This window comes from Acetobacter fallax (genome assembly GCF_011516735.1).
Lineage (GTDB): Bacteria > Pseudomonadota > Alphaproteobacteria > Acetobacterales > Acetobacteraceae > Acetobacter > Acetobacter fallax.
In genome coordinates, this window is record NZ_WOSX01000002.1 from 115343 (window position 1) to 173013 (window position 57671).

Below are 57671 nucleotides of genomic sequence, written 5' to 3' on the forward strand. Positions count from 1 at the left end.
GAATTCACAAATAATATCAGCGCCGCCCGCCTGCCGCCGTCATCCGGCGCCATGACAGGAACCTCCGTCCCCTCCAGCAACCCCGCCCGCAAAGCTGTCGCGGGAACGCCCGATCCCTCATAAGCCCGCAACATAATCCGGGCCGCCTCGCCCAGACCGGACTCCCGGCCAATTTCGCCCCCGACAATCACATGACCGTCAGAAACAGGCCCCGGCAAAGCCACCTTCGGAGCCATAAAGGCCGTCAGGGCCGCAAAACTCCGTCGTCTGCGCTCCGCGGGAAGACGCCGCCAGAGACTATGCAACGGATGAAACGCCCTGCTCACAACCCGGTCCGGCTCCCCATCCGATCACACTATTGAAACGAAACGTGTTGCCCGGACGATAGGCGCTCTTCGCCCGCCTTGAAAGTCCATCGCCACGCCAGCAGCCCGAACGGGATTGCAGCCATCCTGCCAGACGTGAATACTCTCTCCCATGGACAACGCCACGGACCGCTCCCGCACGCCCGCCATTCCAGCGCCAGCCCCACCGGCGACCGGCACCACCAACAGCGCCGCGCTGCTGGCCCATGTCGTCTCCTTCAATACCACCAGTGCCCTCACCGATCTGCCCCTCATCACGTGGATCGGCCAGTGGATGGACGCCCACGGCGTCCTCTGGAGCCTCAGCCACAACCAGGACGGCACCAAAGCCAACCTCCACGCCATCATCGGCCCGCACACAAAAGGCGGCCTCGCCTTCGCCGGTCATGTCGATACCGTCCCCGTCACAGGCCAGGACTGGACCTCCGATCCGTTCACCCTGCGCGAAGACGGTAGCCGGCTTGTTGCGCGCGGCGCCGCCGACATGAAAGGCTACGTCGCCTGCATGCTCGCCGCCGTCCCCGACATCATCCGCATGCCACTCGCCAAACCCGTCCACATGCTTTTCACCTTCGATGAGGAAATCACCTGTGACGGCGCCCGTATCGCCATGAAAGACGCAACAGACCACGGCCTCCTCCCCGAATGGTGCGTCGTCGGCGAACCCACCCTCATGGTCCCCGTCATCGCCCATAAAGGCCGCCTCGCCGTCCGCCTCACAGTGCAGGGCAAACCCGGCCACTCCTCACGCCCCGATGAAGGCGTCAACGCCCTCCATGCCCTCGGCGAAGCCATGGCATGGGTCGCCGCCGAAGCCCGCCGCCTCGCTATCGAAGGCCGCCAGGTGGACGGCTTCGATCCCCCCAACAGCACCATCCAGATCGGAATCGCCCGTGGCGGCACCGCACTGAACATCATCCCGGAATACGCCGAGGCCGACATCGAATGGCGCACCGTCCCCGGCGATGATGCCCACGCCCTCCTCGCCCGCATGGAAAACGCTCTCAGCAAAACCACCGGCCAGTGGATGAAACAGGCCGACCCCGCCTGCGGCCTCACCTTCGAAATTCTCAACGAACTCCCCCCGCTCGCCCTCTCCGCAAACGACCCGCTCGCCACCACCGTCCGCCAGGCCGCCGGCAGCAACACCGAAGGCTTCGTCTCCTACGGAACAGAAGCGGGAATCTACCAGCAGGCCGGCATGAACAGCATCGTCTGCGGCCCCGGCAGCATCGAACAGGCCCACCGCCCCGATGAATGGATCGAACGCGACCAGCTCACACGCTGCGACGCCTTCCTCCGCGACATGGTGCGCCGCGTCTGCCTCTCTCCCGAAACCATCCCATGATACTCAGAAAACCCGGCGCCTGCGTCCCGTCCGATGCCCCCGCCCGGATCATACAGACCAGCACAACAGAAAACGGTCCCATCCGCGTGCCCGTCCACCGGCTGTCAGACAAACTCCCGCCAACGCCGCCCAAACTCCCTTCCTTCCCCATCGAAATCGAACCGCCAGACCTCTCCCCCTGGCGCACCGGCAATACCGGCCTCCCAGGCGTCCACCAGTTCCGAAGCCCGGCACCCGGTCCGCATGTCGCCCTCACTGCCCTCATGCACGGCAACGAATACGCCGGCGCCATCGTCCTGGCCGACCTCCTCCGGTCCGCCTTCACCCCGAAACGCGGCACCCTCTCCCTCATCTTCCTCAACCTCGACGCCTTCGACCGCTTCAGCAGCACCTGCCCCACCGCCTCGCGCTTTATCGATGAGGATATGAACCGCCTCTGGTGCCGAAATCTCCTGACCACCGGAACACCCTCAGCAGAACGCAGCAGGGTCGCCGCCCTCCTGCCCTATATCGAAACCGTCGATACCCTCCTTGATCTCCATTCCATGCTCTGGCCCGCTGCCCCCATGTTCCTCGCCGGCCCTGGCCCCGGCGGCCTCGCCCTCGCCACCAAAACCGGAACACCGCCCCTCGTCGTCAGCGATTGCGGCCACGCCACCGGCCCCCGCCTCATCGACAACCCTCATTTCACCAGCCCCGCCACACACGCCCGCGCCTGCCTCCTCGAAGCCGGTCAGCACTGGACCCGCTCAACCCTCGCCGTAACCCGCGAAACCACCACCCGCTTCCTCGCCCTCACCCGTCTCACAGACACCATACCAGGGCCACTTCCCGAACCCAGGCAGGCCACCGTCACTGACCGCGTCGTCGCCCACACCGCCAGCTTCACCTTCCTCCACACCGTCCAGAGCGGCCAGATCATCCCCGAACGCGGCACCGTGATCGCCCGGGACGGCTCCGACGAAATCCGGACTCCTTACGATAACTGCCTGCTTGTCATTCCGAATTTCCGAACCGCCCGGGGCCATACCGCCGTCCGCCTCGCCCGCCTGCTGCCGCCTTCCGCAACCTGACGCTGGCCCCCAGCAGCAAACACCACGTCCACCCGCTCCCTGAGCCCCATACATCTCCCGGGTCCGCTCCTCACCCTGGCCACCCCCATCACGGCAGACGCTCAGGCCCTCGAACAACCAGCTCCGGCACCCGACCCGGCCATCACACCAAAAGTTACCCTCCCCGTTCCCCCTGGCTCCGGCGTGCGCGGCACGCCCGCCCGTCACGGTCCCTCTGATGTGTCAGACATCATTTGTCAGCAACGACCCGGTCCGCGTCATGTGTTGAATCTTATTTCTTCAGGAATGAGAAAAAGACCGGGCGCCGCCCGAACCCGAAAGGGGTCGCAGACCCCTTCACCCCGGTTTGTTTGTAATAGGCCTTTGACCTGTGTGAGACCGGCAGGTGCGGGACTGGCAGGGCTCTGCCCTGGAACCCGGCAAAAGCTCGCCTTTGCAAACCGTTTTATGATCAGCAAAACCGGGGGGCAGGGGACTGCGGTCCCTGCCGGGTCCGGGCTGAGCCCGGATGCTCCCACACACAGGCCACGCAGCAACTCCGGCCTCCCCGCCAGAAAGGCTCCGTCACGTAACCTTCACATTCCCCGGAACTCATTTCTGTTAGCAGCCCGTTCGACATCCGATCCGAATTCAGGGAGCATGACAGAACGTGACTATCTTTTTCCGCGCGTGCCTGATGTCAGCATCGTCCCTGTCTCTGCTTGCCTTCGCGCACACGGCAGAGGCAAAACGTTCCACGCCCGCAAAACATCATCCCGCTTCAGAAACATCGCCTGAAGGACAGCCTGCGAAAGAAGCGAAAGCGTCCCCGCCTCGCCGGAAAGCACCCGTCACCGGCAGGTCCACAGGAACGCGATCCGAAGCCATCGAGCAGATCATGGCCACCGGTCATCGCACCCGCTCCGAACAAACCGTCGGCCACCAGGAAATACAGCGCCTTCTCCCGGGCATGAACCCCATAAAGGCACTCGAAATCCTTCCCGGCGTTGTCTTCCAGAATTCCGATCCATGGGGAAATAACGAACAGAACTCCTCCCTGTTCATCCACGGCTTCAGTAAAAACCAGCTCGGATACACACTCGATGGCGTTCCCCTGGGCGATCAGGATTACGGCAACTATAACGGCCTGAGCCCTCAGCGTGCCGCCATCAGCGAGAATATCGGTTCAGCTTCCGTCTCAACCGGCGCAGGCGCTCTCGGAACCGCCTCGACCAGTAACCTCGGCGGCACGCTGGAATTCACCACACAGGACCCGCTACACCAGTTCGGGGCGCAGATCAGTCAGACCTTCGGAAGCTGGTCAACCTTCCGCACCTTCGCCCGCATCGATACCGGCGATCTCGGCAACGGCAACTCCGCCTATGTGTCATGGGGCCGTCAGGACGCCCGCGCATGGGATTTCGCCGGACATCAGGGCGGAAATCAGGTGAATGCGAAATTCGTCCACCAGAGCAGCAAAGATAAAATCACAGGATTCTTCGACTGGTCCGATAAAGTCGAGCCGAATGAAGACGGAATCGTCAATACCGGCGGGACAAATCTGTATGTCCGCCCGTTCATGTATCCCAACCTTGCCGAAGCGGTAAAATACTATCAGAATTCCACCGCTTACACGTCGTCCGGGCTCAACTACCGGAATTATTATTCCGCCGCCCAGCGCCAGGATTTCCTCGCCTACGTAAAATGGACCCACGATTTCACCAGCAATCTCCACTGGGATAACCAGATCTACTATCATCACGATCTCGGTGAAGGCGTTGTCGCGGGCCCGATCAGCGCGGCCGGACTGCCAACCCTGTTCGGGGCCTATTTTCCCAACCAGTCGTCGTCCGAACTGTCGCAGGCCTTCGGCGGCTCCGGTATGGCCACCCGCACAACAGAATACTGGGATAATCGCGGCGGCATCATGTCGACCCTGCATTACCATCTCGGTCAGCACACCATTGAACTGGGCGGCTGGTACGAACGTAACAACAACACCCAGGCCCGGCGCTGGTACGCCTTCGACATCAACGACCCGACCACCCCCTATGAGCGGCAGCAGAACGCCCTGATCGACCAGTACACCAACAATTTCTACACCAACACATGGACGACCCATCTCCAGGATACCTGGAAGATCTCAAAGAACTTCTCACTGAACGCCGGCTTCAAATCCGAACTCGTCTACACCAACGGAACACTCCCGGTCGCCGGCCTCCCGGGCTCCCTGTCGCCAAGCTCCGCCGTCACGGTCCCCGGAGGCACCATCGCCGCCGTCCGGCCCTTCCTGCCGTCCTTCGGCGCATTGTGGAACATCACGCCACATGAGCAGTGGTTCGCAAATATTCAGGAAAACATGCGGTCATTCGAAGACGCCGGCTACGGAAACGCAACCCCCTGGGGCGTCACCAGTCAGGCCGCCTTCGAGGATTTCAAACGCCACGGAAAACCGGAAACATCATGGACCTATGAAACCGGTTTCCGGACAAACCGCAACGTCAACGCAGGCCCGCTGACAAACATCAGCGGTCAGGTCGAGTATTATCACGTCCACTTCTCCAATCGCCTGCTCTCGGTCTCCTCGTCTCCCAACCTCGCATCGATCGTGGGAAGCGCTACGATCCTGACCAATGTCGGCTCTGTCTCAACCGACGGCATGGATCTGTCCTTCACCCTGCGGTTCGGGCGCCACTTCTCGTTCTACAACGCCCTGTCCTATAACAAGTCTGTCTATAACGATAACTATTCAAACGGCACCTCAACCGTCCACACAGCCGGAAAAGACGTCGTCGGCGTGCCCGCGTGGACCGAAAAGTTTGTCGCCTCAACCGACTGGGGCCGTTTCAATGCCCAGTTCATCGGTGACGTGATCGGAAAACGATACACAACATTCACTAACGATCTCTGGGCCGATGGCTATCCGATGTTCAGCATGAACGCCAGCTACACCATCGAAGGCATCCCCCACGTCAAAGGCCTGCGCGTACAAGGAAACATCACCAACCTGACCGGCACCAGAGGATGGTCCACGCTCACCACGAGCAACGCATCCGCTCAGTACACCGCCTTCCCGGTCGCCCCGCGCATGTTCTTCCTGACAGTGTCAGCCTCCTTTTAAGGCATCACCCGACAGGAACAGAGCCATCAGGAGGCTCTGTTCCTGTTAAACCCGTTTCACCACCCGGCAGGGGCCTGCGGTCCCTGCCGGGTCCAGGCTGAGCCCGGATACCCTCATCCACAGGTCAATCTTCACAACCTCCGGCATTACCGGCTGATCGCGCGGGCCGCATCAATCAGATATCTCGGATTATGGATCGAATCATAAACCGGAATCACCTCTTTTCCGGTCTCAAACAATCCATAAACCGCCATCTGCGCCGTCCGCACCGAATACTCGACCGTAAACACACAGTCATGCGGCGCCTCAACAAACTGACCGAGGAAAGCAAAATTCGCCGCCCCTTCCGGCAACACATCCGGCCGGTCCCCGATCTTCCGTGCCATGAACAACGCATCCACAAACGGCATCGCAACAGGAACGCAGTTCACCTTCCCCTCATCGACAAACGGCTTCATCAGATCCTGAATCTTCAGATGCCCCCACAATTCGTCGAGAATCTCCTTTCCCGTGCACTCCGCCATCGTCTTATCGACGAAATTCCCCTTCCGGTCGGGATAAAGCCCATATCCCCAGAAAATCTTCACATCCCGTGGCTGGTTCGGAAAATGCGGCTGACGCGCAATGACAAACGACATCAGCCAGTTTGAATCCGTCAGCGTCACCAGGCCACCCGTCCCGGACAGATTGCCGGAAAACTCTTCCATGTAATCATGAAAAACCGGGTCCTTCAGCGTCGCCGTAAACGAATACCACTTCGATCCGTCAACGTGACCGCAGAACGGCGACGGATTCCCGAAACCCGTGTCCTTTGCAGCAATCGTCTCCCACAGCTTCCACGACCCGGAGTCCTCAACCCCCTTCAGAACCGGCACCCGGTCCCACGCCCCGTTATCACTGCTCTCCGTGATCGATCCCAGCGTCGCGAAAACATAATTATTCGCCCCGAGCGTAATGCTCCCACCATCGGCAAGATGCAGAACAGTCGCCCGCTTTTCCCCACCAGACGTCTCAAAATCAAGATCGACCACTTCCTTGCCGAACTGAACATCAACCCCTTTATTCTCCAGCCATCTCTGCAATGGCACGACAACAGAATGATACTGCTCATATTTCGTCCGCAGCACCCCGCCCAGTCGCGGCAGCCCCTCCACCATATGAATGAAACGCCGCATATACCGACGCATCTCAGCCAGACTGCTCCACCGCTGAAACGCAAACATCGTTGACCAGATGAACCAGAAATTCGTCTCGAAAAACGCCCCGTCGAACCAGTCCTCAATCTTCCGGTCCCCCAGAGAGACCTCGGATTCATAAACCAGTTTCAGCAACCGCCCCTGCTGCGCCAGCGACAGCCCGTAAGACGACACATCCAGACGTTTCCCACCCTTCAGCAGCCGCGCCTGACCATTTGAAATCAGCCGTTCATTAAACTCGAATGTTTCCTCGGCAACAGACACATCCGGGTTCTCAAGCGACGGAATCCCGGAAAGCAGATCCCAGTAACAGGCATAATGCCGCTCATGCATCCGGCCGCCCCGCGCCACAAACCCTGTCTCCACATCCCCCGAGCCATCCAGAGCGCCCCCCGCAATCCGGTCCTTCTCCAGAATGTGAATGTTCCCGCCCGGAACCCCCGCATCCCTGATCAGCAGCACAGCACTCGCAAGGGCCGCAATCCCGCTCCCGATCAGATAAACATGCGCGTTTTCAGGAGCCCTGTTTCTGGTCCGTGTCATCCGATTCACTCCGACATTCCATCCGTGTTCGTCACGTCCGTCCCGCCGGACAGACAGGAGCAGCCCGGAACACCAGCACCTCAGACATGACAGCAGCCAGCAGGGCACATCCCTGCTTTCCCGCCCGTACTGCGACACACGTGCTATCCGCCGCACAACGAAAAAATGGAGTGATCCAGGTCAGAAAAGCATTACAAATCGGACACATAACCTCCGGCACACACCTCACCGCACAGGCCGGAACGTCCCCTCCCGCAAAGACGTCTCAATCTCCTCCAGACTGCTCCCCGCCGTCTCCGGCACATACCGCCAGACAAACAGAAACGAGACGACATTGACCGCTCCGAACAGCCAGAACGTCCCCGTCGCCCCCAGCGCATTCACCAGTGACAGCGTCACCAGCGAGACAATCGTGTCCGCCAGCCACACCGTCGCACTCGCCAGACCCATCGCCCTGCTCCGCACAGCCAGCGGAAACACCTCGGATCCCACCAGCCACACAGCAACCGACAGTGACCCGAAATTGAAAAAGATATAGCCCAGCAAAGACGCTGTCATCAGCACCATGCGAACACCCGCGATCGGCGCCGAACTCAGAAAAATCGCCCCAAGCACAAACAGCGACAATGCCGCAAACGGCAACATCACCAGCATCATCCGCCGCCGTCCCACCCGGTCGATCAGCAGAATCCCCATCGCCGTCGTCACCGTCGATGTCACACCCACCGAAACCGATGTCAGCAACGCCGCCGAATGCCCGAGCCCCGCCTGCGAAAGAATGATCGGCGCGTAATAAACAATCACATTCGGGCCTGAAAGCTGCGACAACGCCGCAATCCCCAGCGCCACAACCAGCGCCGGCCGCATCCACCCCTGCCCCAGTTCCCGCCAGTCGCCTCCGGCCTCAGCCCGATCGACCGCCAGCACATCATCGAGTTCGCGCCGGACAGCGTCACAATGGCCCCGAAGCCGGTACAGAATGGCAACCGCCCGCTTCTCCTGCCCGTTATGCAGCAACCAGCGCGGACTCTCCGGCAGAAACATCATCCCCACCCCGAGAAACACCGCCGGAACCGCCCCGAGCATAAACATCGGCCGCCAGCACTCGCGCATCCCCGAGAGCTCATATCCGACAAAAAATGCCGAGAGCAGACCAAGAGAAAACACAAGCTGAAACAGCGAGACCAGTCCGCCCCGCCGCTCCGCCGGCGCCAGTTCCGCCACATAAACCGGCACAATCTGCGTCGTCGCGCCAATCGCCACACCCAGCCACAGCCGCGCGAAAATCAGCGTCCCCACCCCCGGCGCCAGCCCGCAGCCAAATGACGCCAGAATGAACACCCCCGCCGCCATCATCACCGCCGGCCGCCGCCCAAACCGGTCCGAAACCGGCCCGCTCAGCACAGCCCCGAAAATCGCCCCGATATTCAGCGCCGCCGCAACCCATTCCTGCCCGCCGGTCGTCAGCGAAAAACTCTGCGTCACAAAAATCAGCGCCGACGCAATGATCCCTGTGTCATACCCGAACAGCAGCCCGCCCGCCGCCGCAACAGCCGCCGCCATCCGCACATACCGAGCCGCCGCCGAGCGCCGGTCCCCCAGCGCCTCAAACTCCGGCACACAGGACATCGCCCTGTCACGAAGACCAGATCCGGCCTGCCTCCCTGAAGCGATCGCCATCACACTGTCCTCTCTGATGCGGGCAGCAACAGGCACCCGCCCCACCTCCGGCAGAAGCCACGGCCTCCCGCACCCCATTCAATAAAAAGGAATCAAACCCTTCGCAGACTTCAGAACAACACCCTGAAGAGTCCGCGCACTGTTACTCAGAAGCCCCGAAAATCTCCTGAAGCGTCTTCTGCATCACCCCCGCGTCAAGCGTCCTGCCCAGCCACAACTCCACCCCGATCACCCCCTGGTTCACAAGCATCCCCAGCCCGTCGAGCGTCGTGCAGCCCCGCTCCTTCGCCTGCCGCAGCAGCTTCGTCTTCGGTGGATTCGGAATGACATCGGCAACAACAAGACCTTTCCGCAACGTCTTCAATGCCACCGGCGGCATCGCCTCCGCATCTCCCAGCCCGATCGACGTCGCATTGATCACAATCCCGACATCCTCCGGCACCCCGGCATCCCCCTCCCACAGCCGCGCCTCCGCCTCACACTCCGTGCTGCCACGAACCAGCGCCGCAATCGTCTCAGCCTTCTTCGGATCACGATTCACCACCGTGATATGAGCCGCCCCCGCCAGCCCAAGCTCCACCGCAATCGCCCGCGCAGCCCCGCCCGCACCCAGCAGCAAAACCCGCTGCCCGGACGGGTCCGTCACCTCTTTCAGAGACGCCAGAAAACCCTTCCCGTCCGTATTATCCCCGATCAGCTTCCCGTCCCGGATCGAAACACAGTTGACCGCGCCAATAATCTTCGCCGACTCAGCCAGCTCGTCCAGATGATCGATCACCGCCACCTTATGCGGCAGCGAGCAGTTAAACCCCGCCCACTCCATCGCCACCGCGCCAGCCACCGCCGCCGCCAGCCCATCCGGCTTCACATCGCAGTTGATGTAACGCGCCTCAATCCCCGCCTCACGATACCCCGCCTCAATCATCGCCACCGTCGGATTATCCGCACAGGGCGTTGAAAAAGATCCCGTCAGAATACTGAGAAAACTCTGGCTGCTCATGACGGCGCTCCATCCGGATAAAATTGCATAGCTATGCAATCAAAGGCCGGCGGACCAGATGATGCAAGAGAAAATCTCCACCAGAACACAGGCGCGCCAACCCGCAGGAGATCACACAGCCGCCCGGAACCTCAGCCGCCCCCCGAACTCCCCCTTTCCACCAGCAGCGCTTCAATCACGGGATTTTGCGAAACCGGCCCCGCCCCGTCCGTCAGTGCCTCCGCCAGAATCCCGCATGCCGCCTCAACCAGACGCTCCACGCCCTGATCAAATGTCGTCAGATCGTAGGCCCGCCACGCTCCCTGCGGAATATTGTCATATCCCAGCAGCACCACATCCTCAGGACACAGCAACCCGCCCCGCTCCCGCAACGCATCGATCGCCCCGCACGCCATCATGTCATTGCTGCAAAACATCCCGTCCGGACGCACGCCCCGCGTCAGCATCCCGCTCACCGCGTCATAACCGCTCTCATACGTGTCATCCCCCCGCAACGACACCAGATCACCGGCCAGCGCCCCCAGCCCCGCGCGAAACCCGTCCCCACGCGCCACCGACGCCACATTCCGCAACGGCCCCGCAAGCCAGACCGGACGCACGACACCCCGCTCCGCCAGCAGCCGCGCCGCCACAACACCCGCCGCCCGGTTATCAGAGGAAACCGTGGAAATCCACGGCCCCGTCAGCCGCGAATTGAAACAGATCACCGGAATCCGCAATGCCCCCAGCGCCCGCGCCACCGCCGCCGATCCAATCGCCAGCGCCGTCACAACCGCGTCGATCCGATACCCAAGCAACTGGTCCAGCGCACTGTCCAGCGTCAGCGCGTCATCCACATGCACCAGCAGAACCTGCAATCCCTGATCCCGCAGCGCACCGACCAGATGCTCAAGCGCGGAAACATAAAACGGATTGGAAAGCCCGCCGACCACAACACCAACCATCCCGGATCGTCCCGACAGCATGATCGCCGGAATCCGGTTCGGTCTGTATCCAAGCTCCGCCGCCGCCCGCAGAATTTTCTCCCGCGTTCCCGGCGCTATGCTCGCCATCCGCGAAAATGCCCGCGACACCGCCGACTGCGAAACCCCCGCCCGCTTCGCAACATCAACAGACGTAACCGGACGAACGTCCCGCGCCCCCACACCCACACTCCACCAGACAAATCAGGCGCAACCATACTCCATCGCCCGAACAGCAGACACCCCGGGCGCCCTGCATCAGACCGGGCACCCCGCTCCTGCCGTCCAGACCGCAACACGGTCTGATCCGCGACACACTCCTCCGCCAGTAATCCCATGACCCCCGAAGCAGTCCGCCAGCATATCCCCGCAAACCCCGTCAACGCGGAACTCACCTCCCGCCTGAGCAGACTCCCCGTCCGGCAATGCTTCCTCACCGGCAAACTCCACGCACCACATGGCCTCACAGAACCCGGACCGGGCCTCCTCAGAATAAACCCCGCCAACCCACAGCCCGATCTTCCTGAGCAAAAGGCCGCAAACTATCAGCAACCCCGGCCCTGGCTCAGAACCGAAAAAACCGCACACGCCCGGCGAACACCCGCCGCCGTCCCTACCACTTAAACCGCACCCCCGCCGTCAGCGCCGCGGAGCCGGTATTACTGCCCGTATTCGTGTCCCGATGCCCGGCAAACATGTTCACCACCAGATCCATGCCCTGCACCCCCTTCACCGGATAAGCCGCCGTCACCGTCGTGCCATGCTCCATCAGGGACGGACTCGCATTGCTGTGCTCAATGCTGAACGGCCCCACCTGCGAAAAATCATCGCGCGGCCCAAATTTCGAACCCAGATCCAGTCGCGGCGCCGTCACATAATACTGCTCCGCAGCAATCCGGCTGTTCACACGATCCGCCGCCGCCCCGACCTCCGGCGCCCCGGCCAGAGCAGCCCCGCCACCAGCAGACCCGCCACCGCCAGAGCGCGCACCCGACAACGCACCACCCGCCTGACGCCCATCCGTCCGGCGCCCATCCGAATGTCCCGGCGGCATAAAATAAGTCCCCTCCTCCGCCCGGGCCACATCTCCGCCACCCAGCAATAACGGAACCACCAGACACATCGCGGATGGCAGAAGCCCACCTCTCCCCGACAAGAACCGGCTCTCCGTAAACCACCCCTGCGTCCCGGTCATGCAGCACCTCTCTTGTGACTTCGCCGCCACAGAAGAGAGAAAAACAAACACCCGCAAATCAGAACTTGTATCATTTCGATACAATTCAGTGCTGCACCAGTCGCCCCCAACCTTCAGGACAACACCCGACACCCCGACAGACGCACCGGCAATCACTTGACGGCACATCATTTAATAATTTACATAAACCATGAAAAATACAGTTAATAAAAATACGAAACAGTAACCCTGACCGCCGAAACACTTCGTGATGCATCTCCTCTTCTGACTCCCGCGTTACATACCCTGAAAAGACGTAATGATTCCTCCATGAAGACGCGTCCCGCAGAGCACGAACAGCATCATAAGAACCGCTTATAATGCTATAAATAGAAACAGTTTGTTATAAATCTGGCATCAGCCTAATGTGCCAGCAGCCGTTTCAAATGAATACAGGCCTACGGAATGAAAATCCGGGCCAATCGTCGCAAATGAAAAGTAAAAAGGTCGGTGAATTCATACGGCCGACCAATACAAAACAGAACATGACACTCACAGACCGCACCCGCTCGTAAAAATCGGAGTATTCCCGTGACCGGAGCCGACGCCATTTTCCTGGCACGACTGCAATTCGCCTTTACAGTCGGATTCCATATCGTCTTCCCCGCCTTCTCCATAGGACTGGCCGCCTTTCTCGCCGTCCTCGAAGGCCTGTGGCTGAAAACCGATAAACAGGTCTATCTCGACCTCTTCCATTACTGGCTCCGCGCCTTCTCCATCGTCTTCGGCATGGGCGTCGTCTCCGGCCTCGTCATGTCCTACGAATTCGGCACCAACTGGGCGCAGTTTTCACAAAAAGCCGGCCCCATCCTCGGCCCGCTCCTCGGCTACGAAGTCATGACCGCCTTCTTCCTGGAAGCCGGCTTCCTCGGAATCATGCTGTTCGGCATGAATAAAGTCGGGAAAAAGCTCCACTTCTTCGCCACCTGCGTCGTCTCGCTCGGCACCCTCATCTCCATGAGCTGGATCCTCTCCTCCAACTCCTGGATGCAAACCCCGCGCGGCTACAGCATCGAACCCGGAACCGGACGCTTCATCCCGCAGGACTGGTGGGCCATCGTCTTCAACCCCTCCTTTCCCTTCCGCCTCGTCCACATGGCGCTGGCCGCCTTTCTCTCCGTCGCCTTCATCGTCGGCGGCGTCGGCGCCTGGCACCTGCTGAGGGCCAGACGCGCCGGTCGCCAGCCCACCGAAGCCGTCAGGGTCATGTTCTCCATGGCCATGTGGATGGCCGCCCTCGTCGGCCCGCTCCAGATCCTCGCCGGCGACGCCCACGGCCTGAACACACTGAAATACCAGCCCGCCAAAATCGCCGCCATGGAAGGTGACTGGGACTCCGAAGGCTACGCCCCCGAGCTGCTCTTCGGCATCCCCGACATGAAAAACGAAACAACACACTACAAGATCGCCATCCCCTACGCCGGATCTCTGATCCTCACCCATAGCCTGAGCGGCAAAGTCCCCGGCCTGAAAGACTACCCGAAAGACCAGCGCGCCCCGTCCTATGTCGTGTTCTTCAGCTTCAGGATCATGATCGCACTCGGCATGCTGATGGCCGCCACCGGACTCTTCTCCCTCTGGCTGCGCCGGAAAGGCACCCTCTGGTCAAACCCGCTGCTCCTGAGAACAGCCCTGATCCTGACCCCCGCCGGCTTCATTGCCCTGCTCTGCGGATGGGTCACAACCGAAGTCGGCAGACAACCTTTCACGGTCTACGGACTGCTCCGCACCGCCGACAGCGCCTCGCCCGTCCCCGGCGCCAGCATCGCCACAACCCTCGCCATCTTCGTCGTGCTCTACGTCATCGTCTTCACATCCGGAATCAGCATCCTCCTGCGCGGATTTGCAGAAGAACCCCACCGTGATCAGGCCGGCCCCGATGCCCGGCAGCCACAGCGCGCCGCCTCCATGGCGTCCGCCATCTCAGACACCGCCGCATCCGGTCACACCGGGTCCGCCAATCCAGGCTCAGGAGAATAACGATGGACCCCACCGGCATGGATCTCACCGGAGCCGCTTACTGGCTCCCCATCGTGTGGGCTGTCCTCGCAGCCACCGCAATCTTCATATACGTCGTCCTCGACGGCTTCGACCTCGGCCTCGGCATGCTCTTCCTCGCCGAACCCGACAAAAAACATCGCAACATCATGGTCCAGACCATCGCCCCGGTCTGGGATGGCAACGAAACCTGGATGATCTTCGGCGGCGCAGCCCTCTACGGCGTTTTCCCCAACGCCTACGCCACCATCCTGCCCGCGCTCTACCTGCCCGTGCTCATCATGCTGTTCGCCCTCATCATCCGGGGCGTCGCCTTCGAGTTCCGCTCGCGCATGCACACACAACAGGCGCAGAACCTCTGGGATATCGGCTTCTGCGGCGGTTCCCTCGTCGCCAGCCTCATGCAGGGCATCATCCTCGGAACCCTGGTCTCCGGAATCCGGATCGAGGATAACAAGTTCGCCGGCAGCAGCTTCGACTGGCTCGCCCCGTTCCCGATTTTCTGCGGCCTCGCCGTCGCCTGCGGCTACGCCCTGCTCGGCGCCACCTGGCTCATCTGGCGCACCGCAAGCGACCTCCAGACCACCATGCGCAAATGGGCCGGAATCCTCTCCGTCGCCATGCTCGTCATGATCGCCGCCGTCTCCGCCTGGACCCCCGCCCTGCATGTCACCTACATGCAACACTGGACCACCTGGCCCCGCATCCTCTACGTCGCGCCCGTCCCGGTCGCCGTCATCGCCCTCGCCATCCTCATGCTCCAGGCCCTGCGCGGCAAAACCTCCAGACGCATCCCCTTCTTCTGCGCGCTCGGCTGGTTCTTCCTCTCCTTCAGCGGCCTCGGCATCAACATCTGGCCCTATATCGTGCCCCCCTCAATGACCATCTGGCAGGCCTCATCCCCGCCAGCCAGTCAGAAATTCCTCCTCGCCGGAACCGTCTTCCTGCTGCCGCTGATCCTCGCCTACACCGCCTACGCCTATCACGTGTTCCGTGGCACCGTGAACGAACACAGCGAGAGCTATCACTGATGGAGACAGCAATGCAGGACAGTAAAAACACCCTGCCGGTCAAACTGCTCTGGTTCGCCGGCCTCTGGCTCGCCGGCGTCGCCACCCTCGGCGTCGTCGCAGGCGCCCTGCACCTGATCATCCACAACTGATCCGACCCTTTGCAAAAGCTCTGTTGTCGTTAAGTGCCGGCACCCTCTCAGGGCTTTGCCCTGGAACCCACCAAAGGTCACAGACCTTTGGAAACCATTTTATTATAAACAGATCGGGGTGCAGGGGCCTGCGGTCCCTGCCGGGTCCGGGCAGAGCCCGGGCTTCTTCCAGCCCTTTGAAAATTCAGGCCTCAACACGCAACGCTGACAGAGCCCGCCAAAGCCCTGAGACCCTGCCAGCCCCTGACACCACACCCCTGCAACCCGTTCTGTTTCATAAAACGGCACCAGCGACTATGATCCGCCGCAACCATCACAGGCGCCACAGTGAAACGCGTTCACTGTGATGGATGCAAACCCTCTGAGCAGGCTCGTGACTTTATGAATGCGCTGTTGTTTCTGTCAGTCGTGCTCATCTGGGGGCTGACCTGGTTTGCAATCCATCTCCAGCTCGGCGGCACAACGGTCGATGTCGCGATTTTCTGGCGGTTTGCCGTGTCCGTCGTGCTGCTGGGAAGCGGACTCGCTCTGACAGGACGGCTGCGGCGTCCCTCGCGGGAAGCAGTCCCATGGCTGGCAGGAATGGGAGCCTGCCTGTTTTCCTGCAACTTCCTGGCCATCTACAGCTCCGAGATGTTTCTGCCGAGCGGCATTGTTTCGGTGGTGTTCAGCATGTCAGTCATCCTCAACGTCCTGAATCAGTGGCTATTCTTCAGGCAACGCCCGGATATCCGGGCGCTGATCGGCGGAATGTTCGGGGTCTGCGGCGTGGCGATGCTGCTCGGAGGCGGAGCAGATACCGGGGCCGCCTCGTCCGTCGGAACCGGACTGGCGCTCGCACTGCTGGGCACAACGCTGTTCTCCTGCGGAAACATGCTGTCGCGACGGGTGGCACGGTTCGATCTCGGCCTGCCAAACGCGGTGCTGTGGGCTATGGTGTTCGGCGTATTTCTGATGGGTGTGAATGTTTTCACACAGGGACACAGCTTCATGCCGGTAATGACAGCGCGCTGGCTGGGCGGCCTTGGTTACCTGGCGGCAATGGGAACAGTCGCAGGCTTCCTGTTCTATCTGATGCTCGCGCAGCGCATCGGCGCGGACCGGGCCGCCTACACGACCATTCTCTCACCGGTGATCGCGCTGGGCGTGTCGGCGTTTTTCGAGGGCGGCCACTGGTCGGAACTGATGATGGCAGGACTGTTTTTGATTCTCTGCGGCAATGTCGTGGCTTTTGCGCGGGTGCGGGCAGTGCGTCAGCCAATGGAAGTCGAACAGGGATAGCCCCGGCCCCAACCACCCTTGCCCCGCCCCTCCTAAGCACGGTAACTGTTGTGCGAACACTCCTCGTCCGGCGCCCGCCGGGCGGTGATCCATGCCGGCCTGGCGGCGCCAACCCGTCGCGAAGAAGCACAGGCCGCGCGCACCACAACCGCCCACGGCAACCACACCGGAGCACAACCAGGGCCGCCCCGACCCCCATGAACACGTCCGCCACCACACGCCGCCGCCCGACACGCCCATGACACCGCCCGACGCGCCAGCACCAGGTACGGAACAGTCCCGAAAACTACGGCTGATCCCGGCCAGCCACCACGCGCCAGGGCTGCCTCAGCCCCGCTCCCCCGGGCCACCCCCGGAAGAAGACGCCCGCTGGATTCAGCCCGGACAGAGCATCACCATCCACGGCCTCACCATCCGCGACGGCATGGTCTATGTCGGCGATTTTCTCGCCATCCTGCCCGGCACCGACTGGATGGCCCGTACGCCCGACGCCAGCCTCATCCGCCCCTCGCTCAAAGTCGCGCAGAAGCGCCCGAACCCCATTCCCGGAATGGGCTACTGGTCGTCCTACAGCACCATCACGCCCGACCAGCGCCTGATGTATCTGCACTGGCTCGCCAGCGGAAAATGCAACACGGATTTTGCCGCCGGTTACGCCTTTCTCTATTTCTACGGGCTGGAAAGGCGCCTGGTTCTCGACGCGCCCGCGCCGGAAGAAGAAGCACTCCTGCTCGCCGAAGTCGCCCGCCTCAAAGCCCTTTACCGCACCGATATCTCTTTTCAGAACGCCGCCACCGCGCTCCTCGATTTCACACAAATGCGGGACGCCCTGATCAGCCCCGAACGCCTCGAAAACTGGCGGCCCGATCTCCTCACCCTCAGCCAGGACATGCCCGCGGCCCTCAGAGTGAAACTCGGCCTTCACGTCCTCCAGGGAATCCCGCTCGATTTCGAACTCGCCATCGCCGCCACCCTCTTCCTCTCCCCCGCGCAGGGCGGCATCCGGCAGACCATCGCCACAACACGTGGCCGACCCGAATTCATCGCCCTCATGCGTGAACGATTTAACCGTGAATACCCCGAGGGTTTCCGGCTGAGAGACCGAAAATCCGGCCACCGGCCACTCACATACAATCCCGCCAGCCACAATGCGCCGCTGAGATTTGAAATCGACGGCCTCGACCACCTGCCCGACCCGGCAACACTCAACTGGACCAGGCTGACCGAACTCTGCGACAAAGCCCGTGACGATCTCACCCCCTTCGCCAGATCCGTCGGCACCGACCGCGAACGCGCCGATACGCTCGCCGCCATGCTCATCCTGCCGCCCGATTTCCCGGAAAGCGACGCCGTCCGCGATTTCACAGCCTGGCTGAACGGCCAGCCCGGCACGATGCCCGAAATCCCCGTCAGCGATCTCATCTTCCGCTGCCTCGGCGTCCGACCCGACACCCCCACCCTGAAACAGATCCGCGATGTCTCAGCCACGCTCGCTCACATGGGATACGGCATGGAACCGGACCCCGGTTTCGGCGGCAGAAAACCCGATAAAAACATCATCCTGTTCAGACAGGACACCACCGGCAGCACGGACGCATCCCCGGAGAAAACAGAAACCTTCGAGATAGCCTCAATCATTCTCGCAGCTCTCGGACCTGCCACCAGAGACCCGCAGCAGGCCGCCGCCCTGACCAGCAGCCTCACAGCCAGCCTCGCCCTGCGCCCCGACGAAGCGCGGCGCCTCACAGCCCGGCAGCGAACCCTCTCCCCGCGCGCCCAGACACTCACGCGCATCCGGGCCGCCACGGACGCCCTCCCGTCGTCGCAACACAACACCCTCATCACCGCCGCCCTCGCCGCCGTCACCACACTCCCAGGCGATATCGACCCTGCTATGGTGGCAGCCCTCGAACACCTCTACGACGCCCTCGCGCTGGAACGACGCGATCTCTACACCGCCCTCCACCACGGCGCCGCCGCCGATGCCCCCCGCGCCTCAGACCCCGTCACCGTCGAACAGACCGAAGCCGCCGCGTCCGGCCACCCGATCCCGCCCGCATCCCCAACATCCGGCCCGGCCAGCTCCGACATCCTCATCGACATGACAAAGGTCCACACTCTCATTAAAGAAACCCGCGAGGTCGACACCCTCCTCGCCCGCATCTACGAAGACGAACCCGCAGAACCCGTAACCGAACCGCTCCCCGCCTCACAGGGCCAGAACCCCTTGCGATTCACCGGCCTGAATCCGGCCTGTTCCCGCCTGCTCGAAACCCTCGCCACCCAGGAAGAATGGACCCGCGACGCCTTCGAGACCTGCGCCCTCACCCTCGGCCTCATGCCCGACGGCGCCCTCGAAGCCATCAACGAATGGGCCTATGACACCTTCGACGAGGAGCTCATCGAAGACGGTGAGCCCCTGATCCTCAATATGACGCTGCTCACCGACGCAGCGGGAGACGCATCATGACCACCCCCGCAACCCAAACCCCGAACAGCACCGCCAGAGCCGCAACCATCAAACCAAAAGACCGCGACGGTGTCCTCCAGGCCCTCCGCGCCGGCGTCGTACCCCGCACCGGCGTCCAGCTCGTCCAGGTCGGCCGCGTCGGTGAAATCAGCCAGGTCGTGCAGGATATCGAACGCATCGCCGATCACGGCTCCGCCGTCCGCTTCATCATCGGCGATTACGGATCAGGGAAAACCTTCTTCCTCAACCTTGCCCGCTCCATCGCTCTCCAGAGCAAACTCGTCGTCGTCAACGCCGACCTTTCGCCAGACCGCCGCATCCATGCCACCGGCGGCCAGGCCCGCAGCCTCTACGCCGAACTCATGCGGAATATGGCCACCCGCACGAAACAGGATGGGGGCGCCCTGGCCAGCGTCGTCGAACGCTTCATCATGGACGCGAAATCCGCCGCCACCGCCTCCGGCCGCCCCGTCGCCACCATCATCCAGGAGCGCCTGCTCCCCATCCAGGAACTCGTCTCCGGCTACGATTTCGCAACCGTCATCGAACGCTACGCAAACGCCTTCGAAACCGGAAACGAAATCATAAAAGCCGCCGCCCTGCGCTGGCTCCGGGGCGAATACAACCTGAAGACGGAAGCCCGCGACGCCCTCGGCGTCCGCTCCATCATCGATGACGCCTCCGTCTACGATTATTTCAAGGTCATGGGCCGTTTCGTCACCCTCGCAGGCTATGCCGGCTTCTTCATCATGCTCGATGAATGCGTTAATCTTTTCAAACTCGTCAGCGCCCAGTCCCGAAACGCCAACTACGAGCAGATCCTCCGCATCGTTAACGACGTCCTCCAGGGAACAGCCGAAAGCTTCGGCGTCTATTTCGGCGGCACCCCCGAATTCCTCATGGATAGCCGCCGCGGCCTCTATTCCTACGAAGCCCTGCGCTCCCGCCTCGCCGAAAACAGCTTCGCCCGCAACGGCCTCGTCGATCTCTCCGGTCCCGTCATCCGCCTGCAAAGCCTGACCCCGGAAGACCTCTACATCCTGCTCGGCAAACTCCGGAACGTCTTCGCCAGCGGCAACCCCGACGCCCACCTGGTCCCCGATGACGCCTTCAGCGCCTTCATGACCCATTGCAACCAGAAAATCGGCGACGCCTATTTCCGAACACCCCGTAACACCATCAAAGCCTTTCTCGATCTGCTCGCCATCCTCGAACAGAACCCCGGCACCGACTGGCGCAGCCTCATCGCACAGGCCGACATCACCGCCGATCAGGCCCCGACAGGCGGCGACATCGATGACGAAGCCCCGACGCCCGCCACACAGCACCCCCTGAAAAACACGGATTCATCAGACGCAGGCTCGCCGGATGACGATCTGGAGAGCTTCCGGCTTTGACGGCGGAAACACCCTCCGCCGCAGGCAACTCAGCCTCATTCGACCTGCTGCACGAAACCGTCCGCCGCTGGCTCTGGCGCCAGGGATGGGGCGAACTCCGCGACATTCAGGAACGTTCCATTCCCTGCCTGCTGAAAGGGAACCGCGACCTCATCATCGCCGCCGGAACCGCCAGCGGAAAAACCGAAGCCGCCTTCCTGCCCATCGTCTCCCGCCTCGCCGAAAACGAACGCAAACCCGGCGGCGGCTTCGAATCCCTCTACATCAGCCCGCTCCGCGCCCTCATCAATGACCAGTTCAGCCGTATCGAAACCCTCTGCGAGGATCTCGATATTCCCGTCATCAAATGGCATGGTGACGTCGCCGCCAGCATCAAGAACCGCGCCCGCAAACGCCCCGAAGGCATCCTGCTGACAACACCGGAAAGCCTCGAAGCCATGCTCGTCCGGCACGGCAACGACGCCCCCCGCCTGTTCGGCAATCTCAGCACCATCGTCATCGACGAAATGCACGCCTTCATGAATACAGAACGCGGTCGTCAGCTTCAGTCACTGATGAACCGCATCGAAATCGCCGCCGGCCATACCGTCACCCGCGTCGGCCTGTCCGCAACACTCGCCGACATGAAAATCGCCGCCGCTTTCCTGCGTCCCCTGAACCCCGATACCGTGGACATCCTGGACACCACCTCCGGCACCCAGCCCGTGAAACTTCAGCTCCGCGGCATCATCGATTCCAGACCGCCCCGGAAAAACAGTAAAACGGAAGCCGGAGAGGCCCCCGAAAACGTCGCCCGCGCCGCCATCACCCGGCACCTGTTCGAAACCTTGCGCGGCCACCGAAGCCTGATCTTCGCCAACTCGCGACAAAACGTCGAACTCTTCGCCACCACCCTCAACGAACGCTGCCAGGCCCTCGGCGTCCCCGAGGAATTCTTCGCCCATCACGGCAATCTCTCCCGTGAACACCGCGAAGAAGCCGAACGCCGCCTCAAAGAGGAACACCGCCCCGGCTCCATCGTCGCCACCACCACCCTCGAACTCGGCATCGACGTCGGCCATATCGATTCCGTCGCCCAGATCGGCCCCGGTCACACCGTCTCCGGCATGCGCCAGCGCCTCGGACGCTCAGGCCGCCGCGCAGGCCAGTCCTCCGTGATGCGGATCTACACGACCGAAATGCCGATAGACGAGCAGATCCACCCCATCGACGCCCTCCGCCCGCGCACAATCCAGACCATCGCCATGGTCAGCCTCATGCTCCGGCGCTGGAACGAACCGCCTCAGACCGGCCAGCTCCATCTCTCCACCCTGGTTCAGCAAATCCTCGCCCTGATCGCCCAGCACGGCGGACTGACCGCAAAACAGGGCTGGCAACGCCTGGTCGAAAGCCGCGTCTTCCCCGAAATCGACCGCGCCCTCTACACCGCCGTCCTCAGACGCATGGGAGATCCCGAGGTCAGACTGATCGAACAGGCCCCGGACGGCACGCTGCTCCCCGGCGAAGAAGGCGAACGCCTCATCAGCCACCGCAGCTTCTATGCCGTGTTCATGACACCCGAGGAATTCAAAGTCGTCACCGATCGTGGCCGCACACTCGGGGCCGTTCCGGTCGAAAATCCAATCCTTCCCGAACAGGTCATCATCTTCGCCGGCCGCCGCTGGCGCGTCCTTGAAATCGATACCTCCCGCCGGGAAATCCTCGTCACCCCCGCCCAGGGTGGCACACCTCCCACCTTCGGCGGCGACGGCCTCCCTCCCGCCGAAGGCGTCGTCGCCGAAATGCACCGTGTCTACAACAACATCACCATCCCGAAATTTCTCGACGAAACCGCCATCACCCTGCTGACCGAAGCCCGCGAAACCTTCGACGCCCTCGGCCTGCGCCACAACAGCCTGTGCCACCACGGAGACCAGTTCCTGCTCTTCCCCTGGGCCGGCGACCGCGCCCAGCTCGCCCTCATCCTCGCCCTCACCGCCCATGAAGTCTCCGCGACCTCGGACGGCATCGCCATCACCGTCCCGGCCGAAGACGAAGACGTCCTTCTCAAAGCCCTGAAAAAACTCGCAGCCGCTCCGGCACCGGACCCCGTCGCCCTGGCCCGCCTCGTCCCGGACATGAAACGAGCCAAATACGACCAGTATCTCGGCAACGATCTCCTCGCCCGCTGCTACGCCAGCGACCGCATCGACGCGAGCCGCATCCCCGCCCTCGCCGCAGATCTGTTGCAACGCTGGCCCTGAGCGACAGCGTCGGGGCGCTGTCCACAGACAAGCAGAGTGAAAGCCGGAAAGTGATACGGGTGCGGCCCACCCCCGGAAGGGGTCGCAGCCCCCTTCACCCCAATTTGTTAAAAGACTGCGATTTGCAAAGGCTCTGTTATCGTTGCGTGCTGATCTGTCATTTTTCAACGGGTTAGCAGAAGATCGGGCTCTGCCCGAACCCGGCAGGGACCGTCACGCGAAGGCGTGCTGCGCACGACGGCCCCTGCACCCCGATTGATTCATAATAAAATGGTTTCCAAAGGTCTGTGACCTTTGGTGGGTTCCAGGGCAAAGCCCTGGGAAGGAACCAACACATTATACCAGAGGATCTGGCCTTTGACCTGTGTGAGACTGGCCGGTGCAGGACCGGGAAGTGAAGGACTGGCAGGGCTCTGCCCTGGAACCCGGCAAAGGCTCGCCTTTGCAAACCGTTTATGATCAGCAGGTCAGGGTGCAGGGGCCTGCGGTCCCTGCCGGGTCCGGGCTGAGCCCGGAGACTCTCATATCTACAGGTCAGTCTTCACAACCTCTGGTATAACGCTAACAGAACCTTTGCAGGGGTTCGGAACAGAGCCCCGCAAAACAGACCCGTTATGGGAATCTTCCCTGCTTTTAAAGACACCTTACACATCCGTCCCCTGCCCGCCGCGAATGCCATGCATCGACACCGCCGCCAGCACCACCGCAAACAGCAGCAAACACCGTCCGCCCAGCCATCCATAAAGAAACGCCCCGGCAATCCCACCAGCCGTAAACGCCAGAACAATGGACGTGTGCAGCAACAGCCGCCTCCTGGCCCGCGCCCGCTGCCCCGGATCGTCACCCCCCACTGAGTCCGCAAACTCAATCCCGATATCCGTCAGCATCCCCGTCATATGCGTGGTGCGAACCCGCGCATCGGAAATCCGCGTCACCGTCGCATTCTGCAAACCCATCAGAAAACTCAGACCATACGCCAGAATGGCCCCCCGCAGCACACCAGGCAGAAAGATGTCATCAAACCCAAGCACTGCAAGCAACACTGCTTCCAGCAAAATGCTCCACGCATAAATCGACACCAGCCGACGACGCCGTCCCGCATTGACGAGCACCGTCGCCAGAACCGCCCCGCACACAAAAGCCACCACAAGAGCGGCGCTTGCCGCAACAACGACAAAATTTCCTTCATGAAGCGCCGTCATCAGCGCCGAAAGATTCCCGGTCATATTCGCGGAATAATACCCGACCGCCAGAAACCCGGACGCATTCACCGCCCCGGCAACCGCCGCCAGCGTACACCCCAGAGCCTGGTCCGCCTCAAAGCTCCGCTGTGTCCCATCCGTCCTGAGCATCGAGACACTATCGCGCCAACCCGTCCCCCGAAGCAATGGCATGGTATCATCGATGGATTCCGGAAACCGCCAGTGGCCGGACAGCGTCATCCATCGTCACATTTTCCTAAAAGCCGTCACAGCCAGACGGCACAAAAAAACGGCCGGACCCCACACAGGACCCGGCCGCTCCACACCCGAAAAGAACCAGCCCCGGAACCACCCGGCCCGGAGCCGCCACCCTCACTTATAAATCGGGAACTTCGCACACAGCGCCTTTACATGCTCATGCACCGCGTTCTCAACCGCCGCATCGCCTTCACCACCGGAAGCCGCAAGCGCCGTCAGCACCTCGTCAATCATCTCGCCCACCGCACGGAACTCCGCCTCGCGGAACCCACGTGCCGTCGCCGCCGGACTGCCCAGACGAATGCCGGACGTCACCGCCGGCTTCTCCGGATCAAACGGAACAGCGTTCTTGTTCGCCGTAATCCCCGCCCGCTCCAGCGCCTTCTCGGCAATCTTGCCCGTCACCTTCTTCGGACGCAGATCCACCAGCAGCAGATGACTGTCCGTGCCACCCGTCACGAGATCGAATCCGCGCTCCACGAGAACCTCGCCCAGAACCTTCGCGTTCGCCGCAACAGCCTTCTGATACTCAGCAAACTCCGGACGCAGCGCCTCACCAAACGCCACAGCCTTGCCCGCAATCACATGCATCAAAGGACCACCCTGCAAGCCAGGGAACACCGCCGAATTGATCTTCTTCGCCAGCGCCTCATCATTGGTCAGAATCAGACCACCACGCGGCCCGCGCAGCGTCTTGTGCGTCGTGCTCGTCACCACATCCGCATACGGAACCGGGCTCGGATACAGACCCGCCGCCACCAGACCGGCGAAATGCGCCATGTCCACCATCAGCTTCGCGCCAACCTCATCCGCAATCCTGCGGAACCGCGCAAAGTCGATCACCCGCGGATAGGCAGAGCTGCCGGCAACAATCAGCTTCGGCCTGTGCTCACGCGCCAGCACTTCCATCTCGTCATAGTCCAGCAGCCCGTCCTGACGACGCACGCCATACTGAACCGCATTGAACCACTTGCCCGAATAGTTCGGCGCCGCGCCATGCGTCAGATGCCCGCCCGCCGCAAGACTCATGCCCAGAACCGTGTCACCCGGCGACACAATCGCCATGAACGCCGCCTGATTGGCATTCGCGCCGGAATGAGGCTGTACATTGGCAAAGCCCACGCCGAAAATCTGCTTCACGCGCTCAATCGCGAGAACCTCGACCTTATCGACATCCACACAGCCGCCATAATAACGACGCCCCGGATACCCCTCGGCATATTTGTTGGTCAGAACACTGCCCTGAGCCTCAAGAACGGCCAGCGACGCCATGTTCTCACTGGCGATCAGCTCAATGCCATCCTGCTGGCGAACCAGCTCCTCCCCGATCGCAGAGGCGACTTCCGCATCAACCTCACTGAGGGGGGCCCGAAAAAAACGATGCAGATCCGTCTCGCTCACTTGCAAAATCCCTGTTTCGAGCTTCAGCCACGCAGCAAGGCCCGCAAATCAGCCAGGGCACCTCTTGCCGACGGCCCGCTTGTAGCCCTTTCATGCAGGGAAAACTACCGCATAACCGACCGAAAACAACGCCCCCCGCGACAGACAGACCCACAGCGGCTATTCACCCCCGCAACAAACACATCGTAACAAACACCCCGAAACACACATCCGGAGACTCCGCCTCCATGCCACAACCGACGAGACCGTCCGCCCTGAGCACCCTTTTCCGCCTCAAACCGATCACAAACGCGGATGACAGCGGCCTGAAACGCGTGCTCGGACCCGCCAGCCTCGTCGCCCTCGGCGTCGGCGCCACCATCGGCGCCGGCCTCTTCTCCCTCACCGGCATCGCCGCCGGCGATAACGCCGGCCCCGCCGTCGTCCTGTCCTACCTCATCGCCGCCATCGCCTGCGGCTTCGCCGGTCTCTGCTACAGCGAACTCGCCAGCATGATCCCCGTCTCCGGCAGCGCCTACTCCTACGCCTACGTCGCCATGGGCGAACTCGTCGCCTGGATCATCGGCTGGGACCTCGTGCTCGAATACGCCGTCGGCGCCGCAACCGTCTCCGTCAGCTGGTCAGGCTACGTCACCTCACTCCTCGCCGGATGGGGCATCCACCTCCCCGCCCGCCTCACCGCCTCACCCTTCGAAACCGTCACCCTCCCCGACGGCACCACAGCAGCCGGCCTCGCCAACGTCCCCGCCGCCTTCATCATCACCATCGTCTCCCTCCTCCTCATCCGCGGCACCTCGGAATCCGCGAAGGTCAACGCCGTCATCGTCGTCATCAAACTGTCCGTCATCGCCGCCTTCATCGGCTTCGGACTGCCCTATATCGACACAGCCAATTACCATCCCTTCATCCCGCCCAATGAAGGCACCTTCGGCCATTACGGCTTCTCCGGCGTCATGCGCGCCGCCGGCACCATCTTCTTCGCCTATATCGGCTTCGACGCCCTCTCCACCGCCGCCCAGGAGACAAAGAACCCGAAACGCGACATGCCCATCGGCATCATCGGCAGCCTCCTCGTCTGCGTCGCCGCCTACGTCACCTTCTCCTTCGTCCTCACCGGCATCGTGAACTATAAGGACATGATCGGAGACGCCGCCCCCGTCGCCACCGCCATCGACAGAACCCACGTCACCTGGCTCAAACTCGCCGTAAAAATGGGCATCATCGCCGGCTTCACCTCCGTCCTCCTCGTCCTCCTCCTCGGCCAGAGCCGCGTCTTCTTCGCCATGTCAAAAGACGGCCTCCTCCCGCCCGTCTTCAGCAAAACCCACAAACGGTTCCACACCCCCTGGCTGTCCAACCTGTTCTTCATGGTCATCACCGGCGCCCTGGCCGCCTTCCTGCCCATCTCCGAACTCGGTCACATGACCTCAATCGGAACCCTCCTCGCTTTCACCATAGTCTGCGCCGGCGTCCTCATCCTCCGCACCCGCGCCCCCCACCTGGAACGAAAATTCCGCGTCCCTGGCGGCCCGGTCATCCCCGTCCTCGGCATCGTCTCCTGCCTCACCGTCATGGCCTCCCTCGACAGTCTCACCTGGCTCCGCCTCATCGTCTGGCTCGCCCTCGGCGCCATCGTCTATTTCGGCTACAGCCGCCGCCACAGCCTCCTGAACCGCTGAAAAATCATAACGCCCGTTAGCGTCACTTCCCCGCACGTCCCCAGGGCTCTGCCCAAACCCGGCAGGACCTCAGACTCCTGCACCCCGATTGATTAATAATAAAATGGTTTCCAAAGGCTCTGTTGTCGTTACGTGTTGATCTGTGATTTTTCAAAGGGTTGGCAGAATCCGGGCTCTGCCCGAACCCGGCAGGGACCGCAGGCCCCTGCACCCCGATTTATTCATGATAAAATGGTTTCCAAAGGTCTGTGACCTTTGGTGGGTTCCAGGGCAAAGCCCTGGGAAGAAGCCAGCACTTAATGACAACAGAGCCACAAACTCCTGCTCCCCCACATCGGAAAACATCCCCCTCAGACGCACTGAAACAGTTCGCGCACCCAACGTCGCGCAACAGTCTCCGCATCCCACACTGAACCATCCCGCCCCCCGCATGTTAAAAGTCCTGATGCCGTTGCAGGAAAAGACGAAAGCGGTGTCAGTCCACCATCGCGGAGTCACATCATGACAACAGGCACCATCCTCATCACCGGCGCCGGAACCGGCTTCGGCAGAGAAGTCGCACTGCGCCTCGCCGAACACGGCCACGACGTCATCGCCGGTGTTGAAATCGTCGCCCAGATCAAAACCCTCCAGGACGAAGCAAAACTGCGCAACGCAAAACTGCGCGTCGAAAAACTCGACGTCACCTGCCCCGCTGACCGCCACAAAGCCTCCGCCTGGAACATCGACGTGCTGCTGAACAACGCCGGCATTTCCGAAGGCGGCTCCATGGTCGACATCCCGGCCGAAAACCTGCGCCGACAGTTCGAGGTCAACGTCGTCGGCCCCGCCCTGCTCACCCAGGTCTTCGCCAGAAAAATGGCCGCGCGGAAAACGGGAAAAATCGTCTTCATGTCGTCCGTCGCCGGCCTGACAGCCGACCCGTTCGCCGGCGCCTATTCCGCGTCCAAACACGCCATCGAAGCCATGGCCTCAGCCCTGCAACAGGAACTGCGCGAATTCGGCGTCGAAGTCGCCACCATCAACCCGGGCCCGTTCCTGACCGGCTTCAACGACCGGATGTTCGAAACCTGGAAAAGCTGGCCCGACGATCCCTCAGAACGCCTCTTCGATTACACAAAGATCGCCTTCCCTCACGAACAGTATGACCCCGAGCCGGTCTTCGAAACCACCATCGGCGTCCTGACGGGCAAGATCGACACTTACAGAAACGTCGAACCCAAAGACATCATTAGCCAGCAAAAGGAACAGCTTGAAGCTCTCTGGACACTCCGCTCAACCAGTGACCTCGGAAAGCGGGCCGGTCTCGTGCAGAAAGCTTATGATATCAAGCCCGGCACACCCGTCTGAAACAATACGGTCAGGCCCTTCCCGCCCCGGAACCGCGAAAAGCCGAACCCATCAGGACCACGGCGCAGAAAAACATGCTTCATTATACCCGAGGTTGTGAGGACTGACTTGTCGATGAGAATATCCGGGCTCTGCCCGGACCCGGCAGGGACCGCAGGCCCCTGCACCCCACTCTGCTGATCATAAAATGGTTTGCAAAGGCGAGCCTTTATCAGGTTCCAGGGCAGAGCCCTGCCAGTCCCGCACCCATCAACCTCACACAGGCCAAAGGCCAGACCCTCTGGTATTACCCACCACCCCATGAGCAGTTGTCCGTGCAACAGCTTCGAAGCGACTGCTCACCCCCCTGCGCACGCGCGCCAGACCGCCACGCTGTCCCGCAATCCGCCAGTCACAGCAGCCATCAGACCAGTCCTCATGCTTCTGTGATCGTGCCATCCGAAAAAAACGATGTATTTCCAACTCTCCAGCCGGACACATTCAGCCAGGACAGGACAAAATGATCGGACAAAAGCTCCCCTCCGACATGCAGGCCATCGTCTTCGACGCCCCCGGTCCCCCCTCCGTGCTGCACCTCGCCCAAGTCCCGCTCCCCATCCCGGCTGAAGGCGAAGTCCTCGTCAGAGTCCATGCCAGCGGCGTCAACCGCCCCGACATCATGCAGCGCAAGGGCCTCTACCCCCCGCCCCCGGGCGCAAGCCCGCTTCTGGGCCTGGAAATCGCCGGCGAAGTCGTCGCAACCGGCCCCGCAGCCCGCGACATCCCCTTCCCCGCAAAAGGCTCCCTCGTCTGCGCCCTCACCAATGGCGGCGGATACGCTGATTACTGCACCGTCCCCGCCGGACAATGCCTGCCCTGGCCAACAGGATTCGACGCCGTCAAAGCCGCCGCCCTGCCGGAAACCTTTTTCACCGTCTGGTCCAACCTGTTCACGACCGCCCGCCTCCAGCCCGGTGAGCGCGTGCTCATCCACGGCGGCGCCGGCGGAATCGGAACCGCCGCCATCCAGCTCGCCAGAGCCTTTGACGCCATCCCCTACGCCACAGCCGGCAGCAAGGAAAAATGCCAGCTCTGCGAAAGTCTCGGCGCCACAAGCATCAATTACAACGAAGAGGATTTCGTCGCGAAGCTCCGTGACCTGACCGACGGCAAAGGCGTCAACGTCATCCTCGATATCCTCGGCGGCAAATACCTGGACCGAAACCTCCGCAGCCTCGCCAGACACGGCCGCCTGATCCTCATCGCCCTCCAGTCCGGCGCGAAGGCCGAAAACGTCGACATCTCCGGCATCCTGACAAAAAACCTGACGATCGAAGGCACGACCCTCCGCCCCCGCAGCGCCGCATACAAAGCCGCCATCGCCCGGGATCTTCTCGAAAATGTCTGGCCCAGGCTGGCATCCGGCGAAATCGCCCCGCTGATCCACGCCACCTTTCCGATCAGCGAAGCCGCCGAAGCCCACACCCTCATGGAAACAGGCTCCCACTCAGGAAAAATCGTCCTGCTCCATCCCGCCAGCCAATAGTCCGATCAGCACCCCCGGCTCCGTCTCCCCGGAGGCGCACCCACCGGCAGCTTTTGAAAACTCTGCTGTCATTAAGCAATGACTCTTTCCCAGGGCTCTGCCCTGGAACCCGGCAAGCTGTTCCGTCACAAAGCTGTCCGCCCCGGCCCCGCCATCGACATCATTGCGATCCAGCGCAAACACCCGCAATTCATCCGGGAACAACACGTGCTCACAACGATGCAGCCGCAAAGCCGCTCCGCATAACAGAGCCTCAGAACGTCGCGTTCACACGCCCGTAGTAATACCCTCCCGTAATCGGAACCTGCATCGACGACTGATCGTAAATGTAAGCCCCCAGATAATTCACGCTCTGCGGCACACGACGCGGACGAATGTTGAACACGTTGTTCCCGCCAGCCGCGACATGCCAGTTCTTGCTGAACCGATAGCCAATCTCAAGATCCGTCAGCCAGCGCGGCGAGTTTTTGAACTGATAGAAATCTGTAACGCTGTACTGAAGCGCCGTCGGAGCCCAGTCCTGATAGCTCATCATGTTCGTCGTCTCACCATAACGGGTCTGACGAATGTTCACATCCCATTTCCCGACCGTATAATACGCATTCAGAATAATCTTGCTGCGCGGATAGGCCGTCGTGATGTAGCCGATATTGGCCGCGTTCAGCAGCTCCGCGCCGTTCGTGCCAATGCCATTGTGATGCAGACGCGTGCGGTTGAGATCCAGCGCCATACTCAGCATCAGATTGCCATATCGCTTCAGATGAAACGTATAATCCGCATTGATGTCGAGACCCTGCGTTCGTGTGCTGGCCCCGTTCGACAGATAATAAGCCTGAATGTTGTCCAGAGAGGCATCATTGACCGGCGGCGTGAAACCCATCGACTGAATGGCGGCAATGGCCGAAAGACCACTCACCGTGCCACCCTGCACAATCCGGTCACGGATGTTGATCTGATAAACATCCGCCTCAACATGAAAACCACTGACAGGCTCAACCACAATACCACCCGAAGCATTGGTCGAACGCTCCGGCTTCAGCCCCGGCGCCCCCAGACTCCGCGCCGCATCCGAATCAGCCGCGAGCAGTCCCGAAGCACCGTTCGGTGACACATTCATCGCGCTGTAATGCTCCTCCGCCAGCGTCGGCGCCCGAAAGCCGGTGCTGATCGTGCCGCGAACCGCAATCCGCTTCGTAATGTCATACCGCGTCGAAATCTTGCCATTCTCAGCATTCCCCACATCGGTGTAATGCTCGAAACGGCCCGCGAAATCGACTTCCCAGTTCTTCAGGAAGTGAAAATCACCATCAATATACCCGGCCCAGATATTACGATACCACGCCCCCGCGTTCTGCGGCGCCAGACCGGCAAACCCCTGCGTGCCACCCAGAGCATAAGACGCCGGATTACCCGCCCAGATCTGATAGGATTCCATCCGGTGCTCAGCCCCGAACGCCAGAACCATCGGCACCGTATGCGCAATGTTGAAATTACGGCGCAGATCAAGATTGTTCGTCCACTGCGCCATATTGAAACTCTCAGCCCGAACATCCGTCGGACTGTACCCACATCCCGCAACGGAATAATTCGCGCCCGCCGCGGGATCTGTCGAACAGGTGGACTGCAAAATCCCGGTATTCACCGTGTTCTTGTTGCCAACCTTGTTGTAATCCGCGCCATAAGTGGACGAAATATCCCAGCCGAAACCAAAAAGACTGTCCCCCTTCGCCCCGACCGTCGCGGCATAATCGTTTTCTTCCGCCGTCTCCGTCGGCGTAAACCCCCACGGCCAGTAAGACAGCGCGACACCACCGCCAACGTTCGGCACCCGATAGTTCTGATACGTCTCGGCATGGCGATGCGCATAGATAATGTTGCCATAGAACATCACGTTCTCATTGAGCGGCTTGCCCCAGTCGAGACCAAAATTCTCGCGGGTTTCCTCCGCCGTGCTCAGCACCCTGTTCGATGTCGCCGGAATGTGTGCCCCCGTGCTCACATAAGACGCAACATCATGGTCCTCCGGCTGGGACGCCACCAGCCGATGGTCCCGCACATTCTTCGGCACCATGTGATCGGTATGATACATCTGCCCGTAAAGATGCAGATAACCATCATCGCCAAGTTTCATGCCGCCATCGGCATTGAACTGATACTGCCACCCGTCGCCATTATAGGCATTCGCGCCGGTCTGCGCCGACATATTCAGACCATGATCAGTCTTTTTGGTGATGATGTTGACCACGCCCGCAATCGCATCCGAGCCATACATCGCCGCCGCGCCGTCTTCCAGCACCTCGATATGGTCGATCATGTTCGCCGGCAGCATATTCAGATCAACACCGGTCGTGCCAAAATTCGGACCCGACGTCGCCGTAAACGTCGTCGAGGTATGGCGGCGCTTGCCATCCACCAGAACAAGAACCTGATTGGAACTCAGCCCGCGCATATGAATCGAGGAAACCAGAGCAGCCGCATCCGTCCCCATCGCCTCAACATTGATGGACGCATACGTGCGCGTCAGCGCATCCGCCAGATTCACCATGCCGGACCGCTGCAACACCGCCCCCGTCAGCACCTTCACAGGGCTGATGCTCTGGCGCGCGCGACGGTTCGCACTGTGCGTGCCGGTGACAATCACCGCCTCATTCGCATCTGAGGCATAATGAGCCGGACGCGGCAGCGACCGCGCCGGCACAGCCGCCGTTGTCGCCGTCGCCGCCCCGGCCGCATGTGCGCCGGCATGACCCGCAACCGGCTTGTGAATCCGGCTATGAATCGCCGTTTTCTGCACCTCCGCAGCCAGCGCCTTTGTCGCCATTCCGGACACTGGAATCGCAAGAAACGTTGCAGTGAGAAGTATTTTACGGGACGTCATGTGCGGCAGCCCCCTGATGATCTGAGTGTTTGTTACCCCCTGAGCGAATATGAGCCATGCTCGTTACGCAACGATAAAGTTACGATACAATACAGATAATCAGTATTTTGTTGTTTTCAGGTAACAGATTTCACGAATAGAAATACCATGAAATAACACCGTAATAACCCGGCAAAAAACACCTCTCCTAGCAGCAACACTCCGACTTAATACACACAGACAGCCAGTAACCCGACAACATATGATTCCGGCCCGGACAATCCCCCGGACCACACCCTGATACCCACACAACAAACCCCGGCCTCAGAACGCCACCCGAAACCTCACTCCTCCGCACCCGCATCTTCCTTCGCCACCAGCCCCCGCACCGCCGGATACAACGCCCGATACCGCGGCAACACCGCCGCATAAGCCTCCCGCAACACCGGGTCAGGCAACACCGTCTCCACCCGCTCCGGCGCCCCGCACACCACTGCCGGAGCCTCCCCCGTCACCGCCATCCGCGCCAGCCGCGCAGCCCCGAACGACCCGCCCCGCTCCCCATGCTTCAGCCGGTGCAAAGGAAGATCCAGAACAGCAGACAAAATCCGCACCCAGCGCGCACTCCGTGACCCGCCGCCAATCACATCCGCCTCCGTCAGCACAGAGCCGGACTCCCGCAGCCCGTCCAGCGCATCCCGGAACGAAAACGCCACCCCCTCCAGAACCGCCTGCGTCAGCGCCGCCCGCGTCGTGTCCTGCGATAACCCCAGAAAACCACCGCGAATCTCCGGATCATTATGCGGCGTCCGCTCCCCCGACAGATACGGCAGAAAAATCGCCTCCGACGGACGCTCAATCCGCTCCGGCAACTCCTCCAGCAACGCCGCCTCATCAACCCCCGTCACCCGCGACCACCACACCAGCGACGCCGCAGCCGACAGCGTCACCCCCATCTGATGCCAGGTCTGAGGAATCGCATGACAAAACGCATGAATCGCCGACCGCGTCCCCAGCCGCAACCGATCCGTCGTCACCCACAAAACCCCTGACGTCCCCAGCGACAAAAACGCCGACCCGGGTGCAATCGCCCCGATCCCCACAGCCCCCGCCGCATTATCCCCGGCACTCCCCGCCAGAACCGGCGGCTCCCGCCAGCCCCACTCCGAAGCCAGATCCCGCACCACACGCCCCGCCGGGTCCGTCCCCTCACACAGCACCGGCATCGCCGCCTCGCTCAGACCACACACCGCCAGTGCCTCGTCCGACCAGCGCCGCGCCCCAACATCCAGCCACAACGTGCCCGACGCATCGGACATGTCCTCAATCATCTCCCCCGTCAGCCGATACCGCACCCACGCCTTGGGCAGCAGCACATGCCGCACCGCCGCAAATACCGCCGGCTCATGCTCCGCCACCCACAGCAGCTTCGGCGCCGTAAAACCCGGCATCGCAATATTCGCACACACCTCGCGACTGCGCGGAAACCGCCGCTCAATCTCCGCACACTCCGCCCCGGACCGCAGATCGTTCCACAAAATACAGGGCCGCAGCACCCGCCCGCCCTCGCCCAGCAAGACCGCCCCATGCTGCTGACCGGAAAGCCCGATCCCCCGCACCGCCGCAAACGCCACAGGCTCAGCCTCGCGCAACGCCGCAAAACACCGCAGCACCGCTCGCCACCAGTCCTCCGGGTCCTGCTCGCTCCACCCCGGATGCGGCCTGCTCACCGTCAGCCCCTCCGTCCGCGACGCCAGAACCTCCTGCGCCCCGTCCACCAGCACAGCCTTCACACCCGAAGTCCCGAGATCAATCCCGATATACATTCCGTTATCCTGACAACAGCTTTCCCGGATACAAAACCACGTTTTCATCCGTCACGCACAGACGCCACGCATCGTGCGACCAGAAATTGACAGGACTGTGACGCACCGGACAATCACCCCTCGCAAAGGTTCGGCAATGACACACCTGACGGATTGATCACCCAATGGCAGCCAGGAGGGCCGGGCTTCACAGGTTTTGTCACCGCATCGGAATCATGCTTTATCAGCAAGCCGATCCTGCGTTTTCGTCTCAAAATCGGAAGCCTCATGTCGTTCGTGTAACTGACTGGAAAGCTCTCCGAACGTCCGATTGACCATGCGTCCACGCCGGACGGCGGGCCGTTCCAGAAGCCGGTCTGCCCAGGCCCTGAGATGGGAATAGTCCTGCACGCTCAGGAATGTGGCGGAATCATTATAGAGCCAGCCTTCGACCAGGCCCCCATACCACGGAAAAATCGCCATATCAGCGATCGTGTAATCATCACCAGCTATGAAAGGACTTTCCGCAAGGCGCCGGTCAAGCACATCCAGCTGGCGTTTCGCTTCCATGGCAAAACGATTGATCGCATATTCGATTTTCTCTGGTGCGTAGGCATAGAAATGCCCGAAACCGCCGCCGAGATAGGGTGCGCTTCCCACCTGCCAGAACAGCCAGTTCAGACAGGCCGTCCGCCCCGCCATATCCTTCGGGATGAAGGCACCAAATTTTTCAGCCAGATACAGCAGGATCGATCCGGATTCGAAAACGCGCAGAGGCTCATGGCCACTATGGTCAACAAGCGCCGGAATTTTGGAATTCGGGTTGACCTCCGTAAAGCCCGACCCGAACTGGTCGCCTTCGCCGATGCGGATAAGCCACGCGTCATATTCGGCACTGGCATGGCCCGCGGCAAGCAGCTCTTCCAGCATGATCGTGATCTTCACGCCGTTGGGTGTGCCCAGAGAATAGAGCTGGAGCGGATGGCGGCCGACAGGAAGCGGGCGCTCATGAGTGGCCCCGGCTGTCGGGCGGTTCGTACTGGCGAACCTGCTTCCGTCGGGAACCGTCCATGTCCAGATCCGGGGTGGTACGTACTCAGGTGATCCGCTCATCATACTGTCCTTTCCGGCTATGCGGGGAAACTTATCGGATACATGGCGCGACGGGCATCCTCGTCCATGGTGACCTTAAACGCATGCCCGTCCATGATGGCGTGCGCCTGCGAAATGGCAGGGCGCGCATTCATCATGTCCATGAAGCGGGCAAGTCCGGACCAGCGCGCAAGCGGCCTGCCGGCGCCCTTCATGACCCGCGCTGCCCGTTCGAGCCAGCCCCATGCTGACATGTCCGCAATGGTATAACGATCACCGACTATGAAAGATCGACCCTCAGTATGATCATTCAGCACCTGATAATGTCGTTCGGCTTCACGGCGATAGTCAGTCCGGCAGCGCAAAACGCAGGCCAGAGCTTGCAGCGACGTTATTGTGCGTATCGGACAGGATCGGGGCCAATATCACGAGGACGGCATGAAGCGGGCTACCGGTGGCCTGCAAGGCGTATATACCGTTTACGACCGCTTGTCCGGTCGTTGCGCGCAGGAATGGACCGAACATCGGGCATCTTTCTTCAGTGACCGGTCCATCCCGGCGGCACGCAGGATATGCTCCTGTGCTTCCCGACAAAGCAGCCGCGTCAGCCTGGTGTCGGACAGCCCCGGCGGTTTCCAGAACCATTGCACAGCCCGAAGCCCGGCTTCAGGTCAGCCTGCCAGACCCGTTTCCCACACGGATTGACTTCCACTGAAGCCGGGGGAAAATTTATGTCCACTTTCGGAAAGCATGCAACGATACATCCCGTGACCGACATAAAGGCGAATGCCACCTGTCAGTTAAGCGCACCCGGCGGACAGGCAGTCCGGGCCGGGGAAGCGAAAGACCGATGTTGAAAAGCAATACTGAAGTCCGGTGCCGGTTTCCACCATACCGGCACCGGGTCAGGCAGGCTGGTTCAGTGCGCTGCGCGAGCGCAGGACACCCTTCCACCAGGGGCGATTGTCTGGCACGGCTAACGGAGTGACTTAACCAGGCGATGCAGTGCGTGCTGCTATCGCATCCACGGAGTTCAACGATGGCAGAAGATTTCAAGACCCTGCAGACAGGCTTACGCTACCGCGACGACGTGGTCGGTGATGGTGCACAGCCGACAAAGGGCCAGACAGTTACTGTCCATTATACAGGCTGGCTGGATAACGACGGAACGCAAGGCAGGAAGTTCGACAGCTCGCGCGACCGGGGATCGCCATTCACGTTTACCCTCGGCGTGCAGCAGGTGATTTCCGGCTGGGATCTTGGTGTCGCATCAATGCGCGTTGGCGGCCGGCGCACGTTGCTGCTTTCTCCTCAACACGGCTATGGCGCACACGGTGCGGGCAGTGTCATCCCGCCGAATGCCACGCTGATTTTTGACGTCGAGCTTCTCGGTATCGACTGAGCTTCTGAACCCAGCCAGGACTCCTCACCAGGAGGTGGAGGAGTCCATTGAGCGCTGGCGAACGTCCTCATCCGGGAAGGATCGGGATCAGCTTCATGCTCGTCATCGTCTCGCAGGACATAACGTCCAGTGAAGAAGCGACCCGCCGCCCGTTCGCTCAGAACTGAGTCCGTGGCCAGTTACCGCAGTCTCGGAGGCTATTTCAAAAACCTCTTATCGCGCGCCGGACCATGTGAAAGCGGGCAGCGATATCATTATCCCCTGACATGGCTTTGGTCAGAATTCTCCGTTGCGGATTTCGCCCCTTCAGATCGCACGAACTGTCGCCGTCAGATATTTGCCCTGCACGACAGAAGTGCAAAAACCCACACCTCCCCGCAACCGGCTCAGAAAAAACACGCCAGGAAAAAAGCACACGGGCGCTGCCCGAACCCGGAAGGGAGCACAGCTCCTTCACTCTGATCTGCTGAGTGATGAGGCCAGCAGCCCGGGACTGACATACAAAGGGCCACCACAAAAACTGGCCCCACCCCCCACAGACAGGTTATACCCCCTCAACGGCCACGCCCTCCCGGCACAGGCCGCTTAACAACACTCCGGTCGGTCCCGTGCTTCTGCTGTTCCTGGGCGTCATCGCCCTTATCCTGCTCATCGCCATCAGTATCCTGATCTCGCTCTCCGAAATCTCCTTCGCCGCCGCGCGCGACGTCCGCCTCCGGGCCCGCGCCGACGCCGGCGACGAACGCGCCACCGCCTTCCTCGCCCTCCGCCGTAACAGCGGCCAGGTGATGACCGTCCTGCAAATCCTGCTCAACGCCGTCGGCATCCTCGGCGGCATGATCAGTTCGGAAATGCTCGCGCCCCCCATCGCCAATATCCTCACCGGCTGGGGCCTCGACAGCGCCAGCGCCCAGAGCATCGCCTCCGCCACAGGCTTCGTCTTCACCACCGGAATCTTCGTCCTGTTCGCCGATCTGCTCCCCAAACGCATCGCGATGAACGCGCCGGACCGCATCGCCCTCTCCGTCGGATGGTTCCCCGCCGCCGCCCTGCGCGTGCTCTACCCCCTCGTCTGGGTGTTCTCAAAAATCTCCGACGCCCTGCTCCGCGCCCTCAAAATCCCCGCCGCCTCCGCCGTCGAACCCGTCACCCCGGAAGACCTCCGCGCCATCCTCGCCGCCGGCACCGCCTCAGGCGTGCTGCTGGAGCAGGAACACCAGATGATCCAGAACGTCCTCGGCCTGCAGGACCGTTCCGTCACCTCCGCCATGACCCCGCGTGACGAAATCGTCTATCTCGACATCCAGGAATCCCTGGAAGACCAGCGCGACAAGGTCCGCGTCCGTCCCTATTCGCGCTACCCGCTCTGCGATGGCGGGCTCGATCACGTCATTGGCTCCATCCGCGCCGAAGACGTCCTCGTCGTCGCCGTCGACTCCCCGACAACTCCCATCGCAAAACTCCGCCGTGACGTCCTCTCCGTCCCCGAAACCCTGAACCTGTGGGACACCCTTGCCCAGTTCGATACCCACGGCGCCGGCTTCGCCCTCGTCGTCAGCGAATACGGTCTCATCGTCGGCCTCATCACCTTCAAGGACATCATGGGCGCCCTCATGGACGGCCTCGCCAACCCCTTCGAGGAACAGGCCATCGTCCGCCGCGATGAAAACTCCTGGCTCATCGACGGCGCCGCTCCCATCGGCGATGTCATCCGGGAACTCGGCGTCGCCGACCTCCCGGACAGCGCCTCCTTCGATACCGTCGGCGGCTTTGTCATGCACCGCCTCCGCCGCATGGCCCGTAAAGCCGACCGGACAGACGCCGCCGGATTCCGCTTCGAAGTCGTGGACGTCGAAGGCTTCCGCATCAACCAGCTTCTCGTCACAAGACTGGAACGCAAGGATTAAATCCGCCCGGAAACCCACCAGAAACCGCAGACCTCCGAAAATCATCTCATCCGGACAAACCGGGGTGCAGAAGACCAGACTCCGCCCGCACGAGGAAGAGGTCGCGGCCCCCTTCACCCAAACTGTTGATCAATAAGCAGGTTTGCAAAGGCTCTGTTGTCGTTAGGTGTTGATCAGTGATTTTTCAAAGGGTTGGCAGAATCCGGGCTCTGCCCGAACCCGGCAGGGACCGCAGGCCCCTGCACCCCGATTGAATGCCCGCGAAGGATTGGAATCATCCGCGCACAATGTGCTTTAAAAGACGCTCATCACGTCGACCCCGAGCACACCGTTCGTTACACCGCCTGGAGATGGTCCCGATGGAGATCACATACAACCCGGACAAAAGCGTCATATCCTTCCCCGGCAGCGGATTGCTAACGTTTCGGGAAGCCTGCAACTATCTGGGAACAGCCAGTCATCTTCTGAAGCTCATGCGATTTCTGCGCTGCGGCCCGCCCACCGTCTCCATCGGCGGAAACACCGTCTACCGCGAAGACGACCTCCTCTGGTTCCGCATGAAACTCATGAAAGACGTCGGCCTGAGCGGTCTGGAAACAGTCTCAAGAAGCGCGGTCACAACCCGCCTCTACGAAAAAGCACATCCCGGCATCGATGTCCTGATGACCCTTCTGTGCAAACGCTACATCCGCCGGAAACTGATTCTGACCACTCTGTGGAGCCTGTTCGTCATCGGCGTTGTGATGAATCTGATCCTTTTCTAAAACCAGCGCACCCCGGCCCTCACGGCGCCTCCGCCAGATAAGGCAGCAACGCCGCCCGCACCCGCACCATCTCTTCCTCAACGGCCCGCACCCGATCCGCCGGCCCCACATTCCCGGAAGTCCCCCACCGCCGACACAAAGCCACCAGCCGCTCCGCCCCCACATTCGCCGCCGCACTCTGCAAAGCATGAGCAGCATCCGGCAATCCGCTCACATCGCCAACTTCAGACGCCGCCCGCATCTGCCCGATCGTCGTCCCGGCATCCTGCAGAAACTCCGCAACCACATCCGCCCGAAACGCCGCCCCGCCAAGATCGCCCAGATCCCGCATCGCCTTCCGGTTCACGCCGGAAGCAGGAAACGCCACGACACTCTCTTCACCACCCGGCATCGCATCCGGCAACGCCTCATCGGCGATAACATCAGACACCACCTCAGCCGATCCATATCGGTCCAGCACATCCAGAAGCGCCCCGACATCAACCGGCTTCAGCAGAAACCCGTCCATCCCCGCCTCCCGGCACCGCTCCCGGATCTCAGACGAAGCATCCGCCGTCAGCGCGACAATCGGCGTGCGCCGCCCGTAAACCACCTCCTCCAGACGCCACATCTTCGTCGCATCAATGCCGTTCATCAACGGCATGTTCACATCCATCAGCACAACGTCAAACCGCTCGCGCTCAAGCGCATCCAGCGCCGCCTCACCATCACTGACAGCCCTCCAGTCATGCCCCGCCTGCTCAAGTATCTTTTCCGCAACCATGGAATTGACCGCGTTATCCTCCGCAACAAGAATCCTGCATTTCTTTCCCGATACTTTCCGGATCTCCTCCCGCTTCTTCTCAGCCTGCGGCAACACATCAGAAAGCAAAGACACAGCAGACCGCAAAAGTGCCGGATCACCACCCGCCAGCACCTCACACTCCACCATCCCCCCCTTCCGGGCAGGCCCTGCGGACCCGCTGCGGGATGGCTCAACAAAAGCCAGATGCGCGACCAGAGCCGGAACAACCCCGCTCCTGCCCCGGACGATTCTCCCGGCAAGATCACCCGAAGACGGGTCCGTCACCAGAATGGCACGCCCCTCATGCCACCGCAGCCGCTCCCCCGCCTCCGTGACCGTTTCCACGCGCTCAACCTCAAGCCCCAGAGCCCGCAAAGCGCCACTCAGCGCATCCCGCCCCTCCGGCTCGTGCGTCAGAAAAACAGCCACCGGCCACTCCTCCGGCACCACTTCCCCACCCTTCATCACACGATACGTAAAGCGAAACACGCTGCCCTGATCAGGCACACTCTCAACACTCAGCCTGCCGCCATGCAGATCAACCAGCTTCCGACAGATCGCAAGCCCCAGCCCCGTTCCGCCAAACCGATCCGGAACACTCCCGTCGGCCTGAGTAAACGACTCAAAAATCTGCTCCTGCGCCACAGAAGAAATCCCGATGCCCGTGTCCTGAACCGCGACACACAACTCCAGCGATCCATCCGTCAGTTCCTCCACCCCGAAGGTCAGAAGAACAGAACCACTCATCGTGAATTTCACTGCGTTAGAAACAAGGTTTCGTAAAATATCCTCAAGATGCCGTCCATCCCCGATCATCCGGGCCGGAACCGATGGTGACATGACGCACACCAGATCAAGCCCCTTCTGTCGCGCTTCGGCATGCACCATACCAAGCACATTGCGCACCACGGTCATCAGCGCAAAAGGCTGCGACCGCAGCGGAATCCGCGCATCATCCAGACGCGTAAATTCCAGCAATTCATTGATAATACCGAGAAGAGAAAGCCCCGCATCATGCATGGCACAGACCATGTCGCGCTGCTCACGACCCAGCCTCTCAGACTTCAGAATCGTGCTCAGCCCCAGAATCGCATTCAGCGGTGTACGCAACTCATGACTCACGGCCGCAACAAAAAATGTCCGCGCCCGGGTGGCCTCTTCCGCCTTCCAGCGCATTGTCGAGACAAAGCGGGTCAGTGACGCCGCATAAAGCGGAATAATCAGCAACCCCGTTACCAGACCACCCAGAAGATGTCCCGTTCCGCTCCAGATCGGAAGTGGCCATTCCGCAATCAGAAAACCCGCCGCCCCAAGCACCGAACCGGCAACCAGATACCCGGCGCCAAAACGCAAACCAAAACCCAGCGTAATCCACAGAAAGACCGGATAAAGCGGCGTCGCAGCCGCCTCGCAAAGCCTCATGGCAACAGCCAGAAAGCCCATATCCCACAAAAACTGAATCACACACCGTCGCAGCGACGACCCCGATGAACGCCAGAGCGCCACAGCGAACAGAGACGCCATGCTCAGCGACACACAACACAGCGCTCCCTGCAGAATCGCCTCGCCGGATGACGAAATCCCAAGCGCATAAAGCACGAAAACGTAAAATGACACGATGAACGTGATCGAAAACCGGTTCAGAACAACCTGAAATTCTCCCTCTCCGCCCTGTCTCATCCGGAATAAAAAATGCGTCGTAACCGACCGAAAACCCGAGACGATCATGGCGCCAGCTCAGAGCCCTCCGCGAAAACCGTCCTGTGTAAATCGATGTCCCCGCTCTCCTGCCGCCACGCACCCATTGACGCATGAATCATCGCAGCCACCCTGTCAGCAGGTTGCGGGCGACCAAAATAAAATCCCTGCCCCTCATCACAACGCTGCTGCGCCAGCCAGCGCGCCTGCTCCGGACGCTCAATCCCCTCCGCCGTCACCCTGATGCCAAGATTGCGACACAACGTAATCATCGACCGCACGATCGCCTGATCCGCCTCAGAGTCCTCAATCCGGTCGATAAATGACTTGTCGATCTTGATCCGGTCGATCACCAGCCGGCTCAGATACGTCAGAGATGCATAACCCGTGCCAAAATCATCCACCGCCACAGCCGCCCCGAGCTTACGCAAATCCTCAAGCTGCCGGTTCGCAGAATCCGTATTCGCGATCAGAACCGATTCCGTCAGCTCAAGTTCAAGATCGTTCGGATTGATCCCCGTGCGCTCAATCACATCCAGAACCGTGCCGCGAACATCCCCCCTGCGGAACAACACACCCGACATGTTCACCGCCATCCGGACAGACATTCCCTCCTCAGCCCAGGACGCAAGCTGGCGACAGGCCTCATCAAGAACCCATTCCGTGATCTGCACAATCAGACCGGTCTCTTCCGCCACCGGCAGAAAAGCACCCGGCGCAAGCAACGTCCCGTCAGCCCGCCGCCAGCGCAGAAGCGCCTCCACGCCGACAATCCGCCCGGACCGGAGATCAAGCTGCGGCTGATAATACAAAACCAGCTCACGCCTGGCGACAGCCTTGTGCAGATCAAGCTCGATCCGCATCGCCGCCTCTTCCGCCTTCTCCATTTCCGGCTGAAACAGCCTGCAGGAATTCCCGCCAATGGCCTTGGCTTTATACATCGCCATATCAGCGCGCCGAAGAATCGCATCAAACGTGTCCGGCCCGCCGTGATGAATCACAATGCCGATACTTGCCGTCGTGATCACAACACTGTCGTCCGCCCGGCCCGACTGACTGTCCGAGCCGTCTCCGATCGCAAACGGCGGAATAAACTCATCCAGTATCCGCCGGGCTGCCGCACGGACCTCCGCCTCCCGATCCTCCTGCGTGAGCCGAAGCACAATCCCGAACTCATCACCACCCAGTCGCCCGATAATCACCGCATCCGGCAAAATCTCCGTCAGCCGCGCCGCGACACTCTTCAGAACCCGGTCGCCCGCGCTGTGCCCCAGCGTGTCATTGATCGCCTTGAAACGATCCAGATCGAGCTGTAACAGCGCAAAAGGCCGCTCCCGGCTCCTGCTGTCCCGCAGCAGAGCATCAACCGACCGCCCGACCTTCAGACGATTGGGCGCCCCCGTCAGCTGATCGCGATAGGCCAGCGCATGAAGTTCCTGCTGCGCCTTCTTGAGATCGGTAATGTCGAGCGACGTTCTCAGCCGCAGCGGAATATCACTGCTCCCTCCCTGCAACGGCGTGTCCGAAGTCAGAAAAACACGATCCACCCCTTTCAGGTCACGGATAACTTCCTCGTATCTGACCGTGCAACGCGCCCTCTGCTCGCCGATGCAACTGGCAAGTCCGGCCTGCACACCACACATTTCAGGCGAGCAGTGCTTCTCTTCCACCGCCGGTCCGGTCGCCAGCGTCCCCGTCAGCTCCTCCGGCGTCGTCCCCAGCGATTCCGCCAGACACCTGTTGACGAAAACATACCGCCCCGTCGCGTCCGTCGCGCTGATCATCGCCGGAACCGTGTCAATCACCTTGAGCAGATTCTCCCGGCTGCAACGCAGCAGAGTCTCCCGCGCGCGATGACTGTCCGCCAGCTCCCGTTCCAGAACCAGCGCCCGCATGCTCGCCTGCTTCCGGCTCATCGCAATATCCAGGAGATTCTTCCCCCGCGTGACAAATTCGCGATGATCAACAGGGCTAAGCAGAAAATCCGTCGCCCCGGCCCGTAACGCCGTCAGCCGGTAATCCCGGTCCTCATACGCCGTGACCACGATCACCGGCACGTCATGTCCCCATAACTTCTGCCGCACCGCTGTAATAAACGCCGGGCCGTCCATCCCCGGCATCCTGAAATCGGTAATAATCAGGTCAGGATGATACCCGGCGTCAAAACGCGCCAGCGCATCGGCGGGAGATGCAAATGCCTCAACCTCCACAGCCGGCGCAATTTCTCTGGCCAGACGGCAAAAAACAATACGGTTCGCGGACTGGTCGTCCACAATGGCGATCAGTTTCATTTAGTCCTCACGAAACAGGATCGCAGCGGCTGGAGGGGCAGAACCACACCCGGCCAGCAAAAATTAATCAGAAGGCCGACAGCACCAGCGCGCAGCCCATGTGGCGGGTCATAACATCAATAATGTAACGGAATACTTAACCGCCGCCCGAAACCGTCGCAAATGGTAACATCCCGGAACGCACACCCGGATAAAGTCAGCCGCGCCCTCCGGACGCCGGCCGCCTCCCTGCCCCAGCCTCAACGCTCGCGCCAGACCGTTTCCCATCCCGCACCGGCGGCGGCTCCCACCCGAAAACACTCCGCCCGCCATAACTGTACGACGCCGCCCGCTCCCCGGCGATGTACGTCTCCAGCGACGGTCCCGAAACCCGCGCCTCAAGCCGCCGCGCCTGCTCATCCAGCCGCCGCACCGCCTCCAGACGCTCCTCATTGCCCAGCTTCGCCGCCGTGACAGCCCCCTTCAGCATCGCAATCGTCCGGTCATAAACGTCCGTCGGAACCGGAAACGGATGCCGGTCCTTGCCCCCATGCGCCATCGAAAACCGTGCCGGATCAGCAAACCGGCACGGCGTCCCATGAACCACCTCCGCCACCTGCGCCAGCGCCTGAACCGTTCGCGCCCCCACCCCCGGAACCAGCAGCAACTCCTGAAAATCCCGCGGCCCACATTCCGCCGCCGCCGCCAGAGCCCCATGCAGACGCCGGATCATCACATCCCCCGACCGCACATCATGATGCTCCGGCATCACCAGATGCGGCAGCATCCCCTGCAGCGGAGCCTCCTCCACATCCCGCCGCAGCAACGCAACTTCCCGAACCACCGCATCCGGTCCCGCCTCCAGCAACAGCTCAAGCTGCGCCCCCCGCGACCCCGCCGCGCGCCGGTCCGCCAGATTCACAATATTCCCCGCCGGCTTCCCCTCAATCGCGCTGTGAGGGTCTTCCACAAAACTCTCCAGACCCTCAGACAGCCAGTGATACCGGCGCGCATACCGCGTGCCCTCGTTCATCCCCTGCTGAACCACCACCCAGCGCCCGTCATCCGCCACCACAAAACTATGCAGATACAGATTGAACCCGTCCTGAACCGCCGCACTGTCAACCTTGGCCACCAGCCGGCTCGCCCGCGCCAGAGCCACGCCGTCCAGCCCCGTCACATTCCCCACCGCCGCCAGCTCGTCCGGCGTCCGGCGCGAATGCCGTCCGCGCCCGCCACAAACATGCAGCCCAAGCTCCGCCGAAAGCGGCTCAAGCCCCCGCTTCAACGCCCCCATCACACTCGTCGTAATCCCCGACGAATGCCAGTCCATCCCCATCACCGCACCAAACGACTGAAACCAGAACGGATGCGCCAGACGCCGCAAAAACTCGTCCCGCCCGTAATGATGAATCACTGCCTGCGTAATCACCGCCCCCAGACGACTCATCCGCTCGGCCAGCCACATCGGAACCCGCCCGCCATGCAACGGCAGATCCGCACTTCCCGCCCGGCGCGTCATCGTCCCTCCCTGAATATCACGCTCATCACCCGGCCCGTCCGGCGTGCCCCCATGAACGTAGCATGAACACACCACACAGCAGAACCATTCTGTCTGATGCAACACGCCTTCATCCTCCGGTTGCACAACAGTTCCCGTCCCGCACGAAAAGCGTTCCGGTGACTTTCCCGCCCGATCAGGCAGGTCTATATTTTGAGAACTGAGAAGAACCTGTCGCCCGGACAGATCAGCAGGAAGAAATCATGAAAACAGCCATTGCTCTGTTCGTTAAAAACGAAGTGCATGACATCGCCGCCTGGATAGGATGGCATTTTGCACAAGGCGTGGACAAACTCTTCATTTACGATGACCACTCAACCGACGGCACTTACGAAGTCCTCCTGGCCGCCCGGTCGCTGTTCAATATCGCCGTCGGGAAAACCGACCCGAAAACCACACCGCATTTTTACCGGCGGCAGGGCGACGCCTATATGGACGCCTGCCTGAAAGCCGCCGGCCAGTTCGACTGGATCGGCTTCCTCGACGGCGACGAGTATCTGTCGCTGCAACACGACACCACCATTGGTGACTTCCTCGCCCGGTTCGACACTGCCGACGGCATCGGCCTGAACTGGCGGATCTACGGCAGCAGTCACCGCGCCCTGAAAACAAAGATCCCGCCCTACGAGGCCTTCACATTCCACGCCTCAAAAGACCTCGACGACCAGCATCTGATCAAAAGCTTCATCCGCCCGGAAAAATGCACGCTCAATTATATCAATCCACACCGATACAGCCTCGAAGGCGATAACTACGTGGACGCCTCCGGCAACCGTTTCGAATGGACCGCCGAAGGCTGCAAGACCATCTCCTGGGAAAACGCCTGCATCAATCATTATTACTGCCGGACCATGGAACACTATATCGACAGAATCAGAAAACGCGCCGGCTTCGATCTGCACGACTCAACCGGATACTGGGAACACTTCAACAGAAACGACATCAGCCAGAAAGAACGACCCGAAACAGTCGCAAAAGCCAATGCCATCGTGCAACAGATCCGGGAGCGCTGCGTCCGGGACTACATCGCTTCCATCTCCGGCACGAACCCGGCCTCCGGCACACCACACTCCGCCGCCAGAGTCTTCAGCCTCCGCTGCCATACCGGCTCCGGCCCCGCGCTCGATCAAAACATGACGTATCTGAGCCAGCGCCCCGAAGACGACGTTTCAGTAAAAGTTTCCGGTATTGTCTACAATGATGACCCCGACCATATCTGGCTCGCCGTGGAAGACGGTCCTGTCATCCGCAACATCCCCTTCCACATCCAGGAAGACGGACGCTTCGCCTGCGCCTACAGATTCGTGCTCGAAAAACGGGATAACAGCGACGGCTTCCTGCTCAGATCGCCCATAAACGACAAATATCTCTGCTTCATCGCCCTGGAACACGGTGCCGCCATCGAGTGCAACCGCGAAGACGGCGCAGACTGGGAAACAATCACTCTCACCGAAAAATCCGACAGCACACTGACCCTGTCAGACAGCCCCGCCCACATCGACAGCCCGCCTCACGTCCTGAACTTCATCAGAGAACACGGCAGCACAGTGTCATACAGCGATGTCCTGCTCGCCCTGGACAGCCTGCCACCCCACGCCCGGAAAGACTTTCTGGACGCCGAAGAAAATAAAATCATCTCCTGGCTCTGACACCAGCCTCAGAAAGAAAGCACAGGCTCTGCCCGAACCTGACAGGGACCACAGGCCCCCGCACCCCGATTGATTCATAATAAAATGGTTTCCAAAGGTCTGTGACCTTTGGTGGGTTCCAGGGCAAAGCCCTGGAAAGGAGCCAACACTTAATGCCAACAGAGCCCCTGCACCCCGACTTGTTTATCAGCCAATCGGGGTGAAGGGGTCCATGACCCCTTCCGGGTGCGGACAGAGCCCGCTTTAACAGCCCCCGGCAAAAACCCGTCCCATCGCAAAAAAGGGCTCCCCGCACCATGACAGCGCGAAAAGCCCCCCTGAAAAGCCGTGACCCGGAGCTTATTTGTGCCCGGGATACTCAGCTCCAACCTTCATCTTCACACTCTCCGGCAGCGCCACATAGTCCAGAGACTTCGCCGTCGCGTCACCCGTGCGGAACGAATAGTCAAAGAACTTCCACACCGCCGCGCCACGTGCCGCATCCTTCGGCGCCGTCGGAACCAGCACGAACGTCGCCGACATGATCGGCCACGCGCCCTTGCCGGCGCCGTCCAGCAGATCAACCGCGAAATGCGACGCATGATCCCAGTCCGCCGCCGCAGCAGCAGCCGAGAAACTCGCCAGATCCGGCGTCACAAACTCACCGGCCTTGTCCTGCAACAGAGCCGTCGGAATCCCGTTCCGGCGCGCATAGGCATACTCAACATAACCAATGCCACCCTCGGTCGCCCGCACAGAGGCCCCGACACCGTCATTGCCACGCGCACCCGCGCCACCCGGCCACTGAACCGATGTCGCCGCGCCAACCGCATCTTTCCAGGCCGGCGAAACCTTCGTCAGATAGGACGTGAACACAAAAGACGTGCCCGAACCATCCGCGCGATGCACAGGCGCAATCGCCAGATCCGGCAGCGAAACACCCGGATTCAGCGCCACAATCTTCGGATCGTTCCAGTTCGAAATCGTGCCCAGATAAATCTCGGCCAGAACCGGACCGCTCAGCTTCAGCTGACTGGACGCAATCCCCGGAACGTTCACAATCGGAACAATCCCGCCCATCACCGTCGGAAACTGATACAGAGACGCGGAAGCCAGCTTCTCAGGCGCCATCGGCGCATCGGAAGCCCCGAAATCCACCGTCCCGGCCGTCACCAGATTCTGCCCGGCACTGGATCCGACGCTCTGATAATTCAGCGAAATACCTGTCGAAGACTTCGCCTTGTCCCCCCACGCCTGATAGATCGGCGCCGCGAAACTCGAACCGGCACCCGTGATCTCCGCCGCAACGGCATGAGACGTGGAAAGATACGAACCAACAGGCGCTGCCGTCAGCAGTAGCGCAGCAAGCAGGCGGTTGCAGGACAGCATGTCGTACTCCTCAAAACGACCGGCACAGCACCGGCCACAGGCACCGTTCAGCACCATTCCCCGCACTCCTACCGCACTTCTCCGGAGCAGAAAAATGATGTCTCTATGACAAAACACGAATCACAGACCTGCCCGGCACTCTGGTCCTGTCACCGCCAGGAACCTGTCCGGAAGTTCGACGAGATATGATTCAAGCTCCGGATGTTGCCGCCCGCCATGCTGTCACCTCGCCCTTCGGCTGGACGCGCGCGCAAATGGACAACCAAACGCAGCGACAGACCAGATACACAGGGTCTGGCCTCATGGTCTGTGTGAGCCCGGCTTCCCTCACCAAAGGTCAATCCACAACAACAAACAAACCTCAGCCAGCAGAAGACGGAAGACCCGCACCCATGCCGGTTCTTCGCAACAGGGCACACAGCGCATCCTGTGCCTGCCCCGTTTTCACAGGCTTCTCACGACTTGCCACGCGCCTGGCCCGATCCTCCAGCCGCGCAACAAATCCCCGTTGCGGCCATGGACGAAGCAACATCTCCCTGACCAGTTCAGGGTAGTGCCAGGGAACATCGATCCAGGCCGCCATATCATGAATACCGGCCTGTTCCGCCTACACAACGGCCGGAAACAGCGCAACAAGCGTGTGTTCAGACACATCCCCGCCATGACCGGAAGCCGTCACAGCAGACCCACCCGAAAAACGCTGCAAAAGCCGCCGAACCAGCGTGCTCCCGCCATGCCGCAGATGACCGGTCTGCGTCAGACGCGGATTCATCTCTATGAAATGATACGTACCGGTGGCGGCACATCTGACAAAATCAAGACCAAAAAAGCCCGACAGTTTCAGCCTGGCACAGACCACGCGCGCCGCCCGCTCCATATCAGCAGACTGCGTCACTTCGATCACCGTCGCCGCCCCCGTCCGGCCCATGAACGAAACGACATCGACCCCAAGACTGCCAATAATCTTTCCTTCCTGACACGCCAGCATGATGTTGGCCGGCATGCCTGCGACATAGGCCTGCGCCATGACCGATCCCGGCCGACGCACCAGAGCTTCCCTGAAAGAATAAACATCCCGCTCAGATAGCAGCGTCCGCAGCGCACTCGCCACCCCCGGCGGCTGTGACAGACGCCTGAAACTGCTTTCAGCCTCCTGCACCGTGTCAGCAATCACCACACCACACCCGCCCCAGCTCTGATCGCGCTTCAGCACCCAGGGCCCGGGCCGGCCTCTGCACCAGCCACGCACATCGTCCACCGTCGCCAGATCCATAGCGGCAGGAGTGGGAATCCCCTCTTCCCGCAAAGTATCAATCAGCTTCATCCGGGTCTGCGCATATGAAAAACAGTCTGGCGAACCAAGCGATGTCTCAATGACCTCCCGACACCTCTTTCCCCGCGCCGTCTTCGCATCGGATGCATTGTAAACCCGATGCAGCGCCCTCACGACCCGATCATCAGCCGGAACAATCAGGTCCGGTTTCGTGTCCATGATCGCGCCTTCCAGCATGCGGATCGAAGAAACACATGGATAATCACGGAACGTCGCAATGCCCTTCAGGCACCGAAGGGAATGACCCGACGGACAGATCGCATGAACCGTTACGCCACTTTCAATACACTCCACCGCGGCCCGCGTAACAGATGACCACCATACGGAAGCGATCACAAGAACCGTAAAATCACTTTCCATACCGAGCCCTTTCCTGTTCAGATCACCGCATCAGAAAATGCCGAAAAACCTCTGCTGAGCGAAAGCCGTCTGCGGCGCCTGCCGAACCGCCAGCCCGCGCGCCAGATGCCCCGTCAGCCGTCGGGCCGCAAAACGCGCGCCCCACGCAAAACGCAGCAGCGGTCCAAAACTGTTCGCAGCCACAGGCCCGATGAAATAAAGACCCTGAACGCTCGACTCAAAGTTTCGTGACAAGGCCGGCATACTGTCCTCCGTGCGGATCGCAGAAATCAGCGCGCGATCCAGAAAAGGAATGCGCACCGTGTCAATCCGGACACCAGTCCCCGCGAAAACATGATCAACATCCAGAGTCCGCACACAACCCGCCTGCGTGTCCGCAAACTCCAGACGGATCGCATCATCACGACAGACAGCAGATTTCAGCGCCATATTGAGCAGGATCGGCACATGTTCCCGAACAACCTGGCCCGTAACCCATCCCGCCGCAGGCCCCAGATGCTTCCGTGTGATCAGAAGACGGAAGCCTGTCGGAAGAAGACGAAAAATGTCAGGCCAGTCGCAGGCCATCCGCGACCGCCATCCCGTACCCAGTCCCGACCGGGGTTTTGTCACGGAGCTGACAAGCTGTTTCAGTCTGTCCACTTTACGGGGCGGCTCACCGATCAGAACCTGCGAACGCCGCGCGCACAAAAAGGCTTCAGCACCAGCCTGATGCAGCAGACACGCTGTATCGACCGCCGAAGAACCGGCCCCTATGACCGCAACGCGCTTACCTGCGAACCGGCCGAACGAAATCCCGTCAAATGTATGACTGACCCGATCGGGCGGAAGATCCTGTAATGCCAAAGGCATATAAGGAAAAGATCCAATCCCCGCAGCCACGACAACATTTCCGGCCCGAACGGTTTCGCCGTTTTCCAGATGCACGGCAAAATCGCCCGCAACGCCGGACACCATCGTGACCAGCAACTCACGAAGTTCCGGTACATATTTCTTCTGAAATGCCTCTCCATATTCAGCAAATATCTGAGCGGAGACCGGCGTTCCCACATCAGTGTAAGGATATCCCCGCTCCTCGCAGAACCGGGCAAGAGTGAAAAACCGGTCCGGATCAAACAGATCAAGCGCGAACCCTTCCGCCTTAAGACGTAATTCGCCAGGAACATGATCACGCCAGAACCCCATCGGCCGACCAAAAATCCGGAAATTCACGCCCCTCTCACGAAGATGGGCCGCCAGCGACAGACCATAAGGCCCCGCCCCAATAATAGCCACGTCAGTATTCATCAGAAATCCACCAGAAGGGAAATATGAAACCGAACGCTATTCAGAAATATTGAAGTATAAGACGTCTATCCGCCCTTCAGCAAAAAGCATCGGGTCATCAAAATCAGAGCATCAGAAACGGAATACATCTCAAAAAACCGTACGCCCGCCAGCTAATCATCATACATTTAATTTACGACAAACAGCAATTAAAAAACACACCGCTGTCATTTACTCTTTTCAGCCCCCCTCACCCTGTCCCGAAACCCGCACCTTCATCACCAACTCTTCACGATGCCCCCGGGTTCAGACAAAAACTTCGTTCCGGCTCAGAAAATCCTCAGACCAGTTCATTATTCTCATCCATCAGACCACAATCATGCTCCGGAACCGCCATTCGTCTCAGCACCTCCAGACCCACCAGCAGCACAGTCAGGGAAATCTCCACACTCATCATCCCCGCTGACAATAGTGACGCTCTGTACTACCGCCACACCGACCGCATACTGAATCACTCAGACAACATCAGAAATCTTCCCCTGTCTGACACGCTGATCTCAACCTCCGGTATCGCATCAGATCAGATGTACCCGACCATCCGACCTCCCGCGATTGCATGTCGCGTCACGCAGAGCCGCAGCGTTACGCACACCCTGAACACAGTCCGGCCACACCTTCCTCATACGTCGCCGGAAGCATCTGCGGTCTGTAAAAACGAATAACATGGACGCCCCCGCAATATTGTAACTATATGTTTCCCGATATACGGCTCCCTCTCATGTTGAAATCGTCATGAAACACATTGTCCTTCCCGCCAGCTTCATCACCCTTCTCACTGCCGCACTCTTCGCAACACCGCACCCCGCCCGGGCCGCCGCCATGCACAACATGCCAATGGCCGGGACGCCGACGCACAACACCCCAACCTGCCCCTCTCCCGACAGTGCTCTCCCGGCAGCGCCCGACTCCTGGCGCAGCCCCACCCCGATCACCGCCGCAACAAACGAAGCCGCTCTGCCCAAAGCCACCCTCACCCCCGGCAAAGCCGCCCTCGTCCACCTCGCAAACACACCGGATATCTCCTTCGCCACCCGACCCGGCGAACCCGGCGACAACACCAGTTCCGGCGGCATGGTCAGTTTCACCGTGCCCATCGCCGGCACATGGCAAATCATGCTCAGCCACCGCGCCTGGATCGACCTCCTCAGCAACGGCACAGCCGTCATCTCAACCGGCCACCATCACGGCCCCGCCTGCTCCGGCATCGGTAAAATAGTAGAATTCCCGCTCAGACCGGACACGACCTACACCCTGCAACTCAGCGGCAGCAGCAAACCCGATATCGAGGTGATGGTCGCTCCTGCAAAATAAACATAGCTCCAGCCCCCTGCCCGATCCAGGGAGCGAAAACGATCCGAAGCGGCGCGGCCGACGTGTTATTCTGAACCCGTAAAATATGCGCCGAACCGCGCCGCGGAGCACCGGCAAAGGGATATTTGAAACCCCTTCTCAGACAACGCCGCGCCACGCTTTCGCCGCAGGAAATCCCACTTACACCAGGAATCCCCGACGAACCCGCATCCGCGCCCTGACACCCTGTCCTGCTGTCTTCATCAGTTCCGGATTTCTCAGAAATCGTCAGAAATACCGACCCGAGCGCTGAATCTGAATATCGCATCCGATAATCCGATTCCGATTCGTCATCCCATATTTCGGGAATCGGGCAAAAATTGACATAAGGTTAATTGTTTATTACCCGAAACACCGCGGAACAATCGTTTCGCAAATATTAACGTGCAGGAAACGCCACCCCTGCTGGCAGCTTGTTGTTGATTGCAGGGCCGTTTCACGGAAGAAAAGGCATCTGACTTATGACGTCCACTTACTGGACCGGAACAACGTCAAAAGACTTCTACGATGCAAGTAACTGGAGCACAGACGAAGTCCCGAGCGATTTTCATGACGTCGATCTCGAAGGCTCATCGACAGCCCCGGTCGAAGCCATCGCCAGCACAGCGTCGTCCACACCCATCCCGAGCCTGACAATCGGCGATGACGCCACACTCGACATCACCGCGCATGACTGCTCCAGCAGCACGACACCCGTGTTCGAAGCAGATGCCATGCAGATCTTCGAGACCGGAACCCTGACCGTCGACACGTCCTCGGACGTGGAACTCGGAATCAACGAGATCGGCGGAACCGTCAACATCATCAACAATGGCGGCAACACGCACTTCACGACGACACATCTTTCCGGTGACGGAAACCTGAATCTGGTGAACTCCACGGTCGGCAGCGATTCCGCTCCCCTGTCGATCGACAGCCTGATGAAAGTGTCGCTTACCAAAGGCAGCACACTCTATACCGGCTCCACGGAAATCGGCTCGTCCATCACGTTCGATTCCTCGAAGGACGAACTCGTTCTCGATGCGAAGCAGGACGCAGGCCAGACACTCACCACCGCTTTCTATGGCGTTTCAGCGAATACGGAATTCGCCGTGAACGGCACCGAAGGCGTCAAAGCTGTCTCCGCGAACTACACGGAAAATTCCGACGGCACCTACACACTCTCCATCGGTCTCGACAACAATCAGACCATCACCCTCGATGATATCCATACGGCTTCAGGCTTCACGCCAGGCAGCCTGACCATCACAACAGACAAAGACGGCAACTACGTCGTCGATAACGCCTCTTCCTCCGGCAGCGGTTCCTGCACCCCGTCAGGCGAGCACCACCACGGCTGCGGCGACCATACCGGAAGTTCCTCATCAGACAGCAACTCCTGCCAGCCTTCCGGCGAGCATCATCACCACGACAGCAGCAGCTCCTCATCAGGCGGAAACTCCTGCACCCCGTCAGGCGATCACCACCCGGACAGCGCAAACAACGGCAACATCTGCGACCACAACGGCAACGTGTTCCCATGGGCCATCCAGGGTGATCACTGCGCTTCAGGACACTCCGGCACAGCAAGCACAGGCGGCAACGGTTGCGCACCATCAGGCACCACCCCTGCCTCGTCGTCAGACTGCAACTGGTGGCACTCCGTCAGCGAAGCCTTCACGCCATCCGCTTTCGGTCACGGATCGACCACCGAGACGGCTCACGCCGGCGCCTGTGGTGCACAGAACTGGCAGTCCTTCACGTCTCACGGCTGCACAACTGTGGGGATACACGACACCACACACAGCTCCGGCTGCGTCATCCCGACACACACCAGCCAGCCAGCGATCTGCGCCTGATCGGCAACACGGCATGACCGGCTAAAACCATCCGGTCACGCTGTTTTCCGATAAAAAAGGTCCGTCCGGAGTGTTCCGGACGGACCTTTTGCGTCCTGATACCAGCCTGCACAAAGATTGATCGTCGGGAAGAAAACCCGGGCTCCGCCCGAACCCGAAAGGGGTCGCAGACCCGTCTACCCCAATTGATTGATAATAAGATGGTTTCCAAAGGCTCTGTTATCATTAAGTGCTGGCTCCTTCCCAGGGCTTTGCCCTGGAACCCACCAAAGGTCACAGACCTTTGGAAACCATTTAATTAAACAAATCGGGGTGCAGGGGCCTGCGGTCCCTGCCGGGTTCGGGCAGAGCCCGGATTCTGCTAACTCTTTGAAAAATTACAGATCAACACGTAATAATAACAGAGCCTTCGCAAACCGTTTATGATCAGCAGACCGGGGCACAGAAGCCTGTGGTCCCTGCCTGGTCCGGCCACAGATCAGTCTTCATAACCTCCGGCATCAGCCCAGATAAAAACCACCACAACAGCACTATTAAAAAGAAACGATCCCATCAGAATAATTTCAAAATACCACCCCACCCGTACACCGCAGAGCACTACACAGACACTCCTCCCGCGCAGATCCTCCCGGACTCACTCCAGCAACAGCGACGGTCGCTCCCGCGCCTGCCGCCGTTCTCCCCGCACCGGTAGCCACACCGTGCAATACGTCCCCCGACCCACCTCACTCTCAATCGACAGCCGGCCATCATGACGGTCGATAATATGCCGCACAATCGCCAGCCCCAGCCCATAGCCCGGCGCCGTCTCCCCCCGTCCACCTTCAACCCGATAAAACCGCTCCGTCAGCCTGGGCAGATGTCGCGCCTCAATCCCCGGCCCATTATCCGCAACCGTGAACGAAACGCCCTCTTTCCCGCCGACCTCACTCTCCGCCATCGTCAGCGAAACAACCGGCACCCGACCACCGGTCGAAGCATATTTGATGGCATTCTCAACAAGATTCAGAAGAACCTGAACAACCTGATCCTCATCGCCCTGAAAGGTCAGCGGCTCCGCCGCTGTCTCCAGCACAATCCCCCGCACCGAACAAAGCGGCGCCGATTCATCACGCACCCGCGCCACAGCCCGCGCCGCATCCACCTCACCACGTGGCTTCCGATGCTCCGTCATCTCCACACGCGACAACGTCAGCAACTGCTCGATCAGCCGCTGCATCCGCCCCGCCTGCGCCGCCATGATTTCAAGAAACTGCTTCTGAGCCGCAGGATCATCCGCAGCCGGACCCCGCAACGTCTCAATAAACCCAATCAGCGCCGCAAGCGGCGTCCGCAACTCATGGCTCGCATAAGCCACAAAATCCGCCCGCACCCGCTCGACAGCATCCTGCTCGGACCTGTCAGATAAAATCGCAAGAACCGACACACCAGCCTGAGACAGCTTCTCCGGCACCAGACGCAGGACAAGCCGCACAACACGCCTGACAGGAACATCAAGAATCACATCAACAGTCGCCAGAACGATCTCCCCGTTCAGACTCTGTAAGGCCGAAAACACCTCCGGATGACGCACAATCGTGCCCAGCGCATCCCCGAAAACCGCCAGGGCCTCAGTGTTCGCAAACCGCAAACTGCCATTGCGCGTCAGCAGCAAACCACAGTCCGGAAGAAAATCGAGCATCTCCTCCAGCCCGACCTCGCGACCGGCCGCGTCATCCCGCCGCAATACCGGCAGAAACGGCGCCCGTCGCGGCAATCGACGCCCGCCTGCAATCCATCCGGCCACACCGCTCAGACATGAAACCCCGAGCAGACACAACGCCAGTCCGGCTTCGGTCAT

Annotated in this window: 41 protein-coding genes (1 of these 41 cut by a window edge); 20 read left to right on the forward strand and 21 right to left on the reverse strand. The window is 60.8% G+C overall.

The genetic code is table 11. From position 1 onward, the window contains the following. Positions 1 to 326, reverse strand: partial view of a glycosyltransferase gene (locus tag GOB85_RS02545; protein ID WP_338421620.1) — the beginning only. 919 nt of this gene lie to the left of the window's left edge; 326 of the gene's 1245 nt are visible here — the first part of the coding sequence; the start codon lies at positions 324 to 326; its stop codon lies off the left edge, out of view. A gap of 151 nt (positions 327 to 477) precedes the next feature. Here GOB85_RS02545 and argE point away from each other — a divergent pair, with 151 nt between their 5' ends. The 3 genes from argE (at position 478) to GOB85_RS02560 (ending at position 5886) form a co-directional block, all read left to right on the forward strand. Then, positions 478 to 1713, forward strand: coding sequence for an acetylornithine deacetylase (argE, locus tag GOB85_RS02550; RefSeq protein WP_173576010.1), 1236 nt, complete (start codon positions 478 to 480; stop codon positions 1711 to 1713). Then, the gene (locus GOB85_RS02555; RefSeq protein WP_173576009.1) at positions 1710 to 2786 is read left to right on the forward strand and encodes a M14 family metallopeptidase; all 1077 of its coding nucleotides are present in this window, start codon (positions 1710 to 1712) and stop codon (positions 2784 to 2786) included. Before argE ends, GOB85_RS02555 begins: the two co-directional genes overlap by 4 nt. A 676-nt stretch (positions 2787 to 3462) precedes the next feature. Next, the gene (locus tag GOB85_RS02560) at positions 3463 to 5886 is read left to right on the forward strand and encodes a TonB-dependent receptor (RefSeq protein WP_242011247.1); all 2424 of its coding nucleotides are present in this window, start codon (positions 3463 to 3465) and stop codon (positions 5884 to 5886) included. Positions 5887 to 6032: 146 nt separating this feature from the next. Here the strand turns inward: GOB85_RS02560 and GOB85_RS02565 are convergent, their stop codons facing one another. From GOB85_RS02565 to GOB85_RS19140, 5 genes are all read right to left on the reverse strand, one after another. Continuing rightward, a complete protein-coding gene (locus GOB85_RS02565) occupies positions 6033 to 7625 on the reverse strand; it encodes an oleate hydratase (RefSeq protein WP_173576008.1) in 1593 nt (530 codons plus the stop codon). A 225-nt stretch (positions 7626 to 7850) separates the two neighbouring features. Beyond that, positions 7851 to 9254 (reverse strand): sugar porter family MFS transporter, encoded by a 1404-nt coding sequence (locus tag GOB85_RS02570; protein ID WP_242011248.1) that lies wholly within the window; start codon positions 9252 to 9254, stop codon positions 7851 to 7853. Between the two features lie 193 nt (positions 9255 to 9447). After that, entirely contained in the window at positions 9448 to 10305 is an 858-nt protein-coding gene (gene aroE, locus GOB85_RS02575; protein WP_173576006.1) for a shikimate dehydrogenase, read from the reverse strand. 131 nt (positions 10306 to 10436) lie between these two features. Continuing rightward, positions 10437 to 11450, reverse strand: coding sequence for a LacI family DNA-binding transcriptional regulator (locus GOB85_RS02580; protein WP_338421619.1), 1014 nt, complete (start codon positions 11448 to 11450; stop codon positions 10437 to 10439). A gap of 430 nt (positions 11451 to 11880) precedes the next feature. Beyond that, positions 11881 to 12423 (reverse strand): hypothetical protein, encoded by a 543-nt coding sequence (locus tag GOB85_RS19140; protein ID WP_173575979.1) that lies wholly within the window; start codon positions 12421 to 12423, stop codon positions 11881 to 11883. A gap of 609 nt (positions 12424 to 13032) precedes the next feature. Here GOB85_RS19140 and GOB85_RS02590 point away from each other — a divergent pair. The 7 genes from GOB85_RS02590 to GOB85_RS02620 all read left to right on the forward strand — a co-directional run bounded on the left by GOB85_RS02590 (position 13033) and on the right by GOB85_RS02620 (position 23052). Continuing rightward, the gene (locus GOB85_RS02590; protein ID WP_173576005.1) at positions 13033 to 14481 is read left to right on the forward strand and encodes a cytochrome ubiquinol oxidase subunit I; all 1449 of its coding nucleotides are present in this window, start codon (positions 13033 to 13035) and stop codon (positions 14479 to 14481) included. A 17-nt stretch (positions 14482 to 14498) separates the two neighbouring features. Further along, positions 14499 to 15530, forward strand: a complete 1032-nt coding sequence (cydB, locus tag GOB85_RS02595; RefSeq protein ID WP_173576092.1) for a cytochrome d ubiquinol oxidase subunit II — start codon at positions 14499 to 14501, stop codon at positions 15528 to 15530. Between the two features lie 11 nt (positions 15531 to 15541). Then, on the forward strand, positions 15542 to 15661 hold the full coding sequence (locus tag GOB85_RS02600; RefSeq protein WP_173576004.1) for a DUF2474 family protein: 120 nt from the start codon (positions 15542 to 15544) through the stop codon (positions 15659 to 15661). Positions 15662 to 16042: 381 nt separating this feature from the next. Next, positions 16043 to 16942: a DMT family transporter gene (locus GOB85_RS02605; RefSeq protein WP_173576003.1), complete on the forward strand. Its 900-nt coding sequence runs from the start codon at positions 16043 to 16045 to the stop codon at positions 16940 to 16942. Between the two features lie 91 nt (positions 16943 to 17033). Next, positions 17034 to 19412 (forward strand): TerB N-terminal domain-containing protein, encoded by a 2379-nt coding sequence (locus GOB85_RS02610; RefSeq protein WP_242011237.1) that lies wholly within the window; start codon positions 17034 to 17036, stop codon positions 19410 to 19412. Next, positions 19409 to 20809 carry an ATP-binding protein gene (locus GOB85_RS02615; protein WP_173576002.1) on the forward strand — a complete coding sequence of 467 codons (1401 nt, stop codon included), beginning with the start codon at positions 19409 to 19411 and terminating at the stop codon, positions 20807 to 20809. The genes GOB85_RS02610 and GOB85_RS02615 overlap by 4 nt, the downstream gene beginning before the upstream one ends. After that, a complete protein-coding gene (locus GOB85_RS02620; RefSeq protein ID WP_173576001.1) occupies positions 20806 to 23052 on the forward strand; it encodes a DEAD/DEAH box helicase in 2247 nt (748 codons plus the stop codon). The genes GOB85_RS02615 and GOB85_RS02620 overlap by 4 nt, the downstream gene beginning before the upstream one ends. A gap of 644 nt (positions 23053 to 23696) precedes the next feature. Here GOB85_RS02620 and GOB85_RS02625 read toward each other — a convergent pair. Both GOB85_RS02625 and glyA read right to left on the reverse strand, forming a co-directional pair. Then, a complete protein-coding gene (locus tag GOB85_RS02625; protein ID WP_173576090.1) occupies positions 23697 to 24404 on the reverse strand; it encodes a YoaK family protein in 708 nt (235 codons plus the stop codon). Positions 24405 to 24626: 222 nt separating this feature from the next. Next, positions 24627 to 25913 (reverse strand): serine hydroxymethyltransferase, encoded by a 1287-nt coding sequence (glyA, locus tag GOB85_RS02630; protein ID WP_173576000.1) that lies wholly within the window; start codon positions 25911 to 25913, stop codon positions 24627 to 24629. A gap of 227 nt (positions 25914 to 26140) precedes the next feature. Here glyA and GOB85_RS02635 point away from each other — a divergent pair, with 227 nt between their 5' ends. The 4 genes from GOB85_RS02635 (at position 26141) to GOB85_RS02650 (ending at position 30713) form a co-directional block, all read left to right on the forward strand. Then, positions 26141 to 27592 carry an APC family permease gene (locus GOB85_RS02635; RefSeq protein ID WP_173575999.1) on the forward strand — a complete coding sequence of 484 codons (1452 nt, stop codon included), beginning with the start codon at positions 26141 to 26143 and terminating at the stop codon, positions 27590 to 27592. Between the two features lie 501 nt (positions 27593 to 28093). After that, entirely contained in the window at positions 28094 to 28942 is an 849-nt protein-coding gene (locus GOB85_RS02640; RefSeq protein ID WP_173575998.1) for an SDR family oxidoreductase, read from the forward strand. Between the two features lie 526 nt (positions 28943 to 29468). Continuing rightward, positions 29469 to 30467 carry an NAD(P)H-quinone oxidoreductase gene (locus tag GOB85_RS02645; protein WP_173576089.1) on the forward strand — a complete coding sequence of 333 codons (999 nt, stop codon included), beginning with the start codon at positions 29469 to 29471 and terminating at the stop codon, positions 30465 to 30467. A 78-nt stretch (positions 30468 to 30545) separates the two neighbouring features. Next, positions 30546 to 30713, forward strand: a complete 168-nt coding sequence (locus tag GOB85_RS02650; RefSeq protein ID WP_173575997.1) for a hypothetical protein — start codon at positions 30546 to 30548, stop codon at positions 30711 to 30713. A gap of 7 nt (positions 30714 to 30720) precedes the next feature. On the opposite strand, the gene GOB85_RS02655 is transcribed toward GOB85_RS02650, so the two are convergent. From GOB85_RS02655 to GOB85_RS02675, 5 genes are all read right to left on the reverse strand, one after another. Further along, a complete protein-coding gene (locus tag GOB85_RS02655; RefSeq protein ID WP_173575996.1) occupies positions 30721 to 33345 on the reverse strand; it encodes a TonB-dependent receptor plug domain-containing protein in 2625 nt (874 codons plus the stop codon). 323 nt (positions 33346 to 33668) lie between these two features. Beyond that, a complete protein-coding gene (gene xylB, locus GOB85_RS02660) occupies positions 33669 to 35150 on the reverse strand; it encodes a xylulokinase (RefSeq protein ID WP_173575995.1) in 1482 nt (493 codons plus the stop codon). Positions 35151 to 35363: 213 nt separating this feature from the next. Beyond that, positions 35364 to 36245, reverse strand: coding sequence for a glutathione-dependent disulfide-bond oxidoreductase (gene yghU, locus GOB85_RS02665; RefSeq protein ID WP_456304239.1), 882 nt, complete (start codon positions 36243 to 36245; stop codon positions 35364 to 35366). A gap of 14 nt (positions 36246 to 36259) precedes the next feature. Then, the gene (locus tag GOB85_RS02670) at positions 36260 to 36586 is read right to left on the reverse strand and encodes a glutathione S-transferase C-terminal domain-containing protein (RefSeq protein ID WP_242011238.1); all 327 of its coding nucleotides are present in this window, start codon (positions 36584 to 36586) and stop codon (positions 36260 to 36262) included. Further along, positions 36570 to 36746, reverse strand: a complete 177-nt coding sequence (locus GOB85_RS02675; protein WP_173575994.1) for a hypothetical protein — start codon at positions 36744 to 36746, stop codon at positions 36570 to 36572. Before GOB85_RS02675 ends, GOB85_RS02670 begins: the two co-directional genes overlap by 17 nt. 514 nt (positions 36747 to 37260) lie before the next feature. Between GOB85_RS02675 and GOB85_RS02680 the strand changes: the two genes are divergently transcribed. The 3 genes from GOB85_RS02680 (at position 37261) to GOB85_RS02695 (ending at position 40294) form a co-directional block, all read left to right on the forward strand. Then, entirely contained in the window at positions 37261 to 37623 is a 363-nt protein-coding gene (locus tag GOB85_RS02680) for an FKBP-type peptidyl-prolyl cis-trans isomerase (protein ID WP_173575993.1), read from the forward strand. A gap of 608 nt (positions 37624 to 38231) precedes the next feature. Continuing rightward, positions 38232 to 39530: a CNNM domain-containing protein gene (locus tag GOB85_RS02690; RefSeq protein ID WP_173575992.1), complete on the forward strand. Its 1299-nt coding sequence runs from the start codon at positions 38232 to 38234 to the stop codon at positions 39528 to 39530. Between the two features lie 359 nt (positions 39531 to 39889). Continuing rightward, complete coding sequence (locus GOB85_RS02695) at positions 39890 to 40294, forward strand: hypothetical protein (RefSeq protein ID WP_173575991.1); 405 nt, start codon at positions 39890 to 39892, stop codon at positions 40292 to 40294. Positions 40295 to 40313: 19 nt separating this feature from the next. Here GOB85_RS02695 and GOB85_RS02700 read toward each other — a convergent pair whose 3' ends face one another. The 3 genes from GOB85_RS02700 to GOB85_RS02710 all read right to left on the reverse strand — a co-directional run bounded on the left by GOB85_RS02700 (position 40314) and on the right by GOB85_RS02710 (position 46568). After that, positions 40314 to 42758: an ATP-binding protein gene (locus GOB85_RS02700; protein WP_173575990.1), complete on the reverse strand. Its 2445-nt coding sequence runs from the start codon at positions 42756 to 42758 to the stop codon at positions 40314 to 40316. 44 nt (positions 42759 to 42802) lie between these two features. After that, positions 42803 to 45067, reverse strand: a complete 2265-nt coding sequence (locus GOB85_RS02705; protein WP_173575989.1) for a putative bifunctional diguanylate cyclase/phosphodiesterase — start codon at positions 45065 to 45067, stop codon at positions 42803 to 42805. A gap of 196 nt (positions 45068 to 45263) precedes the next feature. Beyond that, the gene (locus tag GOB85_RS02710; protein ID WP_173576086.1) at positions 45264 to 46568 is read right to left on the reverse strand and encodes a DUF763 domain-containing protein; all 1305 of its coding nucleotides are present in this window, start codon (positions 46566 to 46568) and stop codon (positions 45264 to 45266) included. A gap of 242 nt (positions 46569 to 46810) precedes the next feature. Here GOB85_RS02710 and GOB85_RS02715 point away from each other — a divergent pair, with 242 nt between their 5' ends. Beyond that, the gene (locus GOB85_RS02715) at positions 46811 to 48256 is read left to right on the forward strand and encodes a glycosyltransferase family 2 protein (protein ID WP_173575988.1); all 1446 of its coding nucleotides are present in this window, start codon (positions 46811 to 46813) and stop codon (positions 48254 to 48256) included. 339 nt (positions 48257 to 48595) lie between these two features. Here GOB85_RS02715 and pstS read toward each other — a convergent pair whose 3' ends face one another. The 4 genes from pstS to GOB85_RS02730 all read right to left on the reverse strand — a co-directional run bounded on the left by pstS (position 48596) and on the right by GOB85_RS02730 (position 52604). Beyond that, positions 48596 to 49624 carry a phosphate ABC transporter substrate-binding protein PstS gene (gene pstS, locus GOB85_RS02720; protein WP_173576085.1) on the reverse strand — a complete coding sequence of 343 codons (1029 nt, stop codon included), beginning with the start codon at positions 49622 to 49624 and terminating at the stop codon, positions 48596 to 48598. A 361-nt stretch (positions 49625 to 49985) separates the two neighbouring features. Continuing rightward, entirely contained in the window at positions 49986 to 50207 is a 222-nt protein-coding gene (locus GOB85_RS19145) for a hypothetical protein (protein ID WP_242011239.1), read from the reverse strand. A gap of 24 nt (positions 50208 to 50231) precedes the next feature. Beyond that, a complete protein-coding gene (locus tag GOB85_RS02725) occupies positions 50232 to 51317 on the reverse strand; it encodes an ATP-grasp domain-containing protein (protein ID WP_242011240.1) in 1086 nt (361 codons plus the stop codon). Positions 51318 to 51347: 30 nt separating this feature from the next. Further along, positions 51348 to 52604 carry an NAD(P)-binding domain-containing protein gene (locus GOB85_RS02730; protein WP_173575987.1) on the reverse strand — a complete coding sequence of 419 codons (1257 nt, stop codon included), beginning with the start codon at positions 52602 to 52604 and terminating at the stop codon, positions 51348 to 51350. Positions 52605 to 53375: 771 nt separating this feature from the next. On the opposite strand from GOB85_RS02730, the gene GOB85_RS02735 reads away from it, so the two are divergent. After that, complete coding sequence (locus GOB85_RS02735) at positions 53376 to 53954, forward strand: hypothetical protein (RefSeq protein ID WP_173575986.1); 579 nt, start codon at positions 53376 to 53378, stop codon at positions 53952 to 53954. A gap of 500 nt (positions 53955 to 54454) precedes the next feature. Beyond that, positions 54455 to 55831, forward strand: coding sequence for a hypothetical protein (locus GOB85_RS02740; protein WP_173575985.1), 1377 nt, complete (start codon positions 54455 to 54457; stop codon positions 55829 to 55831). Between the two features lie 634 nt (positions 55832 to 56465). Here GOB85_RS02740 and GOB85_RS02745 read toward each other — a convergent pair. After that, positions 56466 to 57671, reverse strand: coding sequence for an ATP-binding protein (locus GOB85_RS02745; protein ID WP_173575984.1), 1206 nt, complete (start codon positions 57669 to 57671; stop codon positions 56466 to 56468).

What these genes read in the sequence shown, in the direction of transcription:
- argE (WP_173576010.1), top strand. Translation starts at nt 478, where the DNA reads ATGGACAACGCCACGGACCGCTCCCGCACGCCCGCCATTCCAGCGCCA.
- GOB85_RS02555 (WP_173576009.1), top strand. Translation starts at nt 1,710, where the DNA reads ATGATACTCAGAAAACCCGGCGCCTGCGTCCCGTCCGATGCCCCCGCC.
- GOB85_RS02560 (WP_242011247.1), top strand. Translation starts at nt 3,463, where the DNA reads ATGTCAGCATCGTCCCTGTCTCTGCTTGCCTTCGCGCACACGGCAGAG.
- GOB85_RS02565 (WP_173576008.1), bottom strand. Translation starts at nt 7,625, where the DNA reads ATGACACGGACCAGAAACAGGGCTCCTGAAAACGCGCATGTTTATCTG.
- GOB85_RS02570 (WP_242011248.1), bottom strand. Translation starts at nt 9,254, where the DNA reads ATGTCCTGTGTGCCGGAGTTTGAGGCGCTGGGGGACCGGCGCTCGGCG.
- aroE (WP_173576006.1), bottom strand. Translation starts at nt 10,305, where the DNA reads ATGAGCAGCCAGAGTTTTCTCAGTATTCTGACGGGATCTTTTTCAACG.
- cydB (WP_173576092.1), top strand. Translation starts at nt 14,499, where the DNA reads ATGGATCTCACCGGAGCCGCTTACTGGCTCCCCATCGTGTGGGCTGTC.
- GOB85_RS02600 (WP_173576004.1), top strand. Translation starts at nt 15,542, where the DNA reads ATGCAGGACAGTAAAAACACCCTGCCGGTCAAACTGCTCTGGTTCGCC.
- GOB85_RS02605 (WP_173576003.1), top strand. Translation starts at nt 16,043, where the DNA reads ATGAATGCGCTGTTGTTTCTGTCAGTCGTGCTCATCTGGGGGCTGACC.
- GOB85_RS02610 (WP_242011237.1), top strand. Translation starts at nt 17,034, where the DNA reads ATGCCGGCCTGGCGGCGCCAACCCGTCGCGAAGAAGCACAGGCCGCGC.
- GOB85_RS02615 (WP_173576002.1), top strand. Translation starts at nt 19,409, where the DNA reads ATGACCACCCCCGCAACCCAAACCCCGAACAGCACCGCCAGAGCCGCA.
- GOB85_RS02625 (WP_173576090.1), bottom strand. Translation starts at nt 24,404, where the DNA reads ATGCTCAGGACGGATGGGACACAGCGGAGCTTTGAGGCGGACCAGGCT.
- GOB85_RS02635 (WP_173575999.1), top strand. Translation starts at nt 26,141, where the DNA reads ATGCCACAACCGACGAGACCGTCCGCCCTGAGCACCCTTTTCCGCCTC.
- GOB85_RS02640 (WP_173575998.1), top strand. Translation starts at nt 28,094, where the DNA reads ATGACAACAGGCACCATCCTCATCACCGGCGCCGGAACCGGCTTCGGC.
- GOB85_RS02645 (WP_173576089.1), top strand. Translation starts at nt 29,469, where the DNA reads ATGCAGGCCATCGTCTTCGACGCCCCCGGTCCCCCCTCCGTGCTGCAC.
- GOB85_RS02650 (WP_173575997.1), top strand. Translation starts at nt 30,546, where the DNA reads ATGACTCTTTCCCAGGGCTCTGCCCTGGAACCCGGCAAGCTGTTCCGT.
- GOB85_RS02655 (WP_173575996.1), bottom strand. Translation starts at nt 33,345, where the DNA reads ATGACGTCCCGTAAAATACTTCTCACTGCAACGTTTCTTGCGATTCCA.
- xylB (WP_173575995.1), bottom strand. Translation starts at nt 35,150, where the DNA reads ATGTATATCGGGATTGATCTCGGGACTTCGGGTGTGAAGGCTGTGCTG.
- yghU (WP_456304239.1), bottom strand. Translation starts at nt 36,245, where the DNA reads ATGATGAGCGGATCACCTGAGTACGTACCACCCCGGATCTGGACATGG.
- GOB85_RS02675 (WP_173575994.1), bottom strand. Translation starts at nt 36,746, where the DNA reads ATGTTCGGTCCATTCCTGCGCGCAACGACCGGACAAGCGGTCGTAAAC.
- GOB85_RS02680 (WP_173575993.1), top strand. Translation starts at nt 37,261, where the DNA reads ATGGCAGAAGATTTCAAGACCCTGCAGACAGGCTTACGCTACCGCGAC.
- GOB85_RS02695 (WP_173575991.1), top strand. Translation starts at nt 39,890, where the DNA reads ATGGAGATCACATACAACCCGGACAAAAGCGTCATATCCTTCCCCGGC.
- GOB85_RS02700 (WP_173575990.1), bottom strand. Translation starts at nt 42,758, where the DNA reads ATGAGACAGGGCGGAGAGGGAGAATTTCAGGTTGTTCTGAACCGGTTT.
- GOB85_RS02705 (WP_173575989.1), bottom strand. Translation starts at nt 45,067, where the DNA reads ATGAAACTGATCGCCATTGTGGACGACCAGTCCGCGAACCGTATTGTT.
- GOB85_RS02710 (WP_173576086.1), bottom strand. Translation starts at nt 46,568, where the DNA reads ATGACGCGCCGGGCGGGAAGTGCGGATCTGCCGTTGCATGGCGGGCGG.
- GOB85_RS02715 (WP_173575988.1), top strand. Translation starts at nt 46,811, where the DNA reads ATGAAAACAGCCATTGCTCTGTTCGTTAAAAACGAAGTGCATGACATC.
- pstS (WP_173576085.1), bottom strand. Translation starts at nt 49,624, where the DNA reads ATGCTGTCCTGCAACCGCCTGCTTGCTGCGCTACTGCTGACGGCAGCG.
- GOB85_RS19145 (WP_242011239.1), bottom strand. Translation starts at nt 50,207, where the DNA reads ATGGCGGCCTGGATCGATGTTCCCTGGCACTACCCTGAACTGGTCAGG.
- GOB85_RS02725 (WP_242011240.1), bottom strand. Translation starts at nt 51,317, where the DNA reads ATGGAAAGTGATTTTACGGTTCTTGTGATCGCTTCCGTATGGTGGTCA.
- GOB85_RS02730 (WP_173575987.1), bottom strand. Translation starts at nt 52,604, where the DNA reads ATGAATACTGACGTGGCTATTATTGGGGCGGGGCCTTATGGTCTGTCG.
- GOB85_RS02735 (WP_173575986.1), top strand. Translation starts at nt 53,376, where the DNA reads ATGAAACACATTGTCCTTCCCGCCAGCTTCATCACCCTTCTCACTGCC.
- GOB85_RS02740 (WP_173575985.1), top strand. Translation starts at nt 54,455, where the DNA reads ATGACGTCCACTTACTGGACCGGAACAACGTCAAAAGACTTCTACGAT.
- GOB85_RS02745 (WP_173575984.1), bottom strand. Translation starts at nt 57,671, where the DNA reads ATGACCGAAGCCGGACTGGCGTTGTGTCTGCTCGGGGTTTCATGTCTG.